Source organism: Gorillibacterium massiliense, from assembly GCF_000455485.1.
GTDB lineage: Bacteria > Bacillota > Bacilli > Paenibacillales > NBRC-103111 > Gorillibacterium > Gorillibacterium massiliense.
Map to the genome: position 1 here is coordinate 1 of NZ_CBQR020000129.1, position 53,448 is coordinate 53,448.

At 48.6% G+C, this 53,448-nt stretch carries 49 protein-coding genes, 1 tRNA gene and 1 pseudogene; 19 read left to right on the forward strand and 32 right to left on the reverse strand.

The window, feature by feature from the left end:
- Positions 1 to 12 precede the first annotated feature (12 nt).
- The 5 genes from TJ79_RS16950 to TJ79_RS16970 form a co-directional block, all read right to left on the reverse strand.
- Positions 13 to 1,062 (reverse strand): TniB family NTP-binding protein, encoded by a 1,050-nt coding sequence (locus TJ79_RS16950; protein WP_052339690.1) that lies wholly within the window; start codon positions 1,060 to 1,062, stop codon positions 13 to 15.
- Positions 1,063 to 3,135 (reverse strand): hypothetical protein, encoded by a 2,073-nt coding sequence (locus TJ79_RS16955; protein ID WP_040951536.1) that lies wholly within the window; start codon positions 3,133 to 3,135, stop codon positions 1,063 to 1,065.
- Positions 3,126 to 3,788, reverse strand: a complete 663-nt coding sequence (locus tag TJ79_RS26090) for a TnsA endonuclease N-terminal domain-containing protein (protein ID WP_052339691.1) — start codon at positions 3,786 to 3,788, stop codon at positions 3,126 to 3,128. Before TJ79_RS26090 ends, TJ79_RS16955 begins: the two co-directional genes overlap by 10 nt.
- A 386-nt stretch (positions 3,789 to 4,174) precedes the next feature.
- Positions 4,175 to 6,067: a TniQ family protein gene (locus TJ79_RS16965; protein WP_040951537.1), complete on the reverse strand. Its 1,893-nt coding sequence runs from the start codon at positions 6,065 to 6,067 to the stop codon at positions 4,175 to 4,177.
- Positions 6,068 to 6,446: 379 nt separating this feature from the next.
- Positions 6,447 to 9,047: an adenosylcobalamin-dependent ribonucleoside-diphosphate reductase gene (locus TJ79_RS16970; RefSeq protein WP_040951538.1), complete on the reverse strand. Its 2,601-nt coding sequence runs from the start codon at positions 9,045 to 9,047 to the stop codon at positions 6,447 to 6,449.
- Between the two features lie 585 nt (positions 9,048 to 9,632).
- Here TJ79_RS16970 and TJ79_RS16975 point away from each other — a divergent pair.
- The 3 genes from TJ79_RS16975 to TJ79_RS26095 all read left to right on the forward strand — a co-directional run bounded on the left by TJ79_RS16975 (position 9,633) and on the right by TJ79_RS26095 (position 13,504).
- Positions 9,633 to 11,405 carry a DEAD/DEAH box helicase gene (locus TJ79_RS16975; RefSeq protein ID WP_052339692.1) on the forward strand — a complete coding sequence of 591 codons (1,773 nt, stop codon included), beginning with the start codon at positions 9,633 to 9,635 and terminating at the stop codon, positions 11,403 to 11,405.
- A 4-nt stretch (positions 11,406 to 11,409) separates the two neighbouring features.
- A complete protein-coding gene (locus TJ79_RS16980) occupies positions 11,410 to 12,408 on the forward strand; it encodes a YqhG family protein (RefSeq protein WP_040951539.1) in 999 nt (332 codons plus the stop codon).
- A 163-nt stretch (positions 12,409 to 12,571) separates the two neighbouring features.
- Positions 12,572 to 13,504 carry a hypothetical protein gene (locus tag TJ79_RS26095; RefSeq protein WP_052339693.1) on the forward strand — a complete coding sequence of 311 codons (933 nt, stop codon included), beginning with the start codon at positions 12,572 to 12,574 and terminating at the stop codon, positions 13,502 to 13,504.
- Positions 13,505 to 13,543: 39 nt separating this feature from the next.
- On the opposite strand, the gene TJ79_RS16990 is transcribed toward TJ79_RS26095, so the two are convergent.
- The 3 genes from TJ79_RS16990 to argS all read right to left on the reverse strand — a co-directional run bounded on the left by TJ79_RS16990 (position 13,544) and on the right by argS (position 16,629).
- Positions 13,544 to 13,741, reverse strand: a complete 198-nt coding sequence (locus TJ79_RS16990) for a YqzE family protein (RefSeq protein WP_040951540.1) — start codon at positions 13,739 to 13,741, stop codon at positions 13,544 to 13,546.
- A gap of 76 nt (positions 13,742 to 13,817) precedes the next feature.
- Positions 13,818 to 14,825: a hypothetical protein gene (locus tag TJ79_RS16995; protein ID WP_040951541.1), complete on the reverse strand. Its 1,008-nt coding sequence runs from the start codon at positions 14,823 to 14,825 to the stop codon at positions 13,818 to 13,820.
- A 79-nt stretch (positions 14,826 to 14,904) separates the two neighbouring features.
- A complete protein-coding gene (gene argS / locus TJ79_RS17000) occupies positions 14,905 to 16,629 on the reverse strand; it encodes an arginine--tRNA ligase (RefSeq protein WP_040951542.1) in 1,725 nt (574 codons plus the stop codon).
- A gap of 323 nt (positions 16,630 to 16,952) precedes the next feature.
- Here argS and TJ79_RS17005 point away from each other — a divergent pair, with 323 nt between their 5' ends.
- Complete coding sequence (locus TJ79_RS17005) at positions 16,953 to 17,993, forward strand: YeiH family protein (RefSeq protein WP_155987934.1); 1,041 nt, start codon at positions 16,953 to 16,955, stop codon at positions 17,991 to 17,993.
- A 59-nt stretch (positions 17,994 to 18,052) separates the two neighbouring features.
- Here TJ79_RS17005 and TJ79_RS17010 read toward each other — a convergent pair whose 3' ends face one another.
- The 5 genes from TJ79_RS17010 to TJ79_RS17030 all read right to left on the reverse strand — a co-directional run bounded on the left by TJ79_RS17010 (position 18,053) and on the right by TJ79_RS17030 (position 25,093).
- The gene (locus tag TJ79_RS17010; RefSeq protein ID WP_040951544.1) at positions 18,053 to 20,581 is read right to left on the reverse strand and encodes a beta-mannosidase; all 2,529 of its coding nucleotides are present in this window, start codon (positions 20,579 to 20,581) and stop codon (positions 18,053 to 18,055) included.
- Between the two features lie 4 nt (positions 20,582 to 20,585).
- Positions 20,586 to 21,932 (reverse strand): glycoside hydrolase family 5 protein, encoded by a 1,347-nt coding sequence (locus TJ79_RS17015; protein ID WP_052339694.1) that lies wholly within the window; start codon positions 21,930 to 21,932, stop codon positions 20,586 to 20,588.
- Positions 21,933 to 21,957: 25 nt separating this feature from the next.
- Positions 21,958 to 22,803 (reverse strand): carbohydrate ABC transporter permease, encoded by an 846-nt coding sequence (locus TJ79_RS17020; protein WP_052339695.1) that lies wholly within the window; start codon positions 22,801 to 22,803, stop codon positions 21,958 to 21,960.
- A gap of 16 nt (positions 22,804 to 22,819) precedes the next feature.
- A complete protein-coding gene (locus TJ79_RS17025; protein WP_040951546.1) occupies positions 22,820 to 23,707 on the reverse strand; it encodes a carbohydrate ABC transporter permease in 888 nt (295 codons plus the stop codon).
- A 90-nt stretch (positions 23,708 to 23,797) separates the two neighbouring features.
- Positions 23,798 to 25,093, reverse strand: a complete 1,296-nt coding sequence (locus tag TJ79_RS17030) for an ABC transporter substrate-binding protein (RefSeq protein WP_040951547.1) — start codon at positions 25,091 to 25,093, stop codon at positions 23,798 to 23,800.
- A 280-nt stretch (positions 25,094 to 25,373) separates the two neighbouring features.
- On the opposite strand from TJ79_RS17030, the gene TJ79_RS17035 reads away from it, so the two are divergent.
- Positions 25,374 to 26,885, forward strand: a complete 1,512-nt coding sequence (locus TJ79_RS17035) for a sensor histidine kinase (protein WP_238323046.1) — start codon at positions 25,374 to 25,376, stop codon at positions 26,883 to 26,885.
- 14 nt (positions 26,886 to 26,899) lie between these two features.
- Complete coding sequence (locus TJ79_RS17040; protein WP_040951549.1) at positions 26,900 to 27,631, forward strand: response regulator transcription factor; 732 nt, start codon at positions 26,900 to 26,902, stop codon at positions 27,629 to 27,631.
- An 88-nt stretch (positions 27,632 to 27,719) separates the two neighbouring features.
- On the opposite strand, the gene TJ79_RS17045 is transcribed toward TJ79_RS17040, so the two are convergent.
- The gene (locus TJ79_RS17045; protein ID WP_081756961.1) at positions 27,720 to 28,007 is read right to left on the reverse strand and encodes a CGCGG family putative rSAM-modified RiPP protein; all 288 of its coding nucleotides are present in this window, start codon (positions 28,005 to 28,007) and stop codon (positions 27,720 to 27,722) included.
- A 324-nt stretch (positions 28,008 to 28,331) separates the two neighbouring features.
- Between TJ79_RS17045 and nudK the strand changes: the two genes are divergently transcribed.
- Positions 28,332 to 29,282, forward strand: a complete 951-nt coding sequence (gene nudK / locus TJ79_RS17050; protein WP_040951550.1) for a GDP-mannose pyrophosphatase NudK — start codon at positions 28,332 to 28,334, stop codon at positions 29,280 to 29,282.
- A 251-nt stretch (positions 29,283 to 29,533) separates the two neighbouring features.
- Here nudK and TJ79_RS17055 read toward each other — a convergent pair.
- A tRNA-Leu gene (locus TJ79_RS17055) sits at positions 29,534 to 29,620 on the reverse strand.
- Between the two features lie 208 nt (positions 29,621 to 29,828).
- Between TJ79_RS17055 and TJ79_RS17060 the strand changes: the two genes are divergently transcribed.
- The gene (locus TJ79_RS17060; protein ID WP_040951551.1) at positions 29,829 to 30,227 is read left to right on the forward strand and encodes a YhjD family protein; all 399 of its coding nucleotides are present in this window, start codon (positions 29,829 to 29,831) and stop codon (positions 30,225 to 30,227) included.
- A gap of 41 nt (positions 30,228 to 30,268) precedes the next feature.
- Here the strand turns inward: TJ79_RS17060 and TJ79_RS17065 are convergent, their stop codons facing one another.
- Positions 30,269 to 30,493 carry a hypothetical protein gene (locus TJ79_RS17065; RefSeq protein ID WP_040951552.1) on the reverse strand — a complete coding sequence of 75 codons (225 nt, stop codon included), beginning with the start codon at positions 30,491 to 30,493 and terminating at the stop codon, positions 30,269 to 30,271.
- Positions 30,494 to 31,030: 537 nt separating this feature from the next.
- Here TJ79_RS17065 and TJ79_RS17070 point away from each other — a divergent pair.
- Together TJ79_RS17070 and TJ79_RS26100 are read left to right on the forward strand one after the other, a co-directional pair.
- Positions 31,031 to 33,109, forward strand: a complete 2,079-nt coding sequence (locus tag TJ79_RS17070; RefSeq protein ID WP_040951553.1) for an endonuclease MutS2 — start codon at positions 31,031 to 31,033, stop codon at positions 33,107 to 33,109.
- 29 nt (positions 33,110 to 33,138) lie between these two features.
- Positions 33,139 to 34,107 (forward strand): GNAT family N-acetyltransferase, encoded by a 969-nt coding sequence (locus TJ79_RS26100; protein ID WP_052339696.1) that lies wholly within the window; start codon positions 33,139 to 33,141, stop codon positions 34,105 to 34,107.
- A gap of 56 nt (positions 34,108 to 34,163) precedes the next feature.
- Here TJ79_RS26100 and TJ79_RS17080 read toward each other — a convergent pair whose 3' ends face one another.
- From TJ79_RS17080 to TJ79_RS17090, 3 genes are all read right to left on the reverse strand, one after another.
- On the reverse strand, positions 34,164 to 34,559 hold the full coding sequence (locus tag TJ79_RS17080) for an NUDIX hydrolase (protein WP_040951554.1): 396 nt from the start codon (positions 34,557 to 34,559) through the stop codon (positions 34,164 to 34,166).
- Positions 34,560 to 34,606: 47 nt separating this feature from the next.
- Positions 34,607 to 34,906: a rhodanese-like domain-containing protein gene (locus TJ79_RS17085; RefSeq protein WP_040951578.1), complete on the reverse strand. Its 300-nt coding sequence runs from the start codon at positions 34,904 to 34,906 to the stop codon at positions 34,607 to 34,609.
- 197 nt (positions 34,907 to 35,103) lie between these two features.
- Entirely contained in the window at positions 35,104 to 35,298 is a 195-nt protein-coding gene (locus TJ79_RS17090) for a DUF2933 domain-containing protein (RefSeq protein ID WP_040951555.1), read from the reverse strand.
- A 198-nt stretch (positions 35,299 to 35,496) separates the two neighbouring features.
- Here TJ79_RS17090 and TJ79_RS17100 point away from each other — a divergent pair, with 198 nt between their 5' ends.
- Entirely contained in the window at positions 35,497 to 35,919 is a 423-nt protein-coding gene (locus TJ79_RS17100; RefSeq protein WP_040951557.1) for a NusG domain II-containing protein, read from the forward strand.
- A 10-nt stretch (positions 35,920 to 35,929) separates the two neighbouring features.
- Here the strand turns inward: TJ79_RS17100 and TJ79_RS17105 are convergent, their stop codons facing one another.
- The 6 genes from TJ79_RS17105 to TJ79_RS17130 all read right to left on the reverse strand — a co-directional run bounded on the left by TJ79_RS17105 (position 35,930) and on the right by TJ79_RS17130 (position 41,200).
- Positions 35,930 to 36,133, reverse strand: a complete 204-nt coding sequence (locus TJ79_RS17105) for a hypothetical protein (RefSeq protein WP_040951558.1) — start codon at positions 36,131 to 36,133, stop codon at positions 35,930 to 35,932.
- On the reverse strand, positions 36,120 to 37,538 hold the full coding sequence (locus TJ79_RS17110; RefSeq protein ID WP_040951559.1) for a sensor histidine kinase: 1,419 nt from the start codon (positions 37,536 to 37,538) through the stop codon (positions 36,120 to 36,122). The genes TJ79_RS17105 and TJ79_RS17110 overlap by 14 nt, the downstream gene beginning before the upstream one ends.
- Positions 37,535 to 38,248, reverse strand: a complete 714-nt coding sequence (locus TJ79_RS17115) for a response regulator transcription factor (protein WP_202903337.1) — start codon at positions 38,246 to 38,248, stop codon at positions 37,535 to 37,537. Before TJ79_RS17115 ends, TJ79_RS17110 begins: the two co-directional genes overlap by 4 nt.
- Positions 38,249 to 38,420: 172 nt before the next feature.
- Positions 38,421 to 38,747 carry a hypothetical protein gene (locus tag TJ79_RS17120; protein WP_040951560.1) on the reverse strand — a complete coding sequence of 109 codons (327 nt, stop codon included), beginning with the start codon at positions 38,745 to 38,747 and terminating at the stop codon, positions 38,421 to 38,423.
- A gap of 70 nt (positions 38,748 to 38,817) precedes the next feature.
- Positions 38,818 to 39,387 carry a xanthine phosphoribosyltransferase gene (locus TJ79_RS17125; RefSeq protein ID WP_040951561.1) on the reverse strand — a complete coding sequence of 190 codons (570 nt, stop codon included), beginning with the start codon at positions 39,385 to 39,387 and terminating at the stop codon, positions 38,818 to 38,820.
- Positions 39,388 to 39,484: 97 nt separating this feature from the next.
- Positions 39,485 to 41,200, reverse strand: a complete 1,716-nt coding sequence (locus TJ79_RS17130; protein ID WP_040951562.1) for a hypothetical protein — start codon at positions 41,198 to 41,200, stop codon at positions 39,485 to 39,487.
- Positions 41,201 to 41,437: 237 nt separating this feature from the next.
- Between TJ79_RS17130 and TJ79_RS17135 the strand changes: the two genes are divergently transcribed.
- The 3 genes from TJ79_RS17135 (at position 41,438) to TJ79_RS17145 (ending at position 44,367) form a co-directional block, all read left to right on the forward strand.
- Positions 41,438 to 42,382: a helix-turn-helix transcriptional regulator gene (locus TJ79_RS17135; protein ID WP_052339698.1), complete on the forward strand. Its 945-nt coding sequence runs from the start codon at positions 41,438 to 41,440 to the stop codon at positions 42,380 to 42,382.
- A 93-nt stretch (positions 42,383 to 42,475) separates the two neighbouring features.
- Positions 42,476 to 43,102, forward strand: coding sequence for a hypothetical protein (locus TJ79_RS26105; RefSeq protein WP_052339699.1), 627 nt, complete (start codon positions 42,476 to 42,478; stop codon positions 43,100 to 43,102).
- A 218-nt stretch (positions 43,103 to 43,320) separates the two neighbouring features.
- On the forward strand, positions 43,321 to 44,367 hold the full coding sequence (locus tag TJ79_RS17145; protein ID WP_040951582.1) for a YkvI family membrane protein: 1,047 nt from the start codon (positions 43,321 to 43,323) through the stop codon (positions 44,365 to 44,367).
- Here the strand turns inward: TJ79_RS17145 and TJ79_RS27300 are convergent.
- Together TJ79_RS27300 and TJ79_RS17150 are read right to left on the reverse strand one after the other, a co-directional pair.
- The gene (locus tag TJ79_RS27300) at positions 44,284 to 44,688 is read right to left on the reverse strand and encodes a hypothetical protein (RefSeq protein WP_155987933.1); all 405 of its coding nucleotides are present in this window, start codon (positions 44,686 to 44,688) and stop codon (positions 44,284 to 44,286) included. The genes TJ79_RS17145 and TJ79_RS27300 overlap by 84 nt on opposite strands.
- Positions 44,689 to 44,715: 27 nt before the next feature.
- A complete protein-coding gene (locus TJ79_RS17150; protein ID WP_040951563.1) occupies positions 44,716 to 45,096 on the reverse strand; it encodes a hypothetical protein in 381 nt (126 codons plus the stop codon).
- 139 nt (positions 45,097 to 45,235) lie between these two features.
- Between TJ79_RS17150 and TJ79_RS17155 the strand changes: the two genes are divergently transcribed.
- Positions 45,236 to 45,994, forward strand: coding sequence for a glucose 1-dehydrogenase (locus TJ79_RS17155; RefSeq protein WP_040951564.1), 759 nt, complete (start codon positions 45,236 to 45,238; stop codon positions 45,992 to 45,994).
- Positions 45,995 to 46,051: 57 nt separating this feature from the next.
- Here the strand turns inward: TJ79_RS17155 and TJ79_RS17160 are convergent, their stop codons facing one another.
- Positions 46,052 to 47,179 (reverse strand): glycosyltransferase family 4 protein, encoded by a 1,128-nt coding sequence (locus tag TJ79_RS17160; RefSeq protein WP_040951565.1) that lies wholly within the window; start codon positions 47,177 to 47,179, stop codon positions 46,052 to 46,054.
- Positions 47,180 to 47,354: 175 nt separating this feature from the next.
- Complete coding sequence (locus tag TJ79_RS17165) at positions 47,355 to 47,564, reverse strand: helix-turn-helix domain-containing protein (protein ID WP_052339701.1); 210 nt, start codon at positions 47,562 to 47,564, stop codon at positions 47,355 to 47,357.
- A gap of 223 nt (positions 47,565 to 47,787) precedes the next feature.
- Between TJ79_RS17165 and TJ79_RS26810 the strand changes: the two genes are divergently transcribed.
- Positions 47,788 to 48,171 carry a helix-turn-helix domain-containing protein gene (locus TJ79_RS26810; RefSeq protein ID WP_040951566.1) on the forward strand — a complete coding sequence of 128 codons (384 nt, stop codon included), beginning with the start codon at positions 47,788 to 47,790 and terminating at the stop codon, positions 48,169 to 48,171.
- 2 nt (positions 48,172 to 48,173) lie between these two features.
- Here TJ79_RS26810 and TJ79_RS17175 read toward each other — a convergent pair.
- From TJ79_RS17175 to TJ79_RS17185, 3 genes and pseudogenes are all read right to left on the reverse strand, one after another.
- Positions 48,174 to 48,950 (reverse strand): annotated as a pseudogene (locus TJ79_RS17175) (DUF817 domain-containing protein); the annotation flags it as partial.
- A 22-nt stretch (positions 48,951 to 48,972) separates the two neighbouring features.
- Positions 48,973 to 49,674 carry an AIM24 family protein gene (locus TJ79_RS17180; RefSeq protein ID WP_040951567.1) on the reverse strand — a complete coding sequence of 234 codons (702 nt, stop codon included), beginning with the start codon at positions 49,672 to 49,674 and terminating at the stop codon, positions 48,973 to 48,975.
- Between the two features lie 33 nt (positions 49,675 to 49,707).
- Positions 49,708 to 50,202, reverse strand: a complete 495-nt coding sequence (locus TJ79_RS17185) for an SH3 domain-containing protein (protein ID WP_040951568.1) — start codon at positions 50,200 to 50,202, stop codon at positions 49,708 to 49,710.
- A gap of 241 nt (positions 50,203 to 50,443) precedes the next feature.
- Between TJ79_RS17185 and TJ79_RS17190 the strand changes: the two genes are divergently transcribed.
- The 3 genes from TJ79_RS17190 to TJ79_RS17200 form a co-directional block, all read left to right on the forward strand.
- Positions 50,444 to 51,799 (forward strand): extracellular solute-binding protein, encoded by a 1,356-nt coding sequence (locus tag TJ79_RS17190; protein ID WP_040951569.1) that lies wholly within the window; start codon positions 50,444 to 50,446, stop codon positions 51,797 to 51,799.
- 89 nt (positions 51,800 to 51,888) lie between these two features.
- Entirely contained in the window at positions 51,889 to 52,779 is an 891-nt protein-coding gene (locus TJ79_RS17195; RefSeq protein ID WP_040951570.1) for a carbohydrate ABC transporter permease, read from the forward strand.
- Positions 52,780 to 52,863: 84 nt separating this feature from the next.
- Positions 52,864 to 53,448: carbohydrate ABC transporter permease (locus TJ79_RS17200; protein ID WP_040951585.1), on the forward strand; the 585-nt coding region annotated here is incomplete at its 3' end.

Consider the following 53,448-nt stretch of genomic DNA (forward strand, 5'->3'; position numbering starts at 1 on the left):
ATTTGTTACCTTTTAGACATTTAGCGATGGTCCTTGAGCTTTCTGTAAGTTTCTTCCCTTTTTCCTTTTAATCATCAGTTTCTCTTTGTACTTGTTCATCGCATCATTCTCAGTTCCAAGTGCTGCTTCTAAATCAAAATTAATTTCTGCAAAGGGATTTGCAACAAATGGTCTAGCCACTTGTTTTACTTTCAGAAGTGCCTTCGCCAAATGTGGTTCAGCTATTTTATCCGCGCCCATTTTAGCAGCGATATAGGTTGCATATTCAAGTAACTTCATTACATAAAAAGGTATCCCCATCGAAATAAAGTACAGTTTATCTGCCATTAACGGATCAGCTAGATTCGCCAATTCAGCAAAAGGAAGCAATTTATCAACTTTTTGAAGAAATACTCTAAAAGTAAGAATCTCCTCAACGGTACCATATGCGAAAGCTTCAAACGCAACTTTATTACAGAATCTTCGATCCAATTGGGGATTGCTAATAAAAACTTTTACTGATTCCGGCATTCCACAGAGAATAACAGCAATGCCAATTTCTTCGGTAAATGTTTTAACCCAGTTTGATGCTGTCGCTAACACATATTCGGTGTCTGCATCAATTAGATGCTGGAACTCGTCAAAAATTATTACTTTAATCCCAAGTTCCTTGACAAAGTGATGGATACGACTGGTCAACTCAGATTCGGATCCTTTATGGCTGAAGGGATCCCCCATATCTTCTAGCACTTTCGATGCAAGCATTCTCGGTGTTGCTTTTGGAGGAACGACTACCCTTAATACTGGAATATGCGTATATTCTCGATCATCCGTTTCTTTAGTATCACGAGGATATCTAGCCGTGAATTCCCTGGTTACCGTACTCTTCGCTGCACCTGTTGGCCCAAAAATGTATAAACAATCTGGACTAACGGAGTCCTCCGACAAATCCATGATCGTTTCCATCTCCTCAAGCAGATTTTCATACTTTGGGTGATGGACAATGATCTTTTTGACATGCTCAACACGTCTTTTCAATTCCTTTGAATCAGGTGCTTTTCCATCTAATCGTTCAAAATCCAATTAACATATCTCCTTTTGCCCACTCCCCCAACTGTCTGCAATTTTATCTAGATCAATGTTGCCAACTTGCAAGGCACCAGGTTCGGGTTTTTCAATAATAGTTTCATCCTGATTATTAACTGATTTAGAAGACTTTATACCTCTGCTACTTTCCTCAGGATTTAGAATAGATATATTCATGGCTTCTGCAAGTCCAGGAAGTTGTTCGATAGGTACACCTTTAATTGCACTGGCTACAGTCTCATTGGCCGCTGCTTCCCTTCTTTTTCTTCTATGAATCCCTTGATATTCTAATTTGCATTCTTTTTGAATCTCTTCAACGTTTAATCTAGCCCTGCCTTGTAGCGAAGAATCATAGTCATTATAAGCACTACCATCTTTATTTGACAGATATGCTAGCAACTCTGCATGGATCAGGGTATTCTTGTCCATCTTTTTCCGTTCCAGGCCTCCACTCTTAATAAAGGCTTCAATATAACGTTTATTGAATTCGTCTTTTACATAAATAGCCCTTAAATCAGAGCCATAGCGAATCAATACTTCACGACTTCTACCTTCACGTTCCAATCGCTTTCTTAGTTCATTTAATTCATCGCTAAAAAAGTGATGCCCCATGATTAATATTCCACGAGGACCGACGGAGCGTGTATCACTGTTTGAAGAGAAGAGTAATTCTAAATACTGACGATTTGCAGGTAATCGAGGATGGATCTTCATTTCTTTTAAGCCTTTAGCCCATAAATGTTCTGGAACCCCTTGGATGTTCTCCCCTCTATTAAAATTGTTGGCGACCATGTCAACAATTGCTATGTGTGCGATATGATACAATCCTTTAATATCAACTACCGCTTTCGCTGCTGAGTCATATTGTCCTCTTTCTGTAGGATTTGAAAAAAGGGAACCAACTAATCCTTGAAATGCTTTGTGATTTAGATTTCCTAGTGCATGTTCAACGGAACCTTTTTGATGACCGGATGCTACTTCGCAATATCTAAGGCCGATACGAAGAGCTGAACACACCTCCTCTACCTCTTTCGCGTCGTTCACCTTTGCATTATCCAAAAGTATTGATTGAGGGACACCATAAGCCGTCCAATTTTTTTCAACCCGTGGGTACAACTCTTTTAATCCAGTCTTTGGCAATATGCAATGTAAAATTAATTGTTTCCAATCACCAGCATCAGGCTCCTTTTTAAAAATGATATGAAATCCCATCGGTTCTCCCACTGCCTGATCCATTCCGTACATGAGTACCGGACGAAATAATTCGTCAAGTTCAAAATCTACAATTAAACAGTCAATCGGAGTCCAGTCACATTCCATACATTCAAGTGGACGTGTTGCTCGTGAATTTGAATGCACACCATTATGCTTCAAATCCGCTTGATTTTCCCCCATGTGTTCTTTATCGCGCTCATATGTATCTACTGATTTCTTTCGTATTCTTCGATATGTCGATTCTGAAATAATCCCCAGCTGCTCGTGAGCTTCTCTGGTCAAATTAATATTTTTTATTTCAGCATCCAACACATCATATTCGTCTTTAATAGTAACGTATTCCACTTTCCTACCATATTTCAATATAATGCGAGACACTTCAGTCATTACTTCTGTAGAGACTCGTCTATCTTTTGGTCCCCTCGTTTGAGGAATTAAATCAAATTTGTTCTCACGCTTATACCATAGATCTAACCATCTATAAATTGACGCGGGAGAGATCGAGCCATTTGGCTTTAATTCCTCTGGATAGTTTTCAGCATAAATCTTTATCTGTGATGGCTTAATTTCCCTTTCAATAATTGGCTCAATCGCATTATACCGTTTCTCCATTATATCGATTTGAACATCATTATAATCTTTTGTACTGTATTCAATTACGACAGTGTCTTGACCTTCATTCAAAATAATTAACCTTTTCTCATTGTAAGCACTCAAGATTTCATTAAGAGACAGTAATTCCTTTGCGTCATAAGTTATATTAAGCAATTCAACGTCATCTTCTCTGTGCCGGAGCACTTCATATATGTTCGTTCCAATTCGAAACTGCGTGCCATACTTGAAATCTATGAGCATGAACTTCTCCCCTCATCAACTGAAAAATGTAAAATGGATTCGTCAGATAGCTTTACATTAACTAGATCTGTTGAAATCTCTTGTAGGTAAATCAATTGATAAACAGCCTTATAGAAGCTTTCTTCATCAATTTCTGCACAAGACTCCCTCAATTCAAAAAGATACATTTCTGTTTTTGACTGCAATTGCTTCAAAACATGGTCCATAATATTATCCGTTACTTCTTGACTACCTAGATGACGAAGTAATGAAAGATTGGTTTGTAAATACCTTGGGTTTATTTCCTCCTCTGTGAATACTTCGTAGTACCACCTATGAGCTTCGCAATACTTTCTACCGACTTCATACTTAATAATATTTGACGGATTGTTCTTAAACCGAAGAGCTTTCACCTCAATAATGAAAACACGACCATCTTTTAAGATTATTTTGAAATCCGGAAAATACCTATGTTTCTTACCATTCAATGTGTAATGAATACAGACAGGTTGATAAAAAATCTCATCAACTTGCAGATCAAAGTCAGCTAATCTAATGTAGTTCCTTTCAAGAAAACTTTCCCAATGAATCATATCGCCAGTTTTAAGAAATGGTTCTTTTCCACGGAAGCCTTTTCTTTTAGGCATAATTTTGCGTGCTGGTTTGTACGGCATTTGCTTAACTCCTCAGTTAGTTTTTCATAATTTATGATAAAAGTATTAACATTTTTGATGATACACAAACATCAGTCTTCAGTTGGATCTCTTTATAGTTCAAGATATGATTTGAGTTCCAACTCATAAAATCTACTACTTTGAATTCCCTTCAAATTTATTATCAAAGATAGGTCAGAGTTATTTTACAAATTGGTTAAGCCCCAACAATAGTACCAGCTCTTTCATAGGTAATAAAAACGAATAACAAAAATAGGTCCACTACATTAAAATCATTAGTTAAGGAACAGGTTTTCGATAAAGGACTGGACATAAAAACAAACGGCTCAGGGCTCTATCCCATGCCGTTTCGGATTCCATTTCTATGGTCATTCCTATTTTAGAGCTTAACTTAATGACAATTCCTTTACCCTCATTAAGTTACTTATTAATTCCATAACCTCAACTCTTTTAAACAAATAGGTCCTTTCTCCAATTTCCTTCCCACCTGTAACTGGAACAATTCCTTTCTTTATCAAAAAAGAAGCAGAGATTTTTTCTTTTAACCCTATTTTGAGATCTTTTAATTGTGTGACTGTTATGTAACTTTCATCAAATTGACGCACCTCATGTGGGAAAAATAATTTACCATAAATTTTATCCTTCTCAGCACATTTCAAGATACCTAGCAATACCCAGAAATCAATAGTGGTCGTTTTAACTTTAAGAATCCTAGCAACATCTGCTGTTAAAAGTAAGTTCCCTATGACATTCTTAGATTGATGATTTAAAAACTCGCTTACCTCATTCCGATCAAATAAAAGCGACTTTATTCCTCTCCTTGTACTTTTACCCCTTGGGGTAATTTCTCTACTCAAAATAAATTTAACTACATCACCATCAGTAAACCCATAAATCTGTGGAATTGCTTTGTCGAATGTAACTAAATCTGCATCTTCTTTAACCACTATTGAATTTTCTAAATTAATTGATAATTGATCTAACATATCTTTCTCTATCATGTTTTTATGCACATCATTTGAGAACGTAATTATTCCCTTATTCAATAAATCAGTGATGCACTTATATCCGACATTAAGATAATCCTGGGCTTCTTGTTTTGTTAAATACATCATTCTTTTTTTCTCGAGATATTGATCAGCACTAGTTTTTGTAACGTGTATCCATGTTTCTCCATCATATTCAACTATCATACCATCAACTTCGCAAGCTTTGATTAAATTAATCAACGTCCTTCTTGAGACGCCAAAATACTTCAAAGCATTTTGACCAGTTAAAATCAATGTTTCAAATTGATTAACGATTTTGGAGAAATTGGGACTAGCAAAAAAAGAGCTTATATTAATGAGGAGGTAGTTTATAAACTCCTTTGCCAAAAATAAATAACTGTTTCTTCGATCTCTCTTCAATTGTATATAAAAATTTCCAAAACTACTAAGTATCCTTTCAGCATTATCTTCACCAGATTTCGTTCTTTTTTCATTTAAGAACTGGTGAAAACCCAACGGCCAGTTTATTAAAATTTCCATAACTTGTTTTTGGATAATCGCAACTTTATGAATTGAGGCTTTCGAACTCGTGAATTGTGATCTAAATTGAATTTCTCCGATAAATGAAGCTAATAAGAAAAATATATCGTCGAATTCGATTAATACTGCATCAATAAAGAAGTTATTTAACTCTATTGGTCTTTTCGCAATGAGGCCAACTTTCTGGTACACCAAGGTGGAGAGCATTATACACTCGCTAGAAGCAATATTTGGTTCTGCTAACTTATGAGCGAAGCCACATTCACACTTTAGAATGTTTGCACTTTGCCATGTAATTGATTTACTACAATTTAAACATTTATCGATTAATAAACAACCATGATAGGGGCATGCCGAAACATTCATATGGTGCCAAATTTTTCGAAAATATTCTTTCTCCCTTAAACAGTAAGGACAAACTTTTGCTTTTAGAATGGAAATTGAAGATATATGTGCTTTTGTATCGAAAAATTGATAATATCCGTTCGTTGAATCAAGAGTAGTTAGCATCATTTTTTCCATATCTTTTTTATTAATCCAGAGTAGTGTTGTAATGAAGTTCAAGTCGTTTTGTGATAATTCTCTAACGTCCAAATTGTAATTTGTAGGCCTCCAACTCTTTAAATTCTTAAATTGATCGAATTCAGAATGTATGAAGTTAAGAGGATATACATCTTGTACTGCTCTAATAAGAAATCCACTTAAACTTTCGTCAGCGTACATCTTTGGGCTATGTAGTAGCTTTTTCAAGAGGTGATGTGCTCCTTCTTTTCATTAATGAATTCGATTCCAAAGCCATTTCCAAATATACATGATTTTATACAGTAAAAAACATTTAGTAATGTCCCTCCAAAAAAAAACGCCATCCTATAGTAGGCACCATAGGACGGCATCTTTGTAAAATTGTTCAATACGTTGTACGATGGTTGATTTATTAAAGTCTGAAACAACAGCAAAATACGTTTCAATTTCATCAGCGGTCAGTCTACGGCACAAATGAATGTATAGCATTGTATAAATATGCAGTTATCATTAATTATGGAGTTTTTTTCTCACTAATTCGAAATTTTTTCTCATTATTTATGACACCGCACACATCACATTCTATTTGCTAATAAACCGTACTAACTTACGAGCACTTACTATATCCGCAGTTGGTGCAGTTCTTACATCCTTCTGCGTTCACCAGAGCAAACGATCCGCAGCTTGGGCAAATGTCCTTACTGTCAGCTTCGGCGTGGTCGTGGTCATGACCATCGTGATCATGGTCGTCTACGGACGGGACGCTAACGGCAGCAGCAGCATGGCTCTTCACCTGCACCACCGGGATATCGTTGCCGCTGGCGATGTGAATCTCCAGCGCTTTCGCTACCGCGTCGGCGATGGATTCAACGCGGTTGGCGCCAAAGCCGATGGCGCCGGAGCCGCCGATGCCCTTCAGGTGCTTGATCAGCAGGTTCACCTTGTTGCCGTGGTCGCCGTAGCGGAGGAACAGGGTGCAGACGCGACCCAAAGCTTCCGCCATTGCGAAGACGTCGGAGCCGGCTTTGCCCACGTTCAGGAAGATTTCACCCGGCGCTCCGTTCAAATCGTTGATGGTGATGTACGCCATGCCGAACGGTGTGTTGATCTTATAAGTCGCACCACGCAAAATTTGCGGGCGGCGTTTGTATTCCTTATCGATAACCTTTGTACTCGGCGCGGGAGTCGCTGCCAAAGCGGTGTCGATAGCTTCCTTAGCAACAGTTTCGGCAGTTTTCTCTTCATTGGCGACCGCTTTGTCCTCTTTCTTGTCTTCCTTCTTCTCCGTGGACAGGACTTGCTCGTTGCGGCTGCCGTCACGGTAGATGGTTACGCCTTTGCAGCCCAGATCAAAGGCCAGCTCATACAGGCGCTTCGTATCTTCAACGGAGAAGTCATGGGGAGCGTTGGCCGTCTTGGAGATGGAGCTGTCCACCCAGCGCTGGATGGCGGCTTGCACCCGGATATGATCCTCAGCCGACAATGTCATCGAGGTGACGTAATAATCCGGTAGCTCTTTGCCTGGGTTCTTTTCCATCCATTCTTGGGCGATCGGAACGTATTGTTTGTCGAAGCCCAGACGGCTTTGACGGAAATATTCAAAGGCAAAATACGGCTCGATGCCCGTAGAAGTGCCCACCATCGTTCCCGTGCTGCCGGTAGGCGCCTGGGTGATGACGGTAACGTTGCGCATGCCGCCTTTACGAATGGCTTCGCCAACTTCGGGATAGACGCTTACGATGTTTTTCATGAAGCCGCTTTGCAAATATTTTTCCGTGTCAAAATGCTTGAATGAGCCCTTCTCCGCGGCGATTTCAGCGGAAGCCAGGTACGCTTCCCGAGCCATAAAGCCGTAGAGCTTATCCAGGAAAATCAGAGATTCCGGGCTGCCGTAGCGGATTTTCAGCTTGATCATCAACTCGGCCAATCCCATGGTTCCAAGTCCGACACGGCGCTCGCCCTGTTGGTTGATGCGGTTTTCTTCAAAATGATACGGCGTTTTGTCGATGACGTTGTCCAGGAAGCGGGTGGAATAGCGGACAGTGGTGCCCAGCTCATCCCAAGCCACATCGCCTTTGTCGGCGTCGTAGAACTTGGACAGGTTCACGGCGGACAGGTTGCAAACGCCCCAAGCCGGAAGGCCTTGTTCGCCGCAAGGGTTGGTGCAGATGATCGGGTTGAAGTACCAGCTGTTGGACATTTGGTTGTAGTATTCCATGAACACGACACCAGGTTCAGCCGATTTCCAAGCGGATTCAATGATCGTATGCCATACTTCACGGGCGCGCACGGTCCGGTAGCTTTTCACCGGCTTGCCGGCTTCTTTCCATTTGGCCAAATCGCCGTCCCAGGTCTCATTATAGGTCGGCTCCGTTGTATCTGGGAAAACAAGCTCCCATTCCAGATCCTCTTTTACCGCCTTCATAAAGCCGTTGCTGACGCATACCGATAGGTTGGCGTTGGTAATTTGACCCATGGTTTGCTTGACGGTGATGAAGTCGAGAAGATCCGGGTGCCAGTCGTTGATCATCAGCATCAGCGCGCCGCGGCGGCTGCCGCCTTGCTCGATGAGGCCGGTCGTATAGCTGAACAAACCGCCCCAGGATACTGCACCAGAGGAAGAACCGTTTACGCCTTGAACGATGGCACGACGGGGACGCAAAGAAGACAGGTTGATGCCGACGCCACCCCCCCGAGACATGATCTCAGTCATTTCCGACAGGGTGGACATAATGCCGCCCCGGCTGTCGTGAGGCGACGGAATAACGTAGCAGTTAAACAGCGTCAGTTCTTCGCTTGCGCCGGCTCCGGCAGCGATGCGGCCCCCGGGAACAAGCTTCCAGTCGTCGAGAATGTAGCGGAACTTCTTCTCCCACTCTTTCTTCTTCTCAGCCGATCCTTCAACGGAAGCCATGGCTTTGGCCAACCGATCCCACAGTTCGCCTGGGGTCTTTTCCTTGGTGAGGGTAAGCTTGTCCAGATTGGATTCAATCACTTCGCCGCTGCGCAGCTTTATCGTAACGTTTCGGCCTTGCCGGGCGATTACTTCGCCGACTTCCTTAGCCGGAAACTTCGGGTCATCTTTCGTCAAAGCGAGGACCAGGTCCCCGACTTCCGTGTTATTGGTATCGGCGTCCTTGCGGGCGTACCGATCCAAAAAAATCTTTTCGCTGAGTCCTTCAAGCGGCTTAACTTCTGTTGCTTCCACTAGTAAAAACCTCCTCCATAAAATTCAGCGTTCTCGCCAGTCTTCGCTAAAAAGCCCCGTGATCCTGCCTGTTTTCCCGGTTTTAGCCGAGTTTATCCATCTATGTAGCTTTACAATATTTAGTCGTAATCATCATTATACAGCACTATATCTTGTGCTACGAATGGAACGGAGCCCATAATCAAAAAGAAAACCAAACCTACATCATTCGCGCTCCTTTTTTCTCTGTCTCACTCGTTTTTTTAAGATTTAGTAAACTGTCGCGCCACATGCCATCGCCTCTGTGCGGAATTGGCTTGCTTCCATATATTAACCATCTGAGCGCTGACGAACCAATATATAGATCATAGCACTGCTTGATTTACTGGATATAGTGTGCAAAGCCCTATTTATCCGCATGTTTTGCCGAACCCTCATTTCCTACCCTGAATAACCTTCTTTCAAATAGGTTACCTTCAGGCGGCTGTGCCGATTTTTAATACATTCGCTGATGGTGCGCGAGCGGCATGTATGTCTGTTATGAAAAGAGTTTCTCATGCCCATACTAGAACGACATCCTTCATCAAAGAGAGGGGAGGAACTTTTATGCTGCCGACAGAATCGCCGGATAAAACGACGGAATTGCCTAACGGGCTGCAGATCCATTTTGACCGTTCCTGGCTGCAGGAACTGCAGAACCGATCCGATAAAAACGGTCCATGGGACGATGGTACCTTTTTTCAGCTTGCTCTCGAGGCCGAAGAATCTCGGTTGGTGCGCCGTTTCGACGAGCTCCAATGTCTGCGCCACATCACGGATTTGACGCCGCTGCCCCATCAGACGGAAACCGCACGCAAGGTTCTGTTCGAAATGCGCGGCAGAGCCATTTTAGCCGATGAAGTTGGACTTGGAAAAACCATTGAAGCCGGTCTGGTGCTTAAAGAGTATATCGTCCGCGGTCTCGTCCGCAAAGCGCTCATTCTCGTACCCGCTTCTCTCGTGCTCCAATGGGTGCGGGAACTGAACCAGAAGTTCGGAATCCCCGCGGCGGCGCAAAAAAAAGCCTACATGTGGGACCAGTGCGACATCATCGTCGCTTCTATGGACACCGCCAAACGGCCGCCTCATCGGGAGTTGGTGCTGGATAAGGACTATGACATCGTCATCATCGACGAAGCCCATAAGCTGAAAAACAAGAAGACGACCAATTACCAATTCGTCAACGAGCTGCGGAAAAAATATTGCCTGCTCCTCACGGCAACTCCTGTGCAAAATGATATGGATGAGCTCTACAACCTGATCAATGTGCTGAAACCGGGGCAGCTTGGCGGGCAAGGCAGTTTCCAGGACAATTTTGTCGTGGAAAAACGCACCCCTAAAAACGAAGATAAGCTGCAAATAGAGCTGGCCAAAGTCATGATCCGCAACCGGCGCAGCGATGGGAACGTGGAATTTACCCGCCGGAACGTGAAAAACATCCCACTCGTCCTCTCCCCGGAGGAACAAGCGCTCTATGACGGCGTCACTCGCTTCGTGAAAGAACGCTACGACGAGATGGGGCGAAACACCCAAAGCGCCTTCACCCTCGTTACCCTGCAGCGGGAGGTTTGCAGCAGCCGCGATGCTGTATTCGTGACGCTGGTTCACTTGTTCAAGAAGCTGTCGGAAAACTCCCCCATGCGACCCAAGGTGTGGGAGCTGGTGGAACTGATCCGCGGCATCGAAGCCAATACGAAAGCGGAAAAAGCAATGGAACTGGTGCAGAGCATCGGCGAAAAAACGATCATCTTCACCGAATACCGGGCGTCACAGGAATATTTGCTCAAATTCCTCAAGGACAACGGTGTTTCTGCCGTCGCGTACCGAGGTGGGATGAACCGCGGCAAAAAAGACTGGATGATGGACCTTTTCCGAGGCCGCGCACAAGTACTGGTGGCGACGGAAGCCGGAGGCGAAGGAATCAATCTGCAATTTTGCCACCATATGATCAATTTCGATCTGCCCTGGAATCCGATGCGGCTTGAACAGAGGATCGGCCGGGTGCACCGGTTGGGGCAAACCCATGACGTCAACATCTATAATCTATCCACCTGCGGAACGATCGAAGAACATATTTTACGGCTGCTTCACGAAAAAATCAACATGTTCCAATTGGTAATCGGAAAACTGGACCACATCCTGGAGCACATGGAAAAAACCGCCGAACTGGAGTCCAGCTTGATGAAAATCGTGCTGCAAGCGCAGTCGGACGCCGAAATAAAGGCAGGCTTCAATCGGATCGGCGATAACTATCTCCATTCGCAAGAGACCGCTGAACAGCCGCTCATCGTAAACGCTGCAAACGCTCCAGCCAAGGCAGTCAAAGGGAGAAGAAGGTGACCTCATGAACACAAAGCAGGTTGAACGGTTTGTCATGCGTTACTTGGAAGCGACAGGCTGCGGCATCATAGAGAAAACCCCGGATTCTGTGACCGTTAAGCTTTCCCCTGACGCCGATCGGGAACTGACTGGCCGCTCGTATTATTGGGGTTTCGTAGAGCGGACGGGAGCGCCGCCGGAAACGATGACGCTGCGCTTCCTCTTCCGCCCGGAAGCTCCCTCTGTGGGCGAGGATAGCAGAGCGCCGAGGGAAGCTGCCACGCTGCCTGCAAGAACCGACACCGGGGAAACCGGAGGAGCGGTGCCAGGCGCTGCCGGGCAGCCATCTGACAGCATCCTCGGCCGCTACTTCGGCATTACCTTGCCCAGCCCTATCGGACGTATCCCAACGGATACGTTGACCTTCGGCAGCCGCCGGTTGGAGCAGATCTTCGATTCTTCCCGGAAACGCGGTTCCTTCGTCCGGCTATTCGAAGACTATAAAGATAAAACCGGTCCGCTTTCCGCCCCATACGATACCTGGCTCTGCGTAAATTACAAGGTCGAGCTGGTCTGCGATATGAAGCGGGAGGAGTGCCATTCCTTAGGCATCAACCTGATCACCGGCGAGAAAAAAGAAAATTTCTACGAATCGGTACGCGGCAAAAAGCTGGTCCCCCGCATCCCGGCCAGTATCCACTTGAAACCGATCAAGTGGACCTTTAACCGGGCGGCCCACGCTTTGGAAGACTTTTTGGAGAAGCGGCTGCGCACTTACGATCACAGTTGGGCGGATCAGGCGAAGAAACGGCTGGAGGCAGAACGCCAACGCATCGACGGCTACTACTTGGATTTGCTGAATAGCTTGCCGGCGGAATCAGAAGAAGAAGCCGGACTCCGACAGCAATACAACGCCCGCGCTGAGGAAGCCGATTGGCAATACCAGCCGAAAATTCGCGTCTCCGCCATCAATTGCGGATTGTTTCATCTTCAGTCCAGCGCAGAGCTTTTCGGGAATGGCTGAAAAAACCGCGCAATATCGAACGACGCAAGCTGACTTAACTCGCTACTACCCGGCAGAATCATCATAAAAAAACGGCATTTCGTCCGCACATAGAAACATATATTTTACGGACAAGCGGCTACAATAGACTAACACAGGAAGGATCGAAGATGAGGGGTGAACCATGATCAAACTTAGGCAAACCATTATGCTGTTTGCGGCAGGAGCGTTTTTTGCCCTCTCTCCCCTGCCCGTCGCATCCGCTCCAGCAACCGTACCTGTCGTTCATGCTCCTCAAGCCGCAAGCCAACAGGCAAACGAATTGGAAAAATCCGTATCCGACTGGATTATCGCCCTGTCATCGGAAAAAGGCTTTGAAAAATGGACAGCCGCCGATTGGGCGATCCTCCCCCTTGGACCTGGAACCCACTCTTGGCTTGTTGCACTTACCGCAGACGGCGGTAAGGATGCCGGTTACTTGATCGTCTCTCAGAAAAGCGATGGAGGTTACTTGCTAACTGAGTATGGAACAGGAACCTACCCATTATTCAGTATGCAAACGCTGCGGCAAAGCCTGCTGCAGCGGGAACTTATCGATTCATCATCTACCGGAAGTTGCTTGGATAAGGCTGAACGTTACTTGACAGGATCTCTGGAAAGCTTCTGGAAGGTGGAATGCGGAGGAGAAACTTATTATTTCGACGCCAAGTCAGGCGGAGAGTTACCAGATCTGACCAATTATCTTGCATCTGCCGTAAAAAACAATAAAACGCTGACTTTCTCCCCTGCCCTCAATCCCGTTGAATCTAATGCCGAAAGACCAGTCGTCACCGACCGTTTGGAGCTGCCCGCCATCGACCCCTATGATCAACCAGGGTGGATCAAGGATAAAGGCCAATCCGGTACAAAAAGCGATTTCGACACTGCAGCCTCCAGGCTCAAGGAATCCGAACAAAGTTTCATCTATACGGTTAAGTTGTACGGCAGTCAGGCGCTATATCCCCTCGCCGTTACTGGCTATCATACTTGGTCCGATGGCTCCCAGTTCCTGATATTGGATCAAGATGGTCCTCGCTATGTGCGGTGGCCGCTGCCGGAAGGCGGAAGCTTTCATTAAAACAAAGAACACGCCGGAACGGTGAAGCCGGCGTGTTCTTTATTTGTGGCGGCTGTTGCGCCATATTTTAATGGACAGGGGCAGCATACCGAACCAGCGGACGCTCCATGGCTCTTTTACGGGCCGATGGGAGCGAGCTTCCTTCCTTACCGACCGGGGCGTGTTGGCGAACTCGACCACCCGCTCTGTTACGTACAGAAGCAGCTCATCGCCCTTTTTCGACTTGGATTTCGCCATGGCTATCTCTCCTTCCGATAGCTATAGCTTACCCCGGTTGGAGTTTTTTAAACCGCAAAGCGGCGGCAGGAATCCGTCATTTCGTCCCTTCTCCCGTTCTAGGAAGCTCCACTGCACTCTTGTCCCGGAGATTAATCAAAAAGGTCCGTTTGGCCTCACCCTCTGCGTCACGCGCCGTGATTACCTGCTCATAATCGGCGGAGCCTGGGCCGATTTCAAGAACCAATCCCTCTACCCCCCCAAATTTTGCATTCAAGATCGCGACAGGATCAATGTAGTCGTACCATTCTTTCACGTACCCATTCAAAGTGTTCACCAGGAATCTTCTTTGCACGACGCCGTTCTCGTCCCGAACTTGCACGATCTTCAGAATTCGGCCCAGTCCTTCTTCATTATCGCTAACGCCTTTGCTGACCTCGATGTCAGCTTCGTCGATGATACCAAACTTCTCTTTTATCAACAGGATCGGATCATAATAGGTCAAATCTTTATATGGATCGCGGACAAATACTCGTTCCCCGTGAAACGCTTTGGTTAACGTCTTATTCGAGCCCTCCTTTAATTGAAGGCGAACACGAACCTGATCCTCATCAAAGATGATGGTTCCTGTACCTTTTCCCAGACCTTCTTCTTGATATTCAAACACGCCGCTATTTTCGCCGTCAAAGCGGATCAAAGCGGAGCTATCCGTTATCCGGACTATACCCGTCAAATAGAAATAGATATTAACTCCTGAAAACGTTTCGTAAATGTTTATGGAGTCTTCAAGTGTATCTTGGTTGCGCAAGTTACATTCCGCATCGATCCAATACCCAAAATATTTCGCAAATTTATTCTCAGAACTGCTCAGGCTGGCCTGTGTCAACTGTACCGGTTCCGACGATACAGCCCGTTTGGCGCTTGTCGGTTGAGCCAGGTTTGAACTCGGTTCCAATGTTGATGTCGCTGTAACCGTATGCGTGCTGGTGAGCGGCGGTGTTGAAGCTGACGGCTGTGCGGATTTTTCTGTTCTGTTGCTGCAAGCTGCACAAGCCGCCAACAGCAAGACCATAACGATCCCTTTGCCCAAATATTCCCGTATCAAAATAAATCCCCCATTCACATGATTACTTGTGAATGAGGGATCATATTCGACATTTGGATGATATTTCCTTTTTTCTGAGTTAAATCTTTTCCGGCGTTTCCAAGCCGATCAGCGCAAGCCCGTTGCGGAGCGTGATCTGCACGCACTTGACCAAAGCCAGGCGGGCGTTCCGCAGTTCGATGTCATCCACCAGAATAGGGCAACCGTGGTAAAACCGGTTGAACGCCTGGCAGACGTCGATGACATAGCGGCTGATAATGGAAGGCTCCAACTTCTCCATCGCCTGCTCCACTCGTTCGCCGAAGCGAGCCAGTTCGGAAAGAACCCCTTGGGCTTCCGGGTTTTGCAGCAGCGCCGGATTCAAAGTCGCGGCGGTTACGCCTGCCGGCAGATCGATGCTCTCGCCGTTCCCGGCTTTCCGCAGCACGCTGCAAGCGCGGGCATGGGTGTATTGAGCATAAGGGCCGGTCTCGCCGTCAAAGTTGAGAGCTTCCTCCCAGGAAAAGACGACGTCTTTGATCCGGTTGGAGTACAGATCGTTGAAAATAATGGCACCGACGCCCACCTGACGGGCGACTTCGTCTTTATTTTCCAGATTGGCGTTCTTCGTTTCGATGATCTCTCTCGTCTTGGCGATGGCTTGGTTAAGCAGATCCTCCAGCATGACGACATTGCCTTTACGGGTAGACAAGCTAGCTCCTTCCAGGCTAACTTGGCCAAAGGGCACGTGAATGAGCTGATCGGCCCAATCGTAGCCCATTTTTTCAATGACCTTGAACAGTTGCTGGAAGTGCAGATTTTGTGCGTAGCTGGTCACGTAAAGGGATTTAACGAAATGGTACGTATCCTTGCGGTACAATGCAGCGGCCATATCGCGGGTATGGTACAGCGAGCTGCCGTCTTTTTTCAGCATAAGGGCCGGGGGCATATTGAACTCGTCCAGACGGACGAGCATCGTGCCTTCGTCCTCCTCCAGCAGGTTCAGCTCCTTCATCCGCTCGATGACCGGACCCATTTTATCCATATAGAAGCTCTCGCCGGTGAAGGCGTCAAAGCTGACGTTCAGCAGGCTGTATATCTTTTCGAATTCCTTCAGGCTGATGTCGACGAACCACTGCCACAGCTTGAAGGCTTCCGCATCTCCCCGTTCCAGACTGGTAAACCAGGCGCGAGCTTCGTCCTCCAAAGCAGGCTCTTTCTCCGCTTGCTCATGGAAATAGACATACAGGCGCAGCAGTTCGGTAATCCCCTCGGCCTCTACCTTTTCGGCGTTGCCCCATTTTTGATAAGCGACGATCAGCTTACCGAATTGGGTGCCCCAATCTCCCAAATGATTGACGCCTACGACGTTGAACCCAAGGAAAGCGTGGATTTTCCGCAGCGCGTTACCGATCACAGTGGACCGTAGGTGCCCGATATGGAATGGCTTCGCAATATTCGGAGACGAATAGTCGATGACGACGCTTTGACCTTTGCCGATATCCGCTGAGCCGTACGTATCCCCCGCAGACAAAATATCACCGATCAGATCGACGGCGAATTTGCTTTTGTCCAAAAACAGGTTCAAATATCCGGAAACGGCTTCCGCCCGTTCAAAAGCATCCTCGGAAAACTGTTCCTTCAAGCCTTCGGCAATCGCCTGGGGAGCCTTTCTTAAGGCTTTGCTCAGCTTAAAGCAAGGCATGGACAGGTCGCCCATTTCCGGGTTGGGAGGATACTCCAGCAGGCCGAATACGTCTTCCTCGGAAACGCCCTCCAGCGTATTTGCGATGGCGGCGGCGGCCAGTTTTTTATAACGGATCATCGTAAATTCTCCTTTTGCGATCATATGGACAAAGATCATATTTAGAAACAAAACACCCCGAAATGGGGTGCTTATTGGATATGTACATAAGCATGCAGGCGAAGTGCCGAACGGAACCGAAGGGCACCTTGAACCTGTCGATTCTTCGTTAAATCATACCATCCGCTCTTTAGGGTTGTCAAATTCAAGCTACAGCACGATCAGGATGATTTATTCGATATTCAAATCGTTAAGATAACAGATCGGTATTTCTCTTCTTTCTCTGGCTGCTTTATTGTAAATAGTGCAGAGTGGCAATATAGAGGAAGCGGGCGTAAAACATGATGATTTTTTTGTTTACAAGGATAAGAAATAAAGAGAGATTTGGTTTTCTGCTAGGATTAGGCATCACTCTGGTCCTGGCCATAGCAGCCAAATGCATCGCAAAACTGCCCTTCATGAGCATCATGGGGCAGCTGGTCATCGCCATTTTGCTTGGTATGGCTTATCGGGCCGGCATCGGCGTACCGCAACAAACGGCGGCTGGAGCTTCTTTTTCCAGCAAAAAGTTCCTCCGTCTCGGTATCATCCTGTTGGGTTTGCGATTGAACTTGTTAGATATCGTTCATGCCGGCCCAAAGGTTTTCCTGCTGGCGGTCTTCAACATCTGTTTTGCTATTTTTACGATTCATCTTCTATCCAAATGGTTTAAGGTGGAAAAGAAGCTGGGTCTCTTGGCTGCATGCGGAACCGCCATTTGCGGAGCTGCCGCCGTTGTTGCCATCGCCCCGCAAATAAAAGCGGATGACGACGAGACTGCCTTAGCCGTCGCCACGGTGGCGATACTCGGGACGATTTTCACCTTAGCCTATACGTTTTTATATCCTTACTTAGGATTCAGTCCGGACAGCTACGGTATTTTCGCCGGAGCGACTCTTCATGAGATCGCTCACGTCATTGCCGCTGCAGCTCCCGGCGGACAAACCGCCGTCGACCTTGCCGTTATCGTTAAGCTTACACGCGTCGTCATGCTCGTCCCGATTGCCATCGTCATCGGAATCCAGTCGGATCGAAAACAAAGGCGCGGAACCAAAGAAGATTCCGGAACAAAAGAAACTCAAAAAAACCTCCCAATCCCTTGGTTTATTATTGGGTTTCTGGCTATGAGCGGTATCAACACCATTGCGATCATCCCTTCCGGCTGGACGGCCCATCTCATTGACGCAGCCTACATGCTCATCGCCATGGCTATGGCGGGACTCGGGCTGGGTGTTAATCTCCGGACTATCCGTCAACTGGGCATGAGGGCTTTTGCCGCCGCCGGCATCGGGTCGGTTCTCTTGTCTCTGCTCGGTTTTTTGTTGATCCATTTTTTCATCTTATAATGAACGCATAAAAACCAGGGAGACGTGCAGCACCGCACGCCTCCCTTCTATTTGATCCTCTAGATCTCAGCTAAAGACAGAACCTCTCTCCTGACGTTCTCGCCTTCCACATACAAGACTTTACTTTCAAGTCCCGCGACGTCGCGCAGACGGATCGACACCGTTTTTTCGGATCCGGCATCCATTTCGAAATAATTGTCGCTGTATTCCGCGCGAGTGTCTAAAATGTTCAGCCGGACATTGCGGGCATAAAAATCCGTCTGCAACCGCAATACGATTTCATTGCCGCTTCTTTTGCCGTAGACGATTTTAAGACCCGAATCCACCAACCGAAGCTTGTTGATCTCATGAATGTCGGTGAAGAAGTACCGGTTTTCAATAATGCCCCGATCTGTGATGAATTCCATTTTGATATATTCGCTGTATGGGTCCTCTGCCCTGAATTCATCGGCGGAAAGACTGCAAAGCCGCGTCACACTGTCCCGATCAGCCGTACGCTCCCATTCCTTCACGGCAATAACATTCCCTGAAAAATCCCGATGAGAGACGACCAGCTTGCCTTTGATATCCTCCACCAACTCGCTGCATGCATAAACGTCAAAGCCGGAATCGGTTTCGTCGCATATGACGATCAGGTCGTCGTAGGCTCTGCGAGTATAGTAATAAGTCATTTTCGGCTTTTTGTACATGTCGACGGTAGCCATATGGGACGGGAAAAGGTAGTCATTGGTTCTATCGGCTATAGGATCGTTCAGCTTCCAATACAGCGTGCCCCCGCAAGTCCATTTCAGACTGCGAAAGTACTCGAGCCAGTACTTCAGTGCCATGGCATTGTAGACTTGGCTGTAATAGATGGTTTTTTCGTGATCGACATTTTCCATATAATCTTTGGTAAAAGGAAGGAATTCGATTAGCTCGTCCCGATGATGGATAGGTTCCCGCAAGAAGTTGAACTTGTAAAAGGTATCTTTTTCGGGCAGGCTGATGAAGCCGAATTCGCTCATGAACCGAGGTTTGTAACTCTTTATTCGCTTGTAATAATGATAACCGTAATGCCGTTTGCCGTTGATACCCGGATCTGCCGCCATGATATAGAGGTGGGTATCACCTTGATAGGGCGAATTGGGGTTGTCACCGCCTTTAAACGATTCGTCCGGACTGCTGGGAGACGAAGGAAAGTATATCCGGTGCGGATCCAGTCTCCGGCATGCCTCATCGATCACGATATAGCTTGGTTTATCGTTTTGGAATTCATAGGGTCTGCCTGCCCATCCGTAAGCTTGGCCATTCTCATTGTCGCCGGTCCAAATGGCAATCGATGTGTAGTTTCGATATTCTTTTAGCACATATTCCGCTTCCACGGCGACATTTTGGAGAAACTCATCGTTTTGTGGATAGATGCCGCAGGCAAGCATAAAGTCATGCCAGATCAGGATACCGGATTCATCGCAAAGCTCGAACATTCTATGGCTCTCGTAGATACCGCCGCCCCAAATTCGCAGCATGCTGATATTGCCTTCTATCGCGTAATCAATCAGCTCCTCGTAGTCTTGATCGGTGATATCCGTATATATCACACGAGCCGGTACCCAGTTCGCGCCTCGGATAAAGAGCCGTTTCCCGTTGACGGCGAAGATGAACGACTTACCATCGGTTTGATTTTCCTGAATGATTTCAATGGTGCGAATGCCGAATTTTTGGCGTTTCTCTTGAATGACCTTCCCGTTCTTTTTCAGCAATAGTTGAAAATCGTACAATTCAGGCTTTCCGTAAGGCCGTGGCCACCAGAGGGATGGATTTTCAACCGGTATCTCCAACGATTCGAAATCGGCAAAGCTGCCTTCCCTGACGAACACTTCCTGGGAATCCTTAACCAAGCGAACCGTCAGCGTGTAATCCTCCAAATCGCTGGTTCCGGCATCCGGCTCTACCTCAAGACCGATTGAGGCAGATCCGCCTTCGATCTTCTTAGTGTATAAGTAATAGGAATCGATTTGCGCATCGTTCAAGGAATGGATGACCACATCCTTCCAGATCCCCGCAGTCACGCAGCGACCGACGAAATCCCAGCCGTAATTCATCTGAGCTTTGCGTGCCATGATACGATCGCTATCGGTAATGGAAAAGATGCCTTTTTGATCCATCTGCTCCACGTATTTTACTGCTGAATAGAATCGAACCACGATTACGTTCCTAGCCCCATACTTCAAAACGTCTGCAATATCCGTCACGTGCGGGATGTGCATGTTTTGGCCGGATCCAATCTTCGCTCCATTCAGGTAGATGTCGCAGAAGGTATCAAGTCCCTTGAACTCCAAATTCACTCTTTCCGCTTTCCAAGCTGTATCGGCAAAAAATTCTTTATAGTAGACCCAATCCGCTTCCTCGATCCATTTCTCTTCATCCGGATCCTTGGAGTAAACATGTCCCCGAATGATGCCGGCTTTTCGGAGAGTTGCGTGAATCTCCTCCGGTACCTGGGCGTCAAGCCAGCCCTCCGGCACGAAACTATTGTCAAGGATGTCAGCCAATTGTCCATTATAGGGAATATGGCTTACTTTCCATTCTCCGTTTAATGATATCTGCATGACGCTATCCCTCCAGGGTGTATTTTCGAACCATCCGTTCCAGCTCTTCACTAATCTCGCATTGATCGAAGTGGAAGGATTCGGGGAGACGATAAGCCTCTTCCCATGGCAGTTCTTGAAGAAACGGCTTCAAGTTTTGCTCCACGCAAATCACCTGCATAATGGAGCGCATTCGGAATTGCAAGGGATAGCGGAACTCCTCGGAAATGGGCTTGAAGTAGGTATTGGCCATGTAATCAACCAGCGCTTCGCCCATCGCCTGCTCCTCTTGTTGGTTCCACACCTGCCGAATCCGGCCGGTCAATTGCCGCCAAGGCGTCTCTTCCTTGGGGTATACAAACCCCATGCAAGCCGAATCTTTGTACGTCCACAAAGCCCAAGATACTTCGTTTATCTCGCATTGCTCCACCATGTCTTCGATGATGCCGACCTGAAATGGAATCATGTCCGGGTTCAAATCGAGGCCAAACTCGCCGCACCACACCGGGCGCTTATACTTGCTGCGGATCGCCAAAAGTTTATCGAAGCTTATCTTGAAAATCTCCTTGCGCCGCCGCCTGTCCATTTCGGGTGAAAGTACTGCCGGTTCATCTACGAAGGGATAGAAGTGAAACTCGTAAGCTACCTGAGGATCCTCCACCGGTTCGATCATGGAAAAGTCAGTGGTAAACCGGTTTCCTTCGATGAAAATAATATGGTGCGGGTCATTTTTGCGGATTTCTGCAATCACTTTGCGGTAAAACTCGTTGAACACCTTGGCGTCCTTAACGAGAGAAGGCTCATTCACAATGTCATAAGCCGCTACCCAAGGGTTTTTCCGGTAGTGTCTAGCGATATGGCCCCATAGGCCGATTGCGGTGTCCCGCAAAGCGCTATACTCCCAGAACAGCGGCAGTCCGCTGTTGGTGTCGCAGTGCCAATCGGGGTTTTGCCCCCCCGGTACGCAGTGCATATCCAAAATCGCGTAGATCCCGTATTTTTCACACAGCGAGACAACATGGTCCAAATATACGAAACCTTGTTCATTGTACTGTTCAGGGTTTTGGTCATCGAGAAAATACTTATAATTGAAGGCAATTCGCAGGGAGTTTACGCCCAAACTTTTCAAATAGGCAAAATCGCGTTCATCCACAAATTCCAGCAAAAACCGGTCAAAAAACTTGTCGCTCCGCTCCTTGCCGTAGACATCAGCGAAAGCCTGTTTGATCATCGAATCCGTGCCTGCTAAACCGATCATGAAGTGCTCCAGATTCATCCATGTGCCCAATCCGAATCCCCGAAAGAGCAGCTTCTTGCCGTTTACTGTGAAATCCTCTCCGTTCACTTGCACGAAATTTGATATGTTTGTCATTTGGATCTCTCCTATCGGAAGGGCTCTAGTTTTTCATGCCGGTTGTGGCGACTCCTTGAATAAAAAACCGTTCGCCAACAAGAAACACTACCATCATTGGGATAGTAGCTAGCACCGTCCCGGCCATCAGCAGACCGTAATCCATCGTATGTTCTGTCTGGAAGAGCTTCAAGCCAAGCTGCAGCGTCTTCAACGAATCGTTCTGGATATAAATAAGCGGTGCCAAATAGTCGTTCCACATAAACGTAAACGTGAAGATCGCCAGCGTAGATATGGCTGCTTTGGATAGCGGCATAATAATACGCCAGTACACGCCCCACTCGGTCATCCCGTCAATACGCGCCGCTTCGCTCAATTCCGTGGGCAGAGACATGAAAAATTGCCGCAGCAAAAAGATGCCGAAACCGCTGAACACCTGCACAAGAATGTAGCCCGTATGGGTATCATAGAGTCCCAAGCTGCGGACGATATTGAACTGGGGTACCATGATCGAGTGCCATGGCATCATCAGATTGGTCATGAACAACAGAAAGACAGTGTTCTTGAACGGAACCTTCAGCTTGGCGAAGGCATAGGCAGCCATAGAACAGACAAGCACTTGCAGCGCCGTAATGATAACAGCCAGCTTGAAGGTGTTGAAAAAAAACCGACCGAAAGGAATGGCTGTCCAAACTTCCTTATAATTCTCCAGATACAACGAGCTGGGGATCCAGTTCATCGGATTTTTAAATAAATCCACATCCGTTCGCAAGGATGCGGAGATCATCCAAAGGAAAGGAAACAATGCCGCGATGGAACAAGCGATGAGCAGGACCATCAAGAGAGAATAGAGAATTTTTCCCTTTCTCGTCCTTCCAAGGGTGCTTTGCATAGCGCTTCTCTCCTCTCTAATAGGTCACCCATTTTTTCTCCATACGGAACTGAATGATGGATATGATCATGATGATCGCAAACAGCACGATAGACATGGCTGAAGCATAGCCCATTTTATAGTTGATGAACGCTTCCTGGTAAATGCGGAAAACGAGCACGTTGGTAGATCGTCCCGGACCACCGTCGGTCATCACCGACACGAGATCAAATACCTGGAATGAATTGATGATAGTGAGAATGACGACCATGAACAATGTCGGGGATAGGCTGGGCAGTGTAATCGAATAAAAACGCCTGATCGGCCCGGCGCCGTCTATTTTGGCCGACTCGTACAGATATTCCGGAATGCCCTGGATGCCTGCCAGCAAAATGATCATATAATAGCCGAAACTCTTCCATGCCGCGACGAGCACGACGGCGATGAGTGCCCAACGGGAGGACATCAGCCATTCCGGCGGATTTGCCATTCCTATTGTTTTAAGGATCTGGTTGATCGGCCCGCGGATCGGGTTCAAGAGCAGCCCCCAAACGATAGCTATGGAAACCATGGATGTAATTTGGGGAAAATAAAACGCCATCCGCAAATATTTCTTCAGGTGAAGGACGCCGTTCAGTGCAATGGCCGAAAGCAAAGCTAGCACCAGAGTCAAAGGCACGAACAGTACAGTATAGAGCAGGTTGTTCTTAAGTGAGATTTTAAAATAATCGTCCTTCCACATATCCAAATAATTATCGAAACCGATAAAGTTGGGCTTGATATTGAAGCCGCCGTAATCGGTGAATCCGAGGTACAAACCGTATAACAGCGGAGCAAAGATAAATAGTGCAAAAAGAATCAAAGCAGGAAGGATGAATAATGTCCCGATTGCATATTCCCTGTTTCTGCCGAGAAGCTTGAGCATCGAACATCAACTCCAGGTGGCTATCCCCGGCGGGAAAATCGGCCGCCATCGCCATTTGCGGCTTGCGGCGACCGACTCCGGTTGCTGCCGTTATTTTTTTAGAATACTGTCCCGTTGAGTAACGAAATTATGGATCGTCTTGTCTACATCCTGCTCCTGGAACAGGAAGAGATCCCTTTGCTCCATATAGGCCGTATTTACTTGATCGATTTGGGGAATCGGTTGATTGTCGATAACCGTATTTGCTTCAAAGAAGGCTCCGCTGCCTTGAAGGCCAGTTGCGGCAAGGAACGCTTTTTTCGTCTTGTCGTTGGAATATGCCGGCAGCACGCTGGAGTTAGCCATGATCAACTCCCCTTCTTCGCCTGCGGCAAATTGCACGAATTTGAAGGCGGCGTCCTGCTTCTTGCTGTTCGGATTGATCCCCATGAACGTGCTTAGGCCGCCGACGGAAGTCGGTTCCGCCGCCCCTTCGGGCTGCGGCATCACCGTCATGTCAAAGTTGATATTCGTCTTGCCTACCTCGATGTCCGCTTTCAGCATGTTGATGGTCCATTCGCCATTGACGAGCATGGCGACGTTGCCGCTTTCAAACTGCTTCAACCAATCGACGCTTTCTGCTTTCATTTGCTTATAGCTCATATGGGATTGATCTTTGTAAAAAATGCGGTCCTGGAAGTTGAGCCATTCCTTCACGTTGTCCAGGTTATCGTCGAGGATCGTGCTTCCCTTCTGAATGGCTTCCAGCGGGAAGAAGATCCAATCCGCATAGAATCCGCCCCATTGCTTGTCCGCTCCATCTCCCTTGGTCAACTGCTTAGCCAAATCCGCATATTGGTCCCAAGTCAATTGTTTCGGATATGCAATACCCGCCTTGTCAAGAATATCTTTGTTGTAGAACAGCGCATAAGCGGATGTTCGGTAAGGCAGTGCATAATACTTGCCGGCCGTAAGGGTACCCGTTATATCTTGAAGAATGGGTCCGTATGCACCGACGTCAAGGTTAGCCTGCTTGATCCGGTCGCTGATGTCGAGCAACTGTTTTTTTGAATAGTAGAGGCTGAGTCCGGCGCTTCCGTTGATGCTGTAGACGTCCACCGTCGAGCCGCTGGACAAGTTGAGCATCATCTTCGTATTGTATTCGTCGGAAGCATTGCTGATGGTATTCATGTGAACCTGCACATCGCTATTCGCCGCATTGAAAGCGTCCACAATCTTTTGCATGTAGCTTGCTTCATCGGTCCAGGTATAATATTCCAAAGTGACCTTTTCGCCGCCGCCCTGCGCACTTTGTTCGTCGGTTTTGGCTCCGGAAGCACAGCCCGCCATGATCATCGCAATAGCGGAAGTCGCGGCAATCGCCGCAGGCCATTTTCTTTTTCTCATGTTAACCCCTCCTGATTTGGTGATGTCACCATCGTAACGGAAGAATGCAATCCGCAGAAGGTTGATCTTTCATCAACGGTTAGCGACTGGGATACGAGATGATGATATGACCCATCCACAATTACCCGAGATCCCGCAATCTTTTGTTGTAATGTTTCCAAAAATAGAGTTTATGAAATTTCAACCTTCCTTTCTCAAGACAGGAGAATTACAATAAATGAAATTGGGCATTAATAGGCAGCCTGATTCAAAGGATTGAGCATCCATGTTTATCTTCTCGATGTTCGTTTTGTTTATCGCGATTGCCATCTTCTGTCTCACCCAGCAAAAATATACCAGGGCGACTCTATTCATGCTGTTCATGGGGTTGTCTTTTTTGCTTGTCGTCAGCGATATCATCACGTACATGGCCAAAGACGCCTATAATTACGGCAGCTTATACGATTACTTCGGAGTCAGCCGGAAAGTCCAAAACCAGTTGATGTTCCTACCCGTTACCCGTTACACGCTCATTCGCATTCATACCCTTTTCTCAGTGTCGTTTCTCTATACCGGGCTGTGCTCGGCTATATTTTTCGCCTTCAACGGGATCCGGAAATGGAACCGGCTTATCCTGCTTCTCTTGGCGGTGCCCTGCGTGGTACAAGTCATAGCGTACGACCCCGCCTTTTATACTCGCCTGTATTTCAGGCTTTATCCTGCTTTCGTATCGTCCCGGCAATTCATTGCCACTTATGAGTCGTTTCACCGGATATCCTTAATTCTCAATACACTGTACATCGTCGCGGGAAGCGCCCTACTCCTATACGCGCTGTTCGACGCGCCGAAAATGCGCCAAATCCGCAGCAATATCGCGATGATTCTCATCAGCTTCCTGTCGCTTCAAGGCATGTACTACTACATCAACTTCTGGGCGCCGGACGTTATGATCAACGTTTCGAAAGCGGCGAACTTCATCCGTTTCAAGCCGATCAATCTGGTGGGCAACCCGTCCATGTACGCGCTGCTTCCTTATATCTCAGCCTTTTGCTTGTTTATCAGCCTTTACGGCATCTATAAGTACGCCCGAATCCAAAACCGGATCAAAAACCAGGAAGCCGTCATTTCCCGTAATATTGACTCCGCGGTGCTGACCTCCCGGGTGTTCAGCCATTACATGAAAAATGAATTGCTTGCAATCATGGCGCAAACGGAATTTATCGAGGACATGTGCAAGGAGTCCCCCGCCGTAGTAGAGGAGATCCATGTCATCGAGCAGCGCTGCCGCAATATCTATGACCGGCTGGATGTCATCCATCAGAAAACCTTAAGGTCCAGAATGGAGCTGCAGCCCGTCTCTCTCCACGAGCTAATTGAGAAAGCCCTCGGGGAGTTGACCGTGGAGCTGAAGCAAATGTACGTTCACTATGAGCGAAGCCCGCAGCAGTTGATGATCATGGCCGACCCGGAATACTTCACCCAGGTTATAGAGAATCTTCTGTCCAATGCCGCGGACGCTTTGAAGCATGTTCCTGAGAAATCGAGAAGGATTGATGTGGAGACCAACGTCAAAAACAAATGGGTGGAGCTTACCGTGCGGGATAACGGAATAGGCATTGCCAATGAACATCTGGAAGAGATTTTCCAGCCCTTCTTCTCTTCCAAGCCTACCGCTACAAACTGGGGAATCGGCCTGTCTCTATGCCATGCCATCATCTCGACCCATGGGGGAAGAATCACTGCGGCCAGCAAAAAAGGGGAAGGCAGTTCATTCCATATCGTCATGCCGCTCTTTCGGACGATCAAGAATTAGGGGGATGAAACGAAGTGAGCGACGTTATCAAAGTGCTTATCGTGGAAGACGACAACTTAATCGCCAAGCGTTATCAAATGATCCTCGGCAAAGACCCGCAAATCGAGTTTATAGGCAGAGCTGCTAGCGGGTACGAAGGGACGATGCTTGCCGCGCTATATCGGCCAGATATCATCCTGATGGACATCGAGTTGGAAGACAAAGAAGCCGGACTCAGGGCCGCTTCCGAAATTTTAACCTATATGCCCGATATCAAGATTCTGATGCTCACCGTCTGCGAGACGGACGATATGGTGTTTCGTGCCTTTGAAATGGGCGTAACTAATTACTTGTTGAAGAACATGTCGGCAGATGCGATTCTCGACTCCGTCAAGGATGCCTATTACGGCATGCCTTCGCTCCATGCCAACATCGCCGGCAAGATCACCCGGGAATTCAAACGAATCAAGACGGTGGAGGACAGCTTGCTTCGCAACTTCCATCGCTTGACCATGCTGACCCCGACGGAATTGGAGGTGCTGGACCTGCTGATGAAGGATTATACCCGCAGCGAAATTTGTAAGCAGCGCCATGTGGAGCCTTCCACATTGAAGTCGCAAATCCACAGCATTATTAAGAAATTTGAAAAAGACAGTGTACAGGATGTGATCGCTATCCTTCGTGAACTGCACATCCCCGAGATCCTGGCTCAGCGGAAAGGGAGTCTTCCGATGTCCGGTGACTCGGGTTCGGGTCTTGAAACCTAATAAACGTGGCCAAACCAAAAAAAGACAGGATATCTTGCGGGGATGATCCCATAAGATTTTCCTGTCTTTTTATGAACATATGTCCCTTTCATCGAAATACTCTTGTCACATGCCCTCCGCAGCCGCATTCGTCGACATAACGCACTTCCCTTACCGCGATGCGCTCCTCACTTAGCCTGCTCATCAGTTTGGGAATGAAATCATCCAGCGGATTTCCGAAGCAGCCAGGGGTTATCAGATTGACATAATAGCCGGAAGCCGTACTCTTCACCGCATCCAGAGCGGCAGGGATGAGCTCGAGCGGATTTTGTTCGTAATAGTCATCCTCCAAATTGATGGACCAGTCGTTAGCTTTTATTTTCCGAATCACTTCCACTTCATCATTCCTCCTTTACCCGCATTCTTTTTGACCCATTTCAGCATCGGTAGACCAATTGATGTTTTGGAATCAATGAAACTACCTAATATTTTGAGTATTTTATTCAGTTTTAAGATAACTGATAATACTTCAAGATCGTCTTCCACATACAGACTGGCTGGCGGCAAGTTCCCACTAAGAGAGGAGATTGTTATGAGAGTTTGCGTTTATTGATACTCAACTGTCTAATAACTGGATTGTTCAGCGCCACACTAATCAATGCTTTTACTCTGGTCCCTACGATCAAACCTATAAAATCCAAGAAGACAAGGAGCGACACGGATGACACCGAATATTGAAATCGTAAAAGAAGAGGTTTTATCTAACAATTGGTACGTGTTAAAGAAGATGACCTTCAAGTATCAAAAAGGCGACGGCAGTTGGGAAACGCAAGCTAGAGAAGCGTACGACCGAGGCAATGGCGCCACCATTCTGCTGTATAACAGAGAAAAGCAAACCGTCATTTTGACCCGGCAATTTCGGATGCCTACTTTTTTGAATGGAAACAAAACGGGGATGCTGATCGAGGCTTGCGCCGGGCTGCTGGATATGGACTCGCCTGAGGACTGCATTCGCCGCGAAACAGAAGAAGAAACCGGATACCGAGTGACCAACGTTCGCAAGGTTGGAGAAGCTTACATGTCCCCCGGGTCGGTTACGGAAATATTGTATTTCTTTGTAGCGGAATATGCCTCTCATATGCTTACCGGTCATGGCGGAGGCGTAGCTAAAGAACAAGAAGAAATCGAAGTGCTCGAGCTGTCGTTCGGGCAAGCGATGCACATGGTGGAAACCGGCGAGATCCGGGATGCGAAAACAATTATGCTGCTTCAGTACGCCCAACTGCATGGATTACTTCAGCTCGAGAACAAGCCTCAGCATATTTTAATTGCTGGACCTTATCGCTCCAACACTGGAGATGATCCGGTCCTAATCGAGGCCAATATGCGGCTGATGAACGAAACAGCCCTGCGCGTTTATGAAATGGGACATATGCCGGTCCTCGGTGAATGGTACGCCCTTCCACTGATGAAAACGGCTGGGTCGTGCAGAATTGGCGACGAGATATTCGACCGGCTGTTTCACCCATCGGCAGTTCGCCTGTTATCTCATTGCGACGCTGTTCTTAGAATTGGAGGCCCTTCAAAGGGCGCTGATGAAATGGTAGCAATCGCTATAGCCAAAGGAAAAATGATATACCTTGAGCTTGATGATATTCCAGTTCTGGTTTAGTCTTAAGCGACCGGCGAAAGCAATATTTCGCTACAAAAGGGCTGTTCTGAGGAGCTGCAGATAACTCAGAACAGCCCGATTTAGTTCGAGCGGATTTTGTTCGTAGTAGTCATCCTCCATTACCCGTGTTCTTTGTGACTCATTTTAGCATCGGAGGAGTAACGGCTGAGTGACCGGCGTCACCAACTCATGGAATATTACCGCCAAAACAAAAAATACCTTCAGTAAACTGAAGGTATTGATTTTATGTATGGTGCGGTCAAGAGGACTTGAACCTCCACGTCATTGCTGACACTAGAACCTGAATCTAGCGCGTCTGCCAATTCCGCCATGACCGCATTTTGTTTGCCGCTTCACTTGTTACTGTTTGGCGACAAAAAATAATATATCATGAAGAATAGGGACTTGTCAAACATCTTTTTTTCAGCTGATAAATGCAATTGTTTATCATTTTTTCAGAAAAACGTACATTTGTTCTCATTTCACTTGCGGTTGGTAAACATTTGTAATACAATGGAAACAAATATACGAACGGAGGTTCGGCCCATGGCAATGAATGCAATTGATCTCTCCCGCCCCCCTGTCCCAACTGCCGCTGAGAAGCATCTGGTCAAGCAATACGTGCTTCTTCCCGTTTTGCTGACGATTCTGCAGCGGGATATGGATGCCATCGGCCAATCTTCTTTGCGTATCAGTCTCCCCCACATACAAGTCATCCAGCGGATGATGGATTCCATTAAGGAGGATCTCATTCGCGTCAGACAAAGCCTGGGCCGGGCAGGCATCCGCATTTATACGGAGAAGAAGAACGCCAATGGCGTAACTTGCAAGTTCATCTGCCGCGGGTATCATGAAACCGTCGCATTAAGCCGTGAGGATACCCGTTCAGAAGTCAGTAGGATGGCGAACAAATATGCCGGCACCCCTTCATCATCTGCTAGTTAAGGCGTTAAGATTAGCTTTCTTCCCTTGCTCGTCTCCGCCATTCAATCATGTTCCGACAATCCAGGCTTTCTCGCCTCATCCCAAGGCTGGAACGTATAGCTGCGTTCAAGCTTCACCAGCTTGCGATTTTGCTTTCGGATCAGAACATGCTCATCGCCCCAGGCCATGACGATGCCTTTTACATCGTTGGCTTCATCCGCATCCCGAATCACCCGCACCTTTGTCCCTTCCAGGCGGAAACGATCCAATTCTTCGTCGCTGATCATCTATCGCACCCTCCTTGCTCTTTTATCCTTGCTATGTGATGGCTTGTCTTTTCTCAAGCCCCTTCTATTATCCCGTTATCCGCTTAAGCAAGCAAGTTCACTCCGTCGGAATCAAACGAATACATAATTCCTCTCCACACTATGCCATAAATAAATATAACCATTTACGCCCGTTGACTTGGGATCATCCCGTGGTTATGATTGACCTATCCTATACTAAAGGGGAAATTTTGATGTCGGTGCGTACTCTTAACCTGTGAGCTTCATATCGTTGACCTGAATCGTGCGACTGCATTTCCGGCGTAATTAGCTGGGTTTGTTTCCTGTACGCTTCTTTCCGTCAACGTTCACGGTTAAGAACTGCGAACATCACCCCGCCGGGAATCCGCCCGTGGAGATGAAGCCGTGCTGCCGCACGGCTTTTTTATTTCCGCCCGCGTGATTTTTCTCCAGGCAAAGATGACGCTGTCGCGTTCTCTTTGCCTTTTTTCATGCCCAGATTTCAAAACTCAACCATCATTTGAAAGGAGCAAACCCATGAATCCCAATACCCTTGCCAAACTCGATTATGAACGCATCAAAGAAAAACTGCTGGGCTATGCCGTTACCTTCGTCGGCCGGAAACATATTGAACAAATGGAGCCGATGGACCACGCTGTAATGATCCGTCGGAAACTGACAGAATCCGGCGAAGCGCGAGACGTAGCCGCCTCCAGTACCGGTTTGCCGCTACCGACGTTAACCGGCATGGAAGGGCCGCTGGCTCTTCTGGGAAAAGGCTACATTCTGCCAGCCCGAGACTTAGAGGCCATCGCACAGTTCATCCGCAGTTGCGGCCACTGGACGAATTTTATTACGCGCAAAGAAGATATCGCCCCAACTTTATCGGCCTACGTTTACTCCATTCACGATTTAAAACGGTTAATGGAGGACATCGAAGTTTGCATTCGCCAAGGCCAAATTGAAGATATGGCAAGCGCCGAGCTGAACCGGATTCGCAAGCGCATCCGTACTGCAGAAGAGCGGATCAAGCGGAAATTAGACACACTGCTTAGCAAGTACAAAAGCAGCCTGCAAGAAACCATCGTCAGCCAACGTAACGGCCGCTATGTGTTTGCGGTGAAAAAGGAATTCCGTAAGCTGGTGCCTGGCGCCGTACTCGATGAATCCGCCAGCGGCCAGACCGTATTCATTGAGCCCGCCGATTTGGCGGAGCTGCAGTCCGAGCTGGCGGCTCTGCGGGCAGAAGAAACCATCGAAGAGGAAAAAATCTTGACCGAACTGACCGGACAAGTCGAAGAGAATGAAACCGAGCTGAAGATGAATGTGGAGATCATCGGCCATTACGACTTTGTCTTTGCGAAAGGCAAATACGCCCTAAGCATAAATGCACGGGTATGCTCCATTAACGAGGAGGGCCGCATTCACCTGCGACAAGCCGCACATCCTTTCCTTCAGACTAAGCCAGTCCCACTCACCATTGAAATCGGCGGCAACGGGGCAAGCCGCTACCGCTCGCTGATCATAACCGGGCCGAACACAGGAGGCAAAACGGTGGCGTTAAAAACCGTCGGCTTGCTCACGTTAATGGCGCTGTCGGGGATGCCCATTCCAGCTGCGGAGGACAGCAGCGTCCCTGTTTTTTCTAACGTGGAAGTGGACATCGGCGACAATCAAAGCATGGATCAGTCGCTCAGTACTTTCTCGTCCCATATCAAGACCATCATCCGCATGCTGGACTCGGCGGATTCCCGTACCTTGATTCTTATTGACGAATTGGCAACGGGCACCGACCCCGGCGAAGGAATCGGGCTTTCTATCGCGGTATTGGAGGAGCTGTACAGGAAAGGCGCGACGGTTATCGCGACCACCCATTACAACGAAATCAAACAGTTCGCCCAAGTGACGCCCGGATTTGAAAATGCCCGGATGGAATTCGATCTGGAGACGCTCCGCCCTCTTTACCGACTGACCATTGGAGTGGCGGGCAGCAGCTATGCTTTTCATATTGCCGGTAAGCTGGGCATCTCTCCCCGGATCATCGAGAGAGCTCGCAGCATTACGAACAGCCATGTATCGGCGAGTCTGCCAGAGCTGCCCAAAGCGGTTGATCCCAAGGGAGAGTCAACGGATACTGAAAAGTCAGAGAATCGGAACAAGCCACCTATCACCCGCCCCAACCGGAAAGCAGCTGTCCGGCAAGCCGAAAAACGCATCCGCCAAGAAGCGTTACAGGCGCATACCGGCGCAGATCCGGACCTTTTGCCGAAGAATGGCACTCCCCTTACCGGCGGCAGCAACGGCAGCGATGATAGCTCTACGAAAACGTTCAAGGTTGGCGACGTCGTCTTCATTCCTTACCTGAAACGCTCCGGCGTGGTGGTGACGGAAGAAGACAAGAAAGGTGAGCTCATCATCATGGTGCAGAAGCAAAAAATGAAAATTCGCGCCAAGCGCCTGAAGCCGTTTATCGACCGCAAAGAGCTGTATCCGGAGGATTATGATATGGACATCGTCTTCGAAACGAAGGAAAACCGCAAAAAGCGGCATTTGATGAGCCGCAAGCACGCAGATGGCGTCACCATCATCACCCCGGAGCAAGATGAAGAATCATGACCAATAATAAGAAATGGAGTTGTTAAACGATGAATCAAAACGAAGTTATCATTCGCTCCGAAAAAGTAAGAGATTACGCCGGAATCGCAGCCGTTCACACCGAAGCGTTTCAGAACAAATCCTTTACGGGGGAAGCCGTTCTTGTCGATATGCTGCGCAGAAGACGTCGCTTCGATCCGGAGTTATCCATTGTGGCAGAAAAAGACGGGGAGATCGTCGCTCACTGCCTCCTAACTCCTTGCACGGTGTGGGTTGAAGGAGAGGAGGTTCCCACTGTATTTTTCGCCCCGGTTGGCGTTCGCCCGGATCACCAGGGCAAAGGGATGGGAGGTCGAATTATCGAGGAAGGCATCCAACGTGCCCGGAAGAAAGGTAATGCTCTCGTTTTCCTTTTAGGACACTCGAGGTACTACCCCCGTTTCGGCTTCCATACTCATATATTCGGAACGAGCCGAATCGCCATAACTGTGCCAGCCGTATCCGATCTAGCCGTCGGTTTATCGGAACGCCGGGTGGTGCCGGAAGATATTCCTCAACTTATGAGCATGTGGGAACTCTGGTATAGTCAAGGAGACTTTGCCGTTCAACCGGAACAAGATTTGACGGAATGGATCAGCCTCGCTTCCAAATTTCAATATTCTGTCATCTGCTGCGGCTCTGAAGTGATCGGATTCGTGAAATACCAAACCCGCAAGCCGTCTGAGATAACCATGCTCCTATCTAAGGATAAATCCAGCGCTTCCGCCATATTGGCCTTCATCCAAGAAAAAACAGATGAGCCGGTCGAGAGTGTCCTCCATTTAGAACTCCATCCAAAAATGGCGGAAATGATGATTCCTTTTCCCTTCACGATCGAGCAATTCCACTGGGAAGCCGCTATGGCCCAGGTCCTTGACCCTGAGCATGCAGCCGCTGCCAGCTACATTCGGGAAGCGGAGAAGAAGTCCCGCTTGGCCGGTCCCGTTCATTGGCCGGTTGAATTTGATCTAATGGATTAGCCAGCCAAATCTCAGCAAAAAAAAACGAAGCGCCGCCAACAGCAGCGCTTCGTTTTCTATATCTGCCCGCTTTCATGCAGGCTGTCGAATATGAGCCCTGTAACGTCCGATACCCGGTTGCGGTCCTCATAGGTTAACCAGGCTAGTTCTTCAATTTCCGAAGCGGGCTGCAATTCTCCTCTATACTCCGCCGAGTAGCAAGCCATTTTCACCCGTTTGCCATGCTTTCCATGTGCCTCCGCCTCGAAGGTTCCGAAATAGGAAATAGTTTCTGGTATAATCGAGACGGATAATTCTTCGGCAACTTCCCGCTGCAGGGTTTCCTCATCCGTTTCGCCGGGATCGCGCTTGCCGCCAGGCATGTAATAGGTATCTTTCCCTTTAGAGCGGGCGCAAAGAACTTTTCTGTCGACGATATGAACCCAAGCGATTTTATCAATGGCATTATCCATTCCGTTTCCCCCTATCCTGCAAGAGGCTCAAGGGCTCCTACAGTCATTCAATTTCTTGTCAGCTTGTCTTTATCTTTCCACGCGCTGAGGCCGCCGGTCATGTTCACCACGTTATAGCCTTTTTCGCTTAATAATTCGCAAGCCAACCCGCTGCGACCGCCGCTTTTGCACATGACGATCATCTCCTGCTTGGGGTCCAGCTCATCAAGACGTTCCAGCAATTGTCCCAATGGTATATGTTTGGCGCCGGCTACATGCCCTTCAACCCATTCAGCGGGCTCGCGTACGTCCAACATAAAGAGAGGCTTCCCACCGTTCATTTCGGCTGCGACTTCTTTGGGCGTCATACTTTTCGATATTTGAAAGGCCACCTCATCTCTTCCCTTCATCTCAAAAGTAATCGATGCATTATCTTCTATAATGCCTGATATTCGCTGGTATTCGCAAGATCAACTGGCCTATCCGCTCTTTTAGAGAACAGCCGAAAACGCAAAAACACTGCAAGGCTAATATCAGCTTTGCAGTGTTTTCCTATGCGGCTATTTTATTTGGACAAACGCTGAAGCTCCCGGGTAATCTGCTCGTTCTGCTGCTTTAATTGGGCGATTTCCCCGCGAAGATCCGCATCTCCGCCGGAAGTCTTTTTCGGAGAACCATGCTTGTGCATACCGCCCATGCCCAGCATCATGACAATCATCATTACCGGGCAAACCAATGCCACTAGCCAAGACCAGTTCATATCGTGCCACCTCCTCCTACTTCGTTGAACTGAACACCTTCAGGATACCGCTGTATTTTGTGGAAACGATGAAGAAACGTTGTCGTTTCTGTGTGATTCTGACCTTGCTCCCCATACTTTTCACACATACTGCTGCTATCATCGGTTTCTACAATCGATGGTTCGCAGATTTCAATATCTAGAAGGACGGTTCTTACCATGAGAACGCTCAAATTCATAACGAATCAATTAAAAATCGGAGATTATCTCCTAATTGGTTGTTTGTTAGTCACCGCCTCTGTCTATATTTTTCACGAAAAAATGCATCTATGGGGCAACAGCGGAAGCGTAGGTGAACCCTATGCCATTATTTCCGTTGATGGGAAACCCGATCAAACCGTGGAATTGACTGAAGAAGAGCGGTACATCGAGATCAGTACCTCTCGCGGGTATGACCGGCTTCGCGTTCGCAATAATGGCATTGAAGTCGTAAAATCCGATTGCCCGGAAAAAATCTGCTTCACCTACGGTCTCATCCAAAAGCCCGGCGAAACAATCATCTGCTTGCCTCTGCGCATGGTGGTGACGATCAAGAGTACCGGAAAACCCGTCCAGAACCAGGTTGACGCCGTAGTGAACTGAATCCCGCTATTCAACTTCTTCCCTTTCGGTTTCGCAGCCAATAGTACAAAACGCCGCCAAGAACGCCTGCTGCCATCATGATCATGCATGCCTTTTTGAAGATGCGTCCTGCGACCAGAACCATATCGCTGCGGTAAAAAGCAGCCGAGACGATCATACAGCCGATGCCCATTCCGATCAGCAGAAGCGCGATCAGCCACTCACTTTTTTTCATTCTCAAGCCCTTCTTCCCATGCACCGGTTAGCGGAATGTCCAGCCGAAAACATGTCCCGCTACCTGTGTTCCCTGATACGGTTACGGTGCCACCATGCAACTCAATCAGCTTCTTTACGATAGGCAACCCTAAACCGGTGCCGCCGAACTGGCGGGAACGGGATTTTTCCACCCGATAAAACCGGTCAAAGACATAGGGACGCTCCTCTTCCGGTATTCCGATTCCGGTGTCGGTAACCGTCACGATGGCGTGTTTGTCTGTTTGTTCCACCCTGAGTTCAATGCTGCCCAATTCCGTATATCGAACCGCGTTGTCCAGCAGGTTCAACATCACCTGTTCCATTCGCAGCCCATCGGCATAGACAACGGGCGGTGATGAAGGGATATGCACATTAAGTTGCAGCCCCTTTTCTCTTGCCTTCCATTCCGCTTTTTCCGCCGCCTGCTGCACAAGTTCCCCTAAATCGATCCATTCGGGAGAGAGATGGATTTGGCCCTCATCCATTTTAGCCAGTTCAAACAAATCGTCGACGAGGGCTTGAATGCGCTTCGCTTCCTGGGCGATGATTCCCAGATACCGGTCCCGCTCCTCTTCCGTATCATAAAGCCGTTCCCGCAGCACATTCGCGTATCCTTCCAGATAGGTAATGGGTGTCCGCAGCTCATGGGAAATGTCGGCGAAAAATTGCTGCCGGTTGTCCCGGTACCGCTTGAGGTCCTGGGCCAGATCATTGATCGCCGCCGCCAGCGACCCGATTTCATCCTTGCTGCCGACGCTCACGCGGGTATCCAGTTCCCCCGCGGCTATGCGCTTAGTAGCCCGCTGCATTTGAATGAGCGGCCGGGACATCATTTGCGAAATAATCCAGGTCATGCCGAGCGCCAGCAGAAAAGCGCCGATCCCGGATAAAATCAGCAGATTTTGCACCGCCGCCACAGAGCTATCCCGATGCTTGGTAGACGCCATAACATATAAGGCGCTCTGAATGCCTTCTTTGCCATTCAATGGCCGCCCGACGACTAAATACCGATTGCCATCTGGGTCGGTATGCTCAAAGCTTATTTCCTCTCCCGCAAAGATGTTTTCCACATCGCGATTATGGATAAAGGTACGATCGGTGGGATCATGCTCCCCCAGATGAATCATATTGCCGTCCTTCTTGAGATAAAAAATGCTGACATCAGAAAATTCCGCAAAGGTCCGCAACATCTCATCGGAGGTGCCAGACCCGGATTCCGCCATCGCAGCAAAATGCGCTGCCATTTCCTCGACTTGGAGCTTCATCTCCGCCGAATAAAAGCGGGAAAACATGCGTTCGACCGCTAATCCCAGCGACAGCAGCACGACCACCAATACGGCGAGGATGGTAAGTCCCAGTTTTATGCCGATCCGGTTCTGTTTCATGGCCGTTCACTGACGCTGTGGAATTTATAGCCGATTCCCCATACCGTTTGAATCGGGTTATAGGCTAGGCCGGCTTTTTGCGCTTTTTCCCGGATATTCTTGACATGGGTGTCAACGACGCGTGACTCGCCTTGATAATCGCAGCCCCAAATCCGTTCCACCAAATCCTCCCGGCTAAATGCCCGCAGCTTGTTTTCCGCCATAACGGCCAAAAGATCAAATTCCTTGTGGGTAAAATCCACATTGCGGTCGCATATAACAATCTCCCGGCTATCGGGAAAGATCCGCAAACCGGGAAATTCCATGAGAGTTTCTTTGGGTAGAGCGAATTGAGCCTGCGACAGCGATGAGCGGCGGAGCAGAGAATGAATACGAGCCAGCAGCTCCTCAGGCTCAAAAGGTTTCGTTAAATAGTCGTCCGCACCCAAGCTCAGCCCGGACACTTTATCTTTCGTTTCCGAGCGCGCCGTGAGCATGATTATCGGAACGGTTTGGGTTTCCCTGATCGCCTTGCATACCTGCCAGCCATCCATATCCGGCATCATGACATCGAGCAATATCATATCGAAAGACTGGGCTCCGGCCATTTCCAGCGCTTCCCTGCCCGTCCTCGCTTCTTTTACATCAAAGCCTTCTTTGGTCAAATAGATCCGCAACAGATTGCGCATGTTCCATTCATCGTCAACGATCAAAATCTGAAGCTTGGGCACGATCGAATCCCCTTCCCTGACAAAAAAAGCGTTTCTTCTATTGTAGCGAATAGATGTGAGGAAACAATGGGGTTTTCATTTGCGGAAAAACGTACAGAAAAAAGCGGCCCCAGGAAATCTCCCAAGCGCCGCTGTCTTCCTCTATTTAGTGCCGAAACGAAAGCGATCCGACTTAACCGACGTGTTCCTTGGTATCATTGGTTTCGTACCAATAATCCAATACTTTGCCCGACATGACTTTGCCGATGATGTATTCCTCTTGACGGCTCGAAAATTGGGCGGTCCAATCGACCTCCAGCTCCCGGCACAGCTTGACGATGGTCAAAAGCTCCGACCACGCCACATAGCGTTTGTACCAGAAAAATTGAGGATGTTCAATCATATAGGGATACAGATCGTCAAAATCCGTATGTTTGCAATCAAGAGCGCGTTCAAAATGAATCTTGGCTTCCGTCAGCTTTTCAAGCAAATATTCTTCGGCAATCGTACCATTCCCCATAGTGCAAGCCTCCTCTCTATAAAGCTTAGCCATATTATAGCGAAAAAAGGCACTGGAGAAAAGGTGAAAATCACTCCAATTCGATGAATCCAGGCTCCATGCGAAGAATTCTCGCCAGGGAATCGACACGGATGCCCGTTTCCCGAATGGAAGGAGCGCCAAGCTGAAACGCCTTTTCCACAGCAATCCCCACGCCCACTAACGCCGCTCCGGAATGCCCGATAATGCGAATGAGCCCCCGGGCCGCGTCGCCATTGGCGATGAAGTCGTCGATGATCAATACCCGGTCATCTTTAGTCAGGAATTGCTTGGAGATCATGATATCGGTGACAATGCCCTTGGTAAAGGACGGCACCCGCTCCAGCCAACAGTCGTTGTCCGTTGTCAGCGTCTTTTTGCGCCGGGCAAAAATAAGCGGCACCTTCATCTCGTACGCCGTTGCAAAGGCGATGGTGATACCCGACGATTCCACCGTGACGACCTTCGTCACGCCTTCCTCTTTAAACCGTCTGGCAAATTCCTTGCCCATTTCCATGATTAGTTCCGTATCGACCTGATGATTGAGGATTGCGTCCAGTTTCAACACATCACTGGTCAAAACGATGCCTTGCTGTCTAATTCTCTCTTTTAACAGTTCCATGAACCGGCTCACCCTCCACAGCTTCCTTCTTTCGCTATATCATAGCAAAATCCATCCCTCCTGAACATAGCTTGAGCGCTTCTATCACAAATCGGCTTTATTCCGACAAACGGAGGACACAAACGGAGGACGGCGGCATATGCAGGGTGTAACCAGAGGCGTCTTCGTGGGGAATCACGGCCACCTGAGTCCCGGGCATTTTCGCCAACACCGTCAACCTCTTCCTTTTCAAGCCCGTAATATGCCAGGTCTGCGGCACTTTGGAAAAGGATTCGACGATAAACGTTCCATTGTCATAAGCAAACAAGCCCACTTCTGCCGGACCGACGAGTTCAAAAGGCAGTACCTCTTCCGTGAAAACGTTGCGGATACCGCTTACGGCAGCTTCCGGCAGCTTCCACAGATCGGCATAATTATCGGGAACCGCCAAAGTGTATAGTTTCCCATTTCCGTAATAGTCATATACGAGCAGTGGAATGTTCATCTGTCCGTTCCAGGCGACAAGCTTTTGCCAGGTGCTGTTGGTGCTGAAATCAAGGACAGGCAGGGTAACGGCTTCCCCCGAAGAGGAAAAGTGATTAAAGGAGCAGACACCCGTATCCTGAGCGAAGAGACTTGCCGCCATGCTTCTCCCCGTCGCACGCAGCACGGTCAGATCTTCCACGCCCTTCCCAGCCATTCGAGTTAGGAAGCCGGAGGTCATAATGATGGTCCCGCCGCCCCGCAGATGCGCTTTCATTTTTGCAAGCACCGTTTCGTCTTTCGCCGCATTGGCGGTAATCAAAAGTGGACTGCCGTCTTTTGGAAAGGTTGGCGTCAGCTCCAGGGGAATGCCCATCATGCCTAAATAGTCGTATAGGTGATCCTCCCCTTTAGCATGGTGAGGCTCGTAAACCTTCATGCCTACTGGATTCCCCAACTGCCCGATAAGAGCATCCAGCTTATCCAGTTGATGGCCGAGTGCCGGTATATAATAACTTTCTTTCAAAATGCTATAACAAAACAGCGTCATCTCTTTCGCTTTAGCAAATAAGGTCAAATACGCTTGCTCCAAATAATACTCGGTATAGGTGCAGTCGAAGCTGTCAAACCAGCCGCCTCCGTTTTTCCCTGGGGCTAGATTTTCCATCCAACGGAGCAGGGAGTAAGAAGCGTAACGGGGAATATGCTGCTGGGTGATGGCTGGATCGCGAGTTTCCGTGCCGGTATAAACACCATCGAAGATCAGCGGCTGCTTTTCCGTGTTGTATCCTGACGACTGATAGGACTCGTTCCAGTTGGGATATTTGATGACGAGCTTGACCCTGGGATTCACCGCAAGCGCCGGTTTACGGATGAGATTTTCGGAAACCTCCGCCATCAGTTCTAGCCGGAACTCCTCCCATGAACGGTCTCCCTTCGCCTGCAGGCAATCGTCGCAAGCACAGTTGGTAAAGAAGAAATCATCGAAGATCACTTCGTCGAAAACCGCCGCAGCTGTCTCCACCGCGGCTTGAAAATCCTTCCGCGACGCCTCGTCCGTGTAGCAGATCGCCTGCAAATGCCGCCCGTAGCCCGGACGGTAGCGCTTTCCCAAAATCGGTGTGATACCACCCGCCGTCTCGATTCCTCTCTCTTCGAAAAAAGCTTTCAGCTCCAGCAGCCGCTCCTTACTCAGGCTGACATCTCCCCGGTGATTTTCCAGATACACTTTCGAAACCTTCAGATGGTTGCGGAAAAAGATCAACTCCCGCTGGATTTGCTCGAAGCTTGCATCCAAACAGGTTGCGGTGCAGTAAATCGCCAGCTTGAAGTGCTCATATGCGTTCGTCAAAAGGGGATCGCTCCTTCATTTGTTTTTGCCTTCGCCGAACGCCCTTGTCTCCCCTTCATCTTTCATATATGAAACCTGCTCCAATTCGCAAAAAGAGAGATTGGCGTCGCAGAAAGCGGGTACCCAATAGGTATTATAAGTGGTATACTTGGCGGAAAGTTATACTCTATCAACTAAAACCATTAATAATAAAACTATTCTACTAGCGGCCGTTCTCGGCCGGCGGGAGCGATCGCCATGTCCGTCCTCCGCTTTTCTGCGTTGCCCCTCCCCCATTACATCCGCAGCGGCTACAGCCTGGCCGGACCCGGACGCAAACATCCGGAACGCTGCGCCATCGGCGAGTTCGATCTTCTGGTCGTAAAAACAGGCTGCATGTACATCGGGGAGGAGGATCGGCGCTATGAAGTGGCCGAAGGCCATGCCCTCATCTTGCGGCCAGATCTGCATCATTATCCGACGGAAAGCTGCCGGGAACTAACCGGGAGCTTTTGGCTGCATTTTCAAACCGAAGGCTCATGGACGACAGCCGAGGATGACGAAGATGGTGTGGGCAGCGCCGACCGATTTGCGGGATTCAGTAACGGCCGACCCGAAGGCAGGGTTCCCGCTTTTAGTCTGCGCTTGCCTCAGTTTACCCGGCTGACTAAGCCGACGCGGATGTACGAGCTATTGCAGCAGCTGAACACTTTTGAGGGGCTCTTCCACCTGGACGCTGTCCGCTGGAAGCAGCAGCTGCTGTTTCAAGAAGTTTTGGAGATTTTAGCGGATTCCCTGGCAGATCTGCCCCCCCAGCCGCCAATCGGCGCCGCCGATTTAGCTGCCTCCTACCTGCGTCTGCATTACCGGGAGGACGTAACCGCCCGAGATTTAGGCACTGCCCTAAATTTCCACCCGGTTTACATCGCCCGCTGCATGCAGAAACAGTTCGGCTGCTCACCTACGGAATACCTACTCCGTTATCGTCTGGAGCAGGCGAAACTGCTGCTTTTGCAAACCGATCTTTCTATTGGCCGTATCGCTGCAGCCGTCGGTTTTCAGCAGGCGGCGTACTTCACGGCCTGCTTCCGCAAGTGGGGAGGAGAGTCCCCCCGGGAATACCGCCGACGGATGTTCAATCAGCAAAATGGGAAAGAGTCACGCATGATGCTTCGAAAATTTTCAGCAAATGTTCAGGAATAGAGCAACTTTACCAGAAGAAAGGCGTCTATTATTTCAGAGAGAAATGTTGATCTATGTATAGAGAAAACCGTAAAGGTTAAGGGGTGGTCAGAAATGAATAAGTACGCCAAACGCTATCTTTTTGCTGTTCTGGCGCTTAGCGTGGCCGCAACGATCGGCTTTATTTCGGGACGGTTGATTCATCCGGATCACTTTCCTGAAAAGGCGCTCCCCACACTGTCCCCAACTTCCGCCGCAAGCGCCAAACCTACTCATCCCGGTGAAACGTCGACGCCCGGGAAAGAAACGCAAACCTTTTCCGGTAGTGACATCGGTGCAGGCGAATCTTATACAAGCGGCCAACCCAAGCTAATGGCACTTATGTTGAATGATTCCATCGATCGAGTCGTCAGCCGTTACGGCAAGCCAACCACGGAAAGCACAATGGATGATGCCGATGGCAGCATCAAGGTGTATCAATACAACGGCTTCTCCGTCGGCTTCAACGAAACGAACAAGGTCCTTTTCATTGAAACTCACCTTATTGGCATCGATCCCGGATTAAATGGCTTCCGTGTGGGAGAATCTCCGGACAAAGTCGTGCGTTCTCTGGGCAAGCCTGATACGGACACAGGCTATGTACTTTCGTATAAAACGGCATCCACCATCTTGAAAATGGATGTAGACCCGCTTACCCAAACCGTTCAATCCGTCAAACTTTTTGGACGTAGTTCCAGTTAGCAATCGTATATCATAATCAAAGCTGCTTTCATCCATCTTTGCAGAGGATGGAAAGCAGCTTTTTTATCGAGTAAATAGGTTACCGGATAACGGCTAGATGCCTCGCGCTAACGGAGAAATAGGCATGCCTCGTCCTTGCCGGACATACCCTGTTAATAGCGCCATCGTCTTTCCATGAAATGGCGGCGGCAAGAGAGGCGGGATAGCCGGTGCGAAAAATGCTTCAGGCTCTGCAGGTCGCCTTTACGTACATTGGCACTGTGGTCGGCGCCGGCTTTGCGTCGGGGCAGGAGATTTTGCAGTTCTTTACTCAATATGAACGGATCGGATCATGGGCGATCGGCATCGCCGCAATGCTTTTCGTGCTGGCCGGAATCAAGCTGATGGTATTGGCTGCGGAAACGGGCTCCCGTTCCTTTGAGGACTTGAACCGGCTGCTGCTCGGAAAAAAAGCTGGTACCGTCTTCAGCATGTTCATGCTGGTGGTTCTGTTGGGAACGTCAGCCGTGATGGTAGCGGGAGCCGGATCGCTTTTTACCGAGCAGTTTCATATTCCCTTTCAGCTGGGAGCTTTGATCACGGTGATCTGCGGGTATTTTGTTATCATCGGAGGAATTAGAGGCTTGCTTACGGTGAATACCATTGTCGTTCCCATTATGCTGCTCTTCACGGTACTCATCCTGATTGAAACGTGGAAGCTGCCGACAGCAAGCAATTGGCTGATCTTGAAGGGTGACTTCAATCATTGGCGGGCTTGGCTCTCCCCCGTGCTTTACTCCGCCTTCAATCTGGCAACCGCCCAAGCCGTGCTCGTCCCGCTGGGAGCCGAAATCCGCGACCGCAAAGTGCTCATATGGGGCGGTGCCATTGGCGGAATCAGCATCGGCGGCATGCTCATGATCGCCCACTTCGCCCTATCGGCGCATATGCCTGGCATCCGGCAATATGAAATCCCCATGGGGCAATTGATCGGCGGTCTCGGCACGGTCGTGCAGCTCATCTATTTATTCGTTATTCTCGGAGAGATTTTCACAACGTTGGTTGCCGACGTTTTCGGATTATCGCTGCAAGTCCAACAAAAATCTCAATTGAACGGAAAACTCGTCATTATTTGCCTTTTGGTCACTAGTTTTCTTATCGCTCAAGCCGGTTTCAGTTCTCTGCTATCCCTTCTATATCCCTTATTTGGACTGATAAGCTTCTTTTGGCTCGGTACCCTCTTCTATCACAACAGCACCCTTAGGCCGGGAAGCGCGCAGCACTAACAGCAGCCGGATATAGAGGAAACCGGCATGGAGCAGCACGAAAACAAAACCCGAAATCAAATACCCGATATGAAAAGCCGGATAAGGCCGAGAGTCCCTCAATACCGCTACCAAGTCGACAAAAAGAAACAGGACAGCAAAAGCTAGGAGAAACAGCAAGCCGTAATCGAGGACCGTCCAATGGAGCCGTGTCCCTTCAGGAAAGCGCCCGCTTTGGGCCGTATCAGATCGTCCTTTGCGAATCGACAAAGCCGTATAGACGGCAGCCGCGATAATCAAGAGACCTACGATCCCGCCAAATATAGCAAGTGTTATGAACATGTTAAAATCCCTCATTCCTTCAATTTTTCAAGAAAGGATTGCCAGACTTATCACCAAAAAACCGACGATGGCAACACCGCATGCGGCATAAGCCCAAAGCAGGACATCCATCGTCTTGTCTTTAGGAAGGGGGACCGTACGCCATAAATATCGTTGAAAGATGATCTGGAGTCGGTCTCCTGTTCCGGATTCTTCAGGCTGAAGCTTTTCCCGCCGGGCGGATATCATCGCTTCCTTTACCTGCGGCCGGTTCAGCGAGATTTTTGCGGAAGAGGGTGGGGTCTCCGATGAGGCTGGTGCGGCCCCTGCGCGGATTGTTCCTCTTTTCCGACCAATGTTATACGTAATTTCGCGCTGAACCGGTTTTTTCCCCTGCACGGGATGCTCTTTCGCCGATTTGTCTTCCATTTGGCACCATCCTTATTTCCGCTTTCTTCCTATATAGTATCCGGCGGCTTGTCCGTACGCAATGCAGTTTTTTGATGAGGCTGCTTTTCTCTTGTATAATGCGGGTAAAAGGTTGATTTGGACTGGGGAGGGATACCTATTGAATAAAACGGTTTTGATCAGCGGCGGAGGTCAAGGAATCGGCCGGGCAACCGCCCTTAAGTTCGCTCAGGAGGGTTACGCGGTTTCCATCTGCGACACCTCGAAAGAAGCCGGCTTGGAGGTCATCCGCCACATTCGGGATGTCGGAGGCGACGGCATGTTTATGTGCGTGGATATTGCCGACGAAGAAGCCGTCAAACGTTGGCTGCGGCTGACCGTTCAGGATTTGGGCCGAGTCGATGTGCTGGTCAACAACGCAGGCATCAGCAAAAACGGTTCCATGCTCGATCTTTCCATCGAAGATTTCGATCGCGTCATTGCCGTTAATCTGCGAGGCACTTATCTGTGCTCACGGGAAGCGGCTCGGATCATGAAATCAATAGGCGGCGGCAGTATCATCAACATCGCTTCCACCCGAGCGCTCATGTCCGAAGCCGATACCGAAGCCTACTCTGCCTCCAAAGGCGGAATACTGGCCCTCACCCACGCCATGGCGGTTAGCCTGGGCTCATCTGGCATCCGCGTCAACGCCATTAGTCCCGGCTGGATCGAAACCGCCGACTGGCAGTTCTCCGCCAGAGCTACCGTTCCCAAGCACAGCGAGGAAGACCGGTTGCAGCATCCCGCTGGGCGCGTGGGAATTCCTTACGATATTGCCGACATGTGCGTCTATTTGGCCTCCGAACAGGCTGGATTCATTACGGGCCAAAACTTTGTCATCGACGGCGGCATGACCAAAAAAATGATCTATGTATAACTCTAAAATGAACTCAAAAGCCGATATCCCGCCTGCAAGGCAGATATCGGCTGTTTGCTACACCGTCTTATGGGATTCGTAAACCTTCGCTAATTGCCGCACCACCCGGCTGAGAGAATAGGATTTTTTCGCTTTTTCCCATCCGGCCCGAGCCAGGTTATAGCGGAAAGTAGGGTCCTGACACAGCTTCTCCAGAGCGCCGGCCAGCGCTTGCACATCGTCCTCCGGAACAAGCAGCCCGTTGCGGCCGTCTTCAATTTGTTCCTTGATGCCGCCCACATCCGTTCCTACCAGAGCCAGCAAGCACAGCGCCGCTTCCGCAAAGACACTGCCGAAAGCTTCAGCCCGGGAAGGAAGCACAAAGATATCGGAAAATGGCATGAACTCTTCAGGATGCAGCATATAGCCGTAGAATATCGTTTCTTCATAAAGATCGAGTTGAACCGCCAACTGCTCCAGTTCCTGCCGGGAAGGCCCGTCTCCGATGATGTGAAGCACGAACGGATAACCGCGGCGCTTCAATTCGGAGCATGCCCGAAGAAGGATATCGAGACCCTTCGCGGGTACCAGCCGGCATACGGTGATCAGCTGGGTTACTTGATTTTCATGGGGAACCGGACGGAACCTGCGCTCATCAAAACCATTGGGAATGATCCCGATTTTCTCTGAGTCTTGGATATAATCACTCATATATTTTTTAAAAGACATGGAGACCGTCAAAATTTGATCTGTTTTTTCCTCCAGTTCCCTGTAAAGAGAAGTAAGGAATGCGTGCTCCGGGCCATCCTCTTGAATTCTGCCGTTCAGAATAAGCTCCCGTTCATAACTGGAGTGCACGGTGACGACAACCGGTATATGTGGGAAAACTTCTTTCATGGCAAGAGCGGCGATGGGGTGATGGGCGTGAATCAAATCATAATCCTTCTTGATCCGCATCCGCGTCCACCAGAGATAGTCCCGATAGGTTTGCAAATACTTATCGATGATAGGGTTGCCGGCATAGACCGAGCAATCGAAAGTGCTGAATTGCACTTCACCTGTCCCTTTGTTGCGAATCCGCTTCGGGAGCGAGAACATTTCCATCGTCCAACCCTTTTTATTAAAGCGGTCCTGAATGTACGGGACCATGGATGAAACCCCGCCAGGCTGTTCCGGCGGGAAAAATAAAGCTTGTAAGATGTTCATCGGCTTCCTCCAGTCAATAGCTTGCAGCGCCAAGTGGGCAAGCCGGCAGCAGCGAGCCGCGCCTTTTCTTAATTGTACCTTTGTCCGGTTGTTGTGAAAAGCCTATTTCCACACCTCACCGAAACAGAATAACCCCTCTCCAAAGGGAGGGGCGTAAATAATAGCGCACCCGACGTCAACCGATATGAAACAGTTCGTCCATCGGCGTTTCCAGCGCATCGCTTAACTTCTTCGCCGCAGCTGGTCCGATGGTCTTCATGGACCGCTCCAGCAAACTGATGTAAGCATTGCTCAATTGGCTCTGTCTCGCCAGTTCCCTCTGTGACATTCCTTTTAAAATGCGCAGTCGTATAAAAGTTTCCGGATTCACGTAGATCTTGGTCAAGAGTCCCCCTCCTCGTGTTCCCGTTCCGTTCTCATTATAGCGGGAAAATTTTACAATTGCAATCACATTTGTTAACCCGTGCATATGGTTCATACAACCTTGTGAATAAGGGAACGATTGCTGCGGTGTTTTTTCCATGATATGATTCATTTGTTTACAATTGTTTACCAAATCAGACGATTCAGCCTGACAAATAGTTGTGTACGGAGGGGAAATCGTTATTATGCCATTCTACGATGTATTAAAGGATCTGCGAAAGGAAAAAGGCTACACGATCCGCGAGGTTTCCGGAAGATCCGGAGTATCCCCCGCTTACATCTCCCAATTGGAAAACGGCCAGCGCGGCATCCCTTCGCCCGATGTATTGATGAAGCTGTCAGAAGGGCTCAATACCTCTTATTCCGAGCTGATGCGCCACGCCGGTTATTTGGAACAAGTGGAGTCTTCATTGGACAAGCCGTCGGCTCCAATCAATTTGCGCCGCTTTTTGCGAGATAACGAAGTCGCTTTAGACGGCGTTCCTTTGACCGCAGAGGATAAAGAGTGGGTCGAACGGATGCTGACCGCGCTTTTCTGGAAAGAGAGGCGCCGCACCGATCGGGAGTAGGCTTTCGTTCTTTTCAACTGGGCTACCAGAATAATGCTGATGATCACCAGTAAAAACCAGGAGCTGATCTTTCCGAATCCTACGAGCCGCCAAGCTTCGGCCTGGTCGGGATATTGCCATGCTCCGAAGAAGGTCGCGATATTTTCCGCAACCCATATAAAGAAACCAATGAGAATAAACGATAAGGTCAGCGGCATCCGATATTGCCGGCTCCCCACCGTAAACCTTACCCAGGTACGGATAAAAACCAGCAGCACCGCAGCCGTCAACCACCAGCGAACATCCGGCAAGAGATGATGGGTGAAAAAGTTGGCATAGATCGCCGTGCCAAGAATCGCCGGCAGCCACCCCTGCGGCCAATGATCGATGTGAAGCTCAAGCCTTCTCCACGCTTGGCAAAGATAACTGGCGACACTGGCATACATAAACCCGCTATAGAGAGGAACTCCGAATATCTTTGTCAGTGCCGGCTCGGGATAAGACCAGGAGCCCATGTGGACCTTAAACAGCTCCAGCGCCAGTCCAAGCAGGTGAAATAGACAAATGACCTTGATTTCATCCCACGTCTCTAGCTTGAAGGCGTACATCAGCACTTGAGCCGTCAAGAGTACGAGAAGAATAAGATCATAGCGGTATAAGTAAGGGATATCGACGAGTTTGGACAACGCCAGCGTAATAAATACTGTAGCCGCAAAGATGCAGCTCAGCGATTGCAGCCAGGCAAACCGAAAGAGCTGGCCTGTAAAATGCGATAAGCTTTTCCCGCGAATAAGCTGCATTGCTGCCATGAAAACGCCCCATTCATTTAATGATGACTCCGCCAAATGGCAAAATTTCCCGCAATATCCGCTTCACGATGCCGTCCTCAGCCGTATCGCGTTCCATTTCCCGATCGCTTTTTCCGGTTTGCAGCAGCACGCTACCGCTCCCCCGCAACTCCCACTGATAATTCATATGCTGGCTAGCCAAGTGATTTCCGTATACGCACAAATCCACCTTTGCTGACTCCGGGTAAGCCACCAGGCATCCGGTATCGACAAAAACGGGAACCTCCGGCATAAGCTTCAATTCGTGAACCGGACCTTTGGTTAGTACGCCGATGGAGCCCGTTCCGAAAAATTTCATTTTTAAAACGTCCCGGGTGACCAACATGTTTCTGATCTTCAGAATGACGCTCTTCATCTGAATCCCTTTGCTATAAAAAAGAATATTCCGGATATCGAAGAGAAAATCGGCCTTATCCTCCACATTGATCGGTTTCATGTAAAACCCCGGGGGCAAGGCAAGAACCAGTTCAGCCGGACCGGTTATATTCGCCTGCAGCAGCTTTTTCTTGCGGAACATGCCTTTCAGATTCATGAACCGGTCCTCCCGTAAAGAAGGCGCTCCTCGAAATGCGATGATCATTTTAGGATGCAGCACGTGGATGACCTCTCCCTCTTCCAGACGGATAAAGACTCCACGCGATTGTTCGCCGACTACCGGATCAGCCAAAACCTCCATCCTTTCACCCCGCATCTACGATATCAATAGTTGTCACGCCCTGCGCCGTATCACCAAACGCAAGAGTCTTCCCGAAAAGAAAAGCAGCAGCACGATGCCTACAAAAGCAACGATTCCCGAGCGAAGCTGGTTATAGCTGCGTATTTTCTGCTGCTCCGATTTTTTCAAATAATCAACGCTTGCGGCCAGTTCTTTATTTTGTTCCGCCAGCTTTCGGTTCTCCTCAACGAGCCGAAGCTGGTCCTGCCGAAATTGCTCTGCCGTTTCCTTTGCCTGATCCAACTCGGCCAGCGTAGAAGAATATTGTTCCTGCACTTGGACATAATTGTCCTGAACTTTCTCATAACTATCCTGCACCTGTTGATAATTTTCCTTAAGTTTATCCACCTCGTCGGGAAGTTTGAACAGTTGACCCACATTGCTGAAAAATCCGGCATGGGCGCGGGGTAAGACATGGGGATTCAACAGCGGGATCGAAATACAGAGCAGGAGCAGGATAACGGTTTTGCCAAGCAGATTGAATTTCACTCGAGTCCCCCCCTGTTTGATTTATCAAGGCCTGTCCATCAAATCTTATACGTAACTTTACCCGTAAAAGTTCCTGAACGCGCACTTGACCCCGGAATCCGCTAGATCCAAAACTCAAGATTAAGAAAATCTAAAAAAACTCAACCTATCTTCTTTAGTTGAAGCATTGTTGCATTTTTCGTTGTGACCCATAATGTTGTCGAAGGGAATATTAAATTTTAAAGACAAAGGGGATTTGTACATGTCTAAGACTCAAAAAGTTGTTCTTGGTCTTCTCTCTGGCGCTTTGGCTGTTGGCGTAACCGCTTGCGGAACCAGCAGCAAAAAGGATAGCGAAGGCACCAAAGCACCTGCAACCAGTACCGCACCGGCTGCTACAAACAAAGCTTCGGATGAAAAGGTTACGATTACGTTCCAAAACATCTATCCTGATCCGAGCACACCTTCTGCAAAAACCCTGGCCAAAATTGTAGCCGATTACACGGCAGCTCACCCTAATGTCAAAATTGAGTTGGACTCCCTCAACACCGACCAGCAAAAAATCAAGTTGAAAACCCAAGCCGCTTCCCAAGAGCTTCCGGACATCACCATCGTCAACCCGGCTGCACAAATGGAGCCCTACGTTAAGGAAGGCCTGCTTGCTCCGCTGAACGACATGCTGGATCAAAACGGCTTAAAAGACACCTTCCAAACCGGCATTCTCGATTTCTACACCTTCGACAACAACACATACGCTCTGCCGGACGGCAACAACGTCGGCGTGATGTTCTACAACAAAGCCCTGTTCAAACAAGCGGGCATCGCCAATACACCAACCACCTTCGATGAACTGCTGGCTGACGTAAAAACCTTAAAAGACAAAGGCATCCAACCGATGGTTATCGGTGAAAAGGACTCCTGGACCGGTTCCTTCCTGTTCATGAACGTTCTGCTCCGTACCAATAACGGCCCTGGTTTCCTGAAAGACGTACTGGACAAGAAGAAGACCTTTAACGATCCGGCCTTCGTTGAAGCCGTTGATTCATTCCAAAAGCTGGTTCAAGCTGGAGCTTTCCAAGCCGGCGCTACCTCCGTCGACTATAACGCTGGTGAAAACCTGTTCAAAACCGGCAAAGCTGCCATGTACTACATGGGTTCCTGGGCTACCGGTTCTATCGATGGCTCGCAAGTCGGTAAAGACGTCGGCGTCTTCAAATTCCCGACCATTAATGGTAAAGGCAACGTTGACGAATTCATGCTGGCTCCAGGATCTGCATTCGCAATCTCCGCTAAGAGCGAGCACCTGCAAGCAACAAAGGATTTCTTGAACTACTTCATGCTGAACTACCCGAAAGTGAAGTTTGACAACAAAGACATCGTCGGTGTTGCACAAAAGGTTGACGCTGACTTGAAGGCTGCAGGCTACTCCGATCTGGCTGTTGAAATCAACGGGATGTTCAGCGCAGTTAAAGGCGGCGACCTGGCGTTCGACAACACCATGAACCCTGCAACTGCACAAGAGCACCTCAATGCCATTCAAAACCTGTTCGTACAAAAGACCGATTCCGCGGCTGTAGCTAAACAACACCAAACCGCATTTGAAGCAAACAACAAGTAAGAGGCTTTCAGCCTTGGCAAGGATGGAGAGGAGACACCGTCTCCTCTCTCTTTCCTGCTCTACATTAAGTCGAAGGAGGCGGACGTGCCTTGAACGTGTTGAAAGTATCGAAAGCGACCATTGCCGTCTTTGTATTGCCTTGTCTGCTCTTCTATCTAGCCCTTGTTTTCGTCCCAATCATCGTGCTTATCTATACCAGCACGCTGGACTGGAACGGGATTGGCGCATCCAAATTCATCGGATTTGACAACTTCGTCACCATGTTTTCAAAGGACAGCGTATTCTGGCCCGCCGTACGGCGCACATTGACGTTTGCTGTGTTTTCCATGGTTGAGATTCCAATCGCATTAATGCTTGCCATCCTTTTGAATCGCTTCACGAGAAAACCGAACTTTCTCGTATCCAGCTACTTTATGCCGGTTATCCTGTCGGTCGTCGTCATCGGCCAACTGTGGAAAACCATCTATAACCCTGCTGAAATGGGCGGCATGATCAACCAGATCCTGGACAGCGTCGGACTTCATTCGTGGACGCACTCGTGGCTCACGGAGCCCAAATTCGCAATCTATGCTATCTATTTCATCGCTCTTTGGCAATATCTAGGCTATCATCTGTTGATCCAATTTACCGGTATCCAAAACATCCCTACCGAAATCTACGAAGCCGCCAAGATTGATGGAGCCGTAGGCTTTAAGGCGGATCGATATATTACATTTCCGTTGGTCGTGCCGATTTTCAAAATATCCATCGTCCTTGCCTTTATCGGTTCGCTGCAATCCTTCGACATGATCATGGTCACCACCGGTGGGGGCCCCGCTCACGCGACGGACGTTATCGCCACCCACATGTACAACATGAGCTTCCTGTCCATGAAATACGGCTACGGTTCTTCCCTGGCTGTCGTGCTGATTGTCATCTGTCTTCTCGCTACGGTCCTCATCAACACCATTTTCAGCCGCTGGGAAAGAAAAATGTCCTAACAGAAAGGAGATCCGTCTATGTCTACAACTAATTCATCCAGCAAAGCGATAGACCGTCCCCTTTCTGTGGGCCGTCTCGATAAAATGACGCCTGGAAAACTCGCTGCCTACGTGCTATTCGCGGTTTTGTTTCTTACCCAGATCTATCCCTTGTTTTGGCTGCTTACCTATTCCCTCAAAAACAACGATGAAATTCTGTCAGGAAAGTTCTTTGCTATGCCAAAGCATTGGCTTTGGGAAAACTATAAGGCCGCCATCGACGGCGGACACTATGTTCAATACTTGCTGAATAGCTTAAAAGTAACTTCGATTACGATGATAAGCGTCATCCTTCTAGCCGGCATGGTGAGCTTTGCCATCACCCGTTTCCGATTCAAGTACGGCAATCTGATCATGCTCGTCTTTCTGATGGGGATGATGATTCCGCTGCAATCGACGCTCTTGCCCTTGATGATCATTTTCAAGAACGCGCATATCTTGAACACGCATTTGTCGCTTATTTTCCCTTACATCGCCTTCCAGCTTCCCATCGCGGTGTTTATTCTTAGCGGCTTTATGCGCTCGATCCCTCACGAGATCGAAGAATCGGCGGTCATGGACGGAGCCAATGTGTTCCGCATCTTTATCTCAATTATCATTCCGGTTTCGATCCCGCCGATTATGACCGTG

Coding starts and splice junctions, on each gene's coding strand:
- TJ79_RS17080 (WP_040951554.1), bottom strand. CDS start 34,559: ATGGATAATGCCATTGATAAAATCGCTTGGGTTCATATCGTCGACAGA.
- TJ79_RS17180 (WP_040951567.1), bottom strand. CDS start 49,674: ATGGAGGTTTTGGCTGATCCGGTAGTCGGCGAACAATCGCGTGGAGTC.
- nudK (WP_040951550.1), top strand. CDS start 28,332: ATGACACCGAATATTGAAATCGTAAAAGAAGAGGTTTTATCTAACAAT.
- TJ79_RS17015 (WP_052339694.1), bottom strand. CDS start 21,932: ATGACAAACATATCAAATTTCGTGCAAGTGAACGGAGAGGATTTCACA.
- TJ79_RS17005 (WP_155987934.1), top strand. CDS start 16,953: ATGATTTTTTTGTTTACAAGGATAAGAAATAAAGAGAGATTTGGTTTT.
- TJ79_RS16980 (WP_040951539.1), top strand. CDS start 11,410: ATGAACACAAAGCAGGTTGAACGGTTTGTCATGCGTTACTTGGAAGCG.
- TJ79_RS17160 (WP_040951565.1), bottom strand. CDS start 47,179: ATGAACATCTTACAAGCTTTATTTTTCCCGCCGGAACAGCCTGGCGGG.
- TJ79_RS17120 (WP_040951560.1), bottom strand. CDS start 38,747: ATGGGGAATGGTACGATTGCCGAAGAATATTTGCTTGAAAAGCTGACG.
- TJ79_RS17090 (WP_040951555.1), bottom strand. CDS start 35,298: ATGAACTGGTCTTGGCTAGTGGCATTGGTTTGCCCGGTAATGATGATT.
- TJ79_RS17135 (WP_052339698.1), top strand. CDS start 41,438: ATGTCCGTCCTCCGCTTTTCTGCGTTGCCCCTCCCCCATTACATCCGC.
- TJ79_RS17030 (WP_040951547.1), bottom strand. CDS start 25,093: ATGAGAAAAAGAAAATGGCCTGCGGCGATTGCCGCGACTTCCGCTATT.
- TJ79_RS16975 (WP_052339692.1), top strand. CDS start 9,633: ATGCTGCCGACAGAATCGCCGGATAAAACGACGGAATTGCCTAACGGG.
- TJ79_RS17065 (WP_040951552.1), bottom strand. CDS start 30,493: ATGATCAGCGACGAAGAATTGGATCGTTTCCGCCTGGAAGGGACAAAG.
- TJ79_RS17035 (WP_238323046.1), top strand. CDS start 25,374: ATGTTCGTTTTGTTTATCGCGATTGCCATCTTCTGTCTCACCCAGCAA.
- argS (WP_040951542.1), bottom strand. CDS start 16,629: ATGATCCGTTATAAAAAACTGGCCGCCGCCGCCATCGCAAATACGCTG.
- TJ79_RS17100 (WP_040951557.1), top strand. CDS start 35,497: ATGAGAACGCTCAAATTCATAACGAATCAATTAAAAATCGGAGATTAT.
- TJ79_RS26100 (WP_052339696.1), top strand. CDS start 33,139: ATGAATCAAAACGAAGTTATCATTCGCTCCGAAAAAGTAAGAGATTAC.
- TJ79_RS17145 (WP_040951582.1), top strand. CDS start 43,321: ATGCTTCAGGCTCTGCAGGTCGCCTTTACGTACATTGGCACTGTGGTC.
- TJ79_RS26090 (WP_052339691.1), bottom strand. CDS start 3,788: ATGCCGTACAAACCAGCACGCAAAATTATGCCTAAAAGAAAAGGCTTC.
- TJ79_RS26810 (WP_040951566.1), top strand. CDS start 47,788: ATGCCATTCTACGATGTATTAAAGGATCTGCGAAAGGAAAAAGGCTAC.
- TJ79_RS17085 (WP_040951578.1), bottom strand. CDS start 34,906: ATGACGCCCAAAGAAGTCGCAGCCGAAATGAACGGTGGGAAGCCTCTC.
- TJ79_RS26105 (WP_052339699.1), top strand. CDS start 42,476: ATGAATAAGTACGCCAAACGCTATCTTTTTGCTGTTCTGGCGCTTAGC.
- TJ79_RS17070 (WP_040951553.1), top strand. CDS start 31,031: ATGAATCCCAATACCCTTGCCAAACTCGATTATGAACGCATCAAAGAA.
- TJ79_RS17125 (WP_040951561.1), bottom strand. CDS start 39,387: ATGGAACTGTTAAAAGAGAGAATTAGACAGCAAGGCATCGTTTTGACC.
- TJ79_RS17025 (WP_040951546.1), bottom strand. CDS start 23,707: ATGCTCAAGCTTCTCGGCAGAAACAGGGAATATGCAATCGGGACATTA.
- TJ79_RS17105 (WP_040951558.1), bottom strand. CDS start 36,133: ATGAAAAAAAGTGAGTGGCTGATCGCGCTTCTGCTGATCGGAATGGGC.
- TJ79_RS17010 (WP_040951544.1), bottom strand. CDS start 20,581: ATGCAGATATCATTAAACGGAGAATGGAAAGTAAGCCATATTCCCTAT.
- TJ79_RS27300 (WP_155987933.1), bottom strand. CDS start 44,688: ATGTTCATAACACTTGCTATATTTGGCGGGATCGTAGGTCTCTTGATT.
- TJ79_RS16990 (WP_040951540.1), bottom strand. CDS start 13,741: ATGGCGAAATCCAAGTCGAAAAAGGGCGATGAGCTGCTTCTGTACGTA.
- TJ79_RS17190 (WP_040951569.1), top strand. CDS start 50,444: ATGTCTAAGACTCAAAAAGTTGTTCTTGGTCTTCTCTCTGGCGCTTTG.
- TJ79_RS17060 (WP_040951551.1), top strand. CDS start 29,829: ATGGCAATGAATGCAATTGATCTCTCCCGCCCCCCTGTCCCAACTGCC.
- TJ79_RS17150 (WP_040951563.1), bottom strand. CDS start 45,096: ATGGAAGACAAATCGGCGAAAGAGCATCCCGTGCAGGGGAAAAAACCG.
- TJ79_RS26095 (WP_052339693.1), top strand. CDS start 12,572: ATGATCAAACTTAGGCAAACCATTATGCTGTTTGCGGCAGGAGCGTTT.
- TJ79_RS16955 (WP_040951536.1), bottom strand. CDS start 3,135: ATGCTCATAGATTTCAAGTATGGCACGCAGTTTCGAATTGGAACGAAC.
- TJ79_RS17020 (WP_052339695.1), bottom strand. CDS start 22,803: ATGCAAAGCACCCTTGGAAGGACGAGAAAGGGAAAAATTCTCTATTCT.
- TJ79_RS17110 (WP_040951559.1), bottom strand. CDS start 37,538: ATGAAACAGAACCGGATCGGCATAAAACTGGGACTTACCATCCTCGCC.